Origin of the sequence: Kushneria avicenniae, from assembly GCF_900112585.1 — a bacterium.
In the GTDB taxonomy this organism is placed as follows: domain Bacteria; phylum Pseudomonadota; class Gammaproteobacteria; order Pseudomonadales; family Halomonadaceae; genus Kushneria; species Kushneria avicenniae.
This window is the reverse complement of sequence record NZ_FOLY01000007.1, coordinates 112,909-167,422: the sequence shown is the minus strand read 5'-3', so window position 1 is coordinate 167,422 and position 54,514 is coordinate 112,909. Positions and strand designations below refer to the sequence as shown.

Below are 54,514 nucleotides of genomic sequence, written 5' to 3'. Positions count from 1 at the left end.
GTGCGTGGTCGTGGCGCGTTGGTGAAGTATCTGAGCCATGGATCCTCCTCCGTTAGTGAGTCATACCATAAACCACTACACTCCGGGACCATACACCTAGAGTCAAAAATGCTTTAAAGATTAGCTATCCGAATACTGTAATCAGGGTTGACGGGCAAATAGTTTCAGTAAGGTTAAGCAAATATATAGTAGAGGTGGTGCCAGCATTTCGGCTAGATGACGGCAGGTTTAGATATCCAGATTCTAATGATGGCGGTTCTTGGGAAGTATGTAACCCAATCGCTGAAAAAAAAGCAGTCAATATCTTAAATCAAGAAAGAAATAGAAATCTTAAAAATCTAGCAAAAATGGTGCGGTCTTGGAAGGATACGCATGGCGTACCACTAAGCGGTATGTTGATAGATACGCTGGCATACAGATTCTTTCAAAGTAATCGTGAGTACGATGAATCTGGTTATGCCAGCTACAAATATTTAGTGAAAGATTTTTTTGCCTATCTGGTCGATCAGCCAGCCGAAAAAGAATTCTGGCGAGCTCCTGGTAGTGGGTCAGAAGTATATAAAGGTGGGAAGTTTATACCTAAAGCGAAAAAGGCACTCAGAAAGTGTAGGGAAGCACTTGATGATGAAAACCAAGCTGATAAAAAATGGCGTGAAATCTTTGGCAAGAAATTCCCTGTCAAAAAGGTGGTTACAAAAGTTGAAGAATCAGCTAGAGACTATCGAGATACTGAGCAAAGCATAGAAGATATGTTCCCATTGAATATACAATATGGAATTGAGCTCGATGCCAATATTGGAAAAGACAATAGAATGTTGGCTCTGTTGTCGAAGTTAACCAGTCGAGTTTCAAAAGAAAGAGACTTGAAATTCTTCGTGCAAAGAACAGACCATATTCCTGAGCCTTTTGATATCTACTGGAAAGTTAAAAATATAGGTCCAGAAGCTGAGAGAAAAGATATGATTCGAGGGCAGATTACTAAAGGAGGAAGATATCAAGAGGAGAGAAGCGATTTTTCAGGCGAGCACTATGTCGAATGCTACATAATAAAAGATGGTTTTTGTATTGCCCGAGAAAGTATATCAGTACCAATTTAGAAAGTTTTTTCATAAAGCCAAGCATCAATTTCTATGTAAGTTGTTGTCTTGCTTGGCTTTTATCTTTGTCGTATTCTGAATTTCTTTGGATGTGGGGCACTTATGGTTGATGACGGTGTTCTCGCTGCACGATCACGGCGCAGAGGAAGGTACCTGTCCCGCCCAGGGCGACCACCAGCCCCAGTGAGGATGGCGTACCGTCCGACCACAGCCCGACCAGTGCAGAGCCGATCACGCCACTGCCGTACTGTGTCGCCCCCACCAGCGCCGATACCGCTCCGGCGCGATGCGGATAGTCGCGCAGGGCGCCCGAAATGGCGTTGGCAATGATGAAGCCGGTGGTGGAGGTAAACAGAAACAGCGGCACGGCGATGCCCCAGAGTCCGAACCAGCCGGTATAGGCATTGAGCGCAGTGACCAGGGCGCAGAGCATCGTGGCGAGCGCGCCCCACATGAGCATGTGATTGATCCCCACGCGTGAGACGAAACGAGCATTCAGCAGGTTGGTGGTCATGATGCCGATGATGCCGGCACCGAACAGCAGCCCGTAAAGCTGGGAAGGCACGCCGTAATAATCGATGTAGGCAAAGGGCGTCCCGGCGACATAGGCAAACATGGCGGCGTAGAAAAATCCCCCCACCCCGATATAGGCCAGTAGCCGACGGTGCTGAATCAGCTCGACATAGCGGCGCAGCGCGCGGCCGAGTGCCTCGCTGCTGCGCCGCTCCCGCGGTAGAGGCTCTTCCAGTGTGGAGAGTGCCAGCAGCGCGATGACGCCGATGGCGACCAGCACCCAGAAGATCATGCGCCAGTTGAACAAAATCTCGATCTGGCCGCCGACAAGCGGGCCCAGCAGCGGCGCGATGGCCATGACCGTCATCAGGGTCGACATCATCTGTGCGGCGCGGTCGCCCTCGAACAGATCCCGCACCATGGCCCGCGACAGGGCCACGCTGGCACAGGCCCCGATCGCCTGTAGCAGGCGCCAGCCAATCAGCGAGGTGGCGCTGTCGGCCATGGCACAGCCGGCGGAGCCGGCGATGAACAACAGCAGACCGATGGCGACCGGGATGCGTCGTCCGAAGCGGTCACTGATCGGGCCCCATACCAGCTGGGCCAGGCTGAAGCCGATGAGATAGCCGGACACGGTCAGTTCGATCATGCCGGTCGCGGTGCCCAGGTCCTCGGCCATCGCGGGCATGGCAGGCAGGTAGAGATCCGTTGAAATGGAGGCAAAGCCCATCAGAAGGCTGAGCACGGCGAGCACGCGCCAGCCGGAAGCGTTGGGGCTCGAGGCGGCAGAAGAGGGTTGGTTATCGTTCATGAGATCCGGGCAATGGATAGGAAAAGTGCATTGTGGCGTCTGAATATTGTGGGGCCTGAGTATTGTTGATCCAGAGTATTATTGAGCCTGAGTGTCGCGGTTATCCGCACACGCCCCACCGCAGGCTTCCCCCCTGACGCCGGGCAGAAAGCGCTGAGGTTGTCGGTAAACGGTCATGGGTCAAGGATGATCGATAAATTCGTAAGGGCGCTAACAGTATGCCCGGTTATCCATCCCTTTTGCCATCATGAGGGAATCATGGCAGAGCACGAATCACACGGGCCGGGTTGCCCACCGCCACGACGTTGGCAGGGATGTCTCGGGTGACCACGGCGCCGGCCCCGATGATGCTGTTCTCGCCGATGGTGACCCCCGCCAGTACGATCGCACCGCCGCCCAGCCAGACGTTGTCTTCGATGACGATGGGGGCGCCGGCTTCCAGCTTGGCGCGTCTCGAGGCGGCGTCGATCGGGTGGGTCGGCGTCAGCAGCTGAACGTTGGGGCCGATCTGCACGTCCCGGCCGATGGTGATGGGCGCGACATCCAGTGCCACCAGCCCGAAGTTGGCAAACGAGCCCTCACCAAAGCGGATGTTAAAGCCGTAGTCGACATACAGCGGTGGTCGAACATGAGCGGTATCACCACACTCTTTGAAAAGCCCTTTCAGGACCGCGTGGGCGGCGGCGATATCATGCTCGTAGCGTCGGGCGAATTCGGCCATGGCCGCTCTGGCAACGCCGGCATCGTGGGCCAGCTCCGGGTCATCGGCGCTATAGAGTTCGCCGGCGAGCATCTTCTGCTTCTGGGAGCGGTCATCTGTCGTATGGTCATCGCCCATGGCATTCTCCCGTGGCGTCCGTGGTATTGAATGGGGCCGCGCCTGGACCTTCAGGCCTCCGGCACCGACGTGATCAGTGGCTTGCCCTCGAGAAAGGCCGCAAGATTTTGCATGACCAGATCAACGGTGGCATCCAGCGCCTCCGGCGACAGACCGGCGGTATGCGGCGTCATGATAATGCGATGTTCCTCTCGAAGCGCCTGCGATACCTCGGGTTCGTGCTCGAAGACATCCAGCGCGGCACCGGCAAGGCGTTTCTCCTGTACGGCCCGCACCAGGGCGTCAGTGTCCACCACGCTGCCGCGCCCGATGTTGATCACGATGCTGCCGGGGCGCATGACGCTCAGCAGGGCATCATTGACCAGATGATGGGTCTCCAGGCCGCCGGGCAGAGCGCTCACCAGCACGTCGGCCTGTCTGGCCACATGCCCCGGGTCGGATTCATGTCGCCAGTCGAGATCCGGCTTTGGCTGGCGGCTGAAATAGACGATGGGCATGTCAAAGCCGTAATGGGCGCGGCGGGCGATGGCACGGGCGATATTGCCCATGCCCAGAAGCCCCAGGGTTTTGCCATGCAGCATCGGCGCGCTGCGGCGAATCTCCTGCCACTGCCCCTGTCGAACGCCGGCATCCCCCTGTGGAATGCGGCGCAGACAGGCCAGCATCAGCCCGAGCGTGTGGTCGGCAACCGTTTCGGCATTGGTGCCGGGGCCGTGGGTAACCGCGATATGTCGCTCGCGGGCCGCGGCCACATCAATCCCTTCAAAGCCCACCCCCTGGGCGCAGATCAGCCCCAGGTTCGGCAGGTCGTCCATGTCCTCGGCGGTGAAGCCGATGGTACCAATGGTCAGGACTGCGCGAATGTCGTCACGATGCTCGCGGAGTACCGCTCGCCGGGTCCCGGGGTCCTCGGCCATATGAAGCCGATAACCGGCCGCTTCAATGCGGGCCTGATGATGGCGTGACAGGCGTGTCACGACCAGCAGATGAATCGCCATGACGGACATCTCCCTGATTCCTGGAGGGGATTGATACCTTACCGTGGCGGGTCGTGGCCGCGGTAGTCCGCAGGATCACGGGGCCGGCAAACGGGCATGCGACCATCGACGCGTGGCGTTCTCGACAGGACTGCTAAGGTAATAGGGCATGGGGCGGCATCGTTGATGCGACGGGCCCCACCACATCACTCATTGTGCTGTCTGACGGCGTCGCTCCTGGAGGGGCGGGATCGTCAGCAGCCGGAGCAGGGAGGTGGATCATGACACAGAGTATTCTGGTACCCATTGATGGTTCCCGCAGTGCGCGCCGGGCGCTTGAACACGCTTGCCTGATGCAGCAGGCCGGCGGTGGCGCCCTGCATCTGCTGCACATTGTTGAACCGCCGGTGGCTTCCGATCATCTGGGCGCCACTACGGGATCGACGCCCGTGGATTACACTCCGGTCAAGGGGCATGAACAGGGCGTGGCGCTTTTGAAGGAGACCTGGTCGGCGGTGGGCGACCCATCGGGCGAGGTGCATTTTCACGTGGAGGACAATTCGCCGGGGCATCCGGACCAGACCATCGTGGCGATGGCCCGGGAACTCGATGTAGAGGTCATCGTGATGGGCAGTCGCGGCCTCAGCGACATGAAAGGGCTGGTCGTGGGCAGCGTGTCGCACAAGGTCTCTCATGTCGCCCACTGCACGGTGATCACATTGCATGTCCCTGACACCGGGCCGGACGATGCCCTCGCTCATTGATACCTTCGTGACATGGCCCTGTCGGCCGGGACCCTGACCGGCCCCGGCCTGCGGTGTCAGTCATGAGCGGTCACGTCTGATGCCGGCCCCTTGGTTACGACACGGCGTCGTTCGATAGCTTCGTGTCTTCGTTGGGGAGGCCGCCATCAATCATGGCTTCAAAGGCACGCAGGCGCTTGATGATCGAAAGCAGCTCGATGATGGTCGACCACGAGGTGACGAGATACTGAAATGATTCCCGCACTTTTTCGAAGACGTTGAGGATCTGCTGCAGGAGCCCGAGTGTCAGCTTGCCGGCGACGATCGAGGGGGCCAGCACGATAAAGCCGAACACCACGTCGGCCTGCAGATAGAAGATGCGGGCGACATTGAAGTAGGTGTAGTGCCAGTAAAGACGGAAGTAGTTCTTTCGGACCCGGTCAAAAAGCATCGCCACACTGGCCGGTGCGGCACGCTCGGCGTCATCCTCGCCGTAGACCAGTTCCTTGCGGTAGGCCGCCTCGACGCGCTGGTTGCGAAACTCCAGCCCCGGCAGGCGGATGCCGACCACCGCCAGCAGTACGGTGCCAAACAGCGACCAGATCACCGCCGCCCAGACCAGCGCATTGGGCACATGGCCGATGATGGGCAGTTCGGTGATGTCCTGTGACATGCTGTAGAGAATCGGCATGAACGCGATCAGCGTCATCAATGCCTTGAGAAGATTGACGCCCAGCCCCTCGAGTGTGGTGGAAAAGCGCATGGTGTCTTCCTGCACACGCTGGGCCGCTCCCTCGATGTGGCGAAGTCTCGACCAGTGCTGCATGTAGAAGTTGTTCATCGCCCAGCGCCACCGAAAGATATAGTGGCTGACCACGAAATAGTTGAGCACGCCCACCGTCACGGCCACAAAGGCGATGCCGGCAAAGCTCAGCATTCCGGTATAGATATCGGTGACGGTCACGCCGCTGTCACCGCCCAGTGCCTGCTGAATCATGTCCCAGAAAGGCCCATACCAGGCATTGATGGCCACGCTCGTCTGTACCGAAAACCACGTCATGAAGATGATCAGGGCACTGCCCAGAATCGACCAGCGCTGCCAGCGGTGGCGGTCGATGACGTGCCATGCGGCGGCAAATACGGCCACGCACAATGCGTAATAGAGATAAAACCAGAGCAGCGATGGCGCCCAGAAACGGGAAACATCCACGGGCAGGGCATCACCGTCGGCCAGCGGGGGCAGGCCGATGGCAGCGCCCCACCCGCTGGCGCCCATCTGCCACAGGCCGATGCACAGCAGCGCCCAGACCACAACGCTTGAGAAAAACAGGGGCGGATTGGGGAAAAAGGACCGTAACACGATAGAGTTCCTGCAGTGAGGGCAATGTTCAAACCGACCCCCTCGGGGTCGCGTACCCTTCATCGACCCCGTGAGAGACCTTGCGTTCCTTTGATTCTGTTCTGGAAGGGAGCGCTCAGGAGATTTCGATCTGATAGCGGAAGGTCGCGGCTGCTCCCATCGAGCAGCGGTATTCCAGTGGTGTCTGGTCATACCCCAGCGCAGTACGCTCGATCACCACGACTGGATCATTCAATGCAATTCCCAGTGTGTCCGACGTGATCGCATCAGCCGAGGCAATGGTAAGTGTCTCGCGCGCCGATCCGATTCGCTGACCGAACCGGGCTTCGTAAAACGGATAAAGCAGATTATCAAACTCCTCGAGAGGCACCTTGAGCAGTCCGGAAAACCGCGCGGCCGGCAGCCAGATCTTCTCGGTCAGCAGACTGCCATCTTCCAGAGTACGCAGTCGTTCAAGGCAGATGCACGAGGCATCGTGAGCCAGTCCCAGCGCTTTTGAGGCGACTGGTGGGGGCGTCTGCAACGAGGCAGACAGTATCCGGCTGTCCGGCACGCTGGCTTCGCCTTCGGCATTGACCTGGCGAAAGAAGCGAAAGAAGGAGGCGTCAAAATCCGGTCGGCGTACAAAGGTCCCGCGGCCCTGGCTGCGCTCTAAAAGCCCCTCATTGACCAGCGTATCGATGGCACGGCGCACCGTGCCCACAGCGATGTTATAGCGCCGTGTCAGCTCCGATTCGGTCGGAATGGGCTCTCCCGGTGGCCATTCGCCGCTGGCGATCCTGTCCATGATTTCCTCGCGCAGCCGCTGATAGAGCGGCAGACGCGCATCCGATCCCGCTTTCCAGTCACTCATGAATACCTGTCATCAATAAGCGTGGGTAAATGTATAGAACCAATGTCGCATCGCGACGCGATTGACCGTGATATCGGGCAGCTATAAGGTCTCGATTCATATATATGACTATACGACGATAACAATTTTGCATGACTAGGTGCCCAGAATGCCGATATGCAGGGAGTTCAGATGACCGATCAGCATGACGGTTCCATCACCGGAGTGGATACGCACGCCCATATCTTCAGTCAGCATCTTCCCATGGCCCGCCAGCGGCGCTATAGCCCTGACTACGATGCCGATGTCAGCCAGTATCTGGCGCATCTGGACCGCTGCGGGCTCTCTCATGGCGTGCTGGTACAGCCGAGCTTTCTGGGGACCGACAATAGTTACATGCTCTCGGCGCTGCGCCAACATGGCGAGCGCCTGCGCGGCACGGCCGTGGTGGCGCCCGACATCGATGACCCAGCGCTCGACGTGCTGGGCGAGGCCGGCGTGGTCGGGGTACGTCTCAACCTGGTCGGTCAGACGCTGGACGATTATGGTGCTGCCCACTGGCGGCACCTGTTCACCCGGCTGGCTCATCGTGGCTGGTCGGTCGAGATCCAGCGCACGCTGGGCGATCTCGGCCCGGTGGTGCCGGCCATTCTGGAGTCCGGCGTGGCGGTGGTCATCGATCACTATGGATTGCCACAGGGGGGCGCGATCGATACATCGCTTGGCGAGCACCGTACATTTCTGGACTGGCTGGGGGAGGGCAATCTCTGGATCAAGCTGTCAGCGACCTACCGCAGTGGCATGAGCGTCGATCAGGCACGTGCCGCTATCGATACCTTCCAGGAGGCCTTCGGTCACGCCGAGCGGCTGGTCTGGGGCAGTGACTGGCCGCACACCCGCTTCGAGGACCAGACCGATCATGAGGCGCAGTTTGTTCTGATGGAAACGCTCCTGCCCGATCCGGCGCTGCGTCGGCAGGTCATGATCGACAACCCGGCGCGTCTTTTCATGATCAACGCCCAGGGAGCTTTCCGATGCTGAGTCTGCTGATTGTGGGGGCCATTGTCGCCGCCATTGCCCTCGGATATCTGACCCGGATCAATATTGGCCTGTTTGCCATCGCCCTGGCCTACGTGATCGGTAGCTTCGTCATGGGCATGACGCCCTCCGAAGTCATCAACCTCTGGCCGCTGAAGCTCTTTTTCATCATCTTCTCGGTCTGTCTTTTCTACAGCTTTGCCATCGTCAATGGCACGCTGGAAAAGCTGGCCGAACACATGATGTATCGCTGCCGCCGCTTTCCCCACTTTCTGCCCTATGCCATTTTCGGCGCCTCGACCCTGATTTCGGCGTTGGGGGCGGGGTACTACACCGTGCTGGCCTTCATGGCACCGATTACCCTGCTGTTGTGCCGTCGTACCGGACTGAGCCTGATCATCGGCAGCATGTCAGTCAACTACGGTGCGCTGGCCGGTGCCAATTTTGTCTCCAGCCAGAGCGGCATTATCTTTCGCGGCCTGATGACCGCCTCGGGGGTGCCGGAAAGCACGGCCTTTATCAACGGTATCGGCATTTTCCTGTCCACGGCAGTGATTCCGCTGATCGTGATATCGGGCTTCGTGTTTCTGGCCGGCAACAAGCGGGCCATGGCTGATGCCATGGCCCATATCGAAGCACCGGCACCGCTTGATCGGGATCAGCGCACGACGCTTTTGCTGACCCTGATCATGATGGCTGTAGTGCTGGTGCCGCCGATTGCGGCACTGATCGCGCCGGATAATGCGCTGGTCGGTTATATCAATGCCCGCATCGATATCGGACTGGTGGCCAGTGTCTTTGCCGTCATCGCGCTGCTGCTCAGGCTGGGCGACGAACGCAAGGCCATTGCCAGTATTCCCTGGGGCACGCTGATCATGATCTGCGGAGTCGGCATGCTGATCGCGATTGCAATGAAGGCCGGCACGATCGACCTGCTGGCCTCGTGGATCAGCGGCAGCATTCCGCCCGTGCTGGTGCCGGTGGTGTTTGGCGTGATTGCCGCAATGATGTCGCTGTTTGCCAGTACCCTGGGCGTGGTGACGCCGGCGCTCTTTCCGATCGTGCTGCCGATTGCACAGACCCTGTCGATCGATCCGATGATCATTTTCATCAGCATCGTGGTGGGGGCACAGGCCACCTCCATTTCGCCGTTTTCCTCGGGCGGCAGCCTGATTCTGGGCTCCTGCCCGAACGAGGAGAGCCGTACGGCGCTCTTCCCGAAGCTGCTGTTTCGGGCCGCACCGCTGGGCTTTGTCGTGGCGCTGGTCTTCAACCTGGCGCTGGCATTTGTCTTCTGATCCAGACGGCGCATGATGGCAGATCCCCCGAACCATACTGGTCCGGGGGTGAGGGGCAGTAGGTGAGGGTCAGAAAATGAGGGTCAGAAGGTGAGGGTCATGCCGACATTGTAGCGCCGGCCATCGAGCAGACGGCCATAATTCTCTTCGTTGATATCGCGATCAAAGAGATTGTAGATGCCGCCGTAGAGTTCGAGCTGCTTGCGCAATTGATGGCTGAAACCGCTGTCCACCAGGGTGTAGCTGGGCCAGGCTTCGCTCAGCCCACTACGGCTGGCGACCTGCTCGGCTTCACCGCGATAGCGGATGTTGGTCCAAAGGTTCGTGTCACGACTGGCCTGCCAGTCAAGGCCGAGGCTGGCGCGATGGCGCGGCTGATCGTTGAGCGGCAGGCCAGCGTTGTCGCCGCTGCGCTGTTCGCTGTCGGTGAGGGTATAGCTCGATTCGAGATCCAGATCTGGCGTGATCGCCCAGTCGGCCGTCCACTCCACACCCTGGAGAGTTGCCTTGTCCACATTGGTGTACTGATAGAGGGCAGCATACTCCTGGCCCAGATAGCTGCAGGAGGCGTCAACGCCGTCACGGGTATCGCAGACGATCGGCTTTTCGATCTTGTCATCGAAGTCGGTATGGAACACCGTCAGGCTGGTCGCAAGATTCCGGGTGGCCTGCCAGTAGGCCCCCAGTTCGTAGGTCACACTCTTTTCCGGCTGCAGGTCGGAATTGCCCACGTCACGGCAGTCGGCGCACCTCGGGCCGCCCCCGCCCTCGATCCAGTTGGAGTCACCCTCCTTGAGATCCGGCGTGCGATAGCCGGCGCTCACGCCACCCTTGAAGGTGAGGGCTGAAGTGGCATCGTAGACGCCGTAGAGGCGTGGCACGAACTCGCTGCCGTAGCTTTCGTCCTTGACCCAGCGGGCACCGGTGGTCAGCGAGAAGTCGCGGGAGATGAACCACTCATCCTCGGTGAACAGTGCGCCGTCCCAGCGCTCCAGGTTCTGGCGCCCCAGCCCGCGATCGGGGTTTTCGTTTTTCTGGTTGCGGAACTCGACCCCCGCCGTCAGCAGATGGTCGCCCAGTGACATCGCGGTGGTACTTTTGGCGGTAATACGCTCGTAGGTTGAGGTATAGGCACTGTCGTTCTGCTGCAGTTCGACGCGCTTGACGAAGCTGCGAGTGTTGATGCCGCCGCCCCAATCCAGTTCGTGGGTCAGCGTCTGGTGGCGCCGCTGGGCGCGAAAGTCGGCATCGCCGGAGCGGCTGAAGCTTCTGTCGCTGTCGGCGGTGGTGTGCTGATTGCCGTAGCCCGCTTCGAACTTGAGGGTATTGGCCTCGTTGGGCGTCCAGGCCAGCTCGGCGTCGAGTACCTCACGGTCGTAGCCGGCGTAACCGCCCTCGATGTTGTCCTCATTGCGATTGAGCCGTGACCCGGTGATCCTGGCACCAAGCCTGTCCTCGATCAGTGGCCCGGCGACGTAGAAACGACCCTGCTGACGATCGCCGGAATCACTGCGCTCCTGAATGATGGTGTCGACGGTCACCGAGCCGGTCCACTTCTGCGGCACATCACGGGTGATGATATTGATCACTCCGCCCAGTGCATCGGAGCCGTAAAGTGTCGACATCGGCCCGCGAATCACCTCAATGCGCTCGATCGCCGTGATCGGCGGCAGCCAGCTGTACTCGGCGCCGCTACCGTAGCCATTGTAATAGGCCTGGGAGGAGTCCTGTGGCACGCCGTCGACCAGAATGAGGGTATAGTCGGCGTCGAAGCCGCGAATCGACACCTCGCCGGTACCGCCCTTGCCGGTTGGCGCGGTGTCCACGTAGACACCGGGAATATCCTGCAGTGCCTGACTGACGTCACGATAGGAGCGCGATTCAAGCTCGTCGCGACCGATCACCGAAATACTGGCCGGCGCATGCACCGGGTCGACCGCGTAACCCGAAGCCGACGCGGAAGTGACCGTCATGGTCTCAAGCGTATTGACCTGCGTTTGTGTGCTGGAACTGTTCTGCGTGACGGCAGTGCTTGCCCGTTTCTTTTCCTGCTCCTGTTCTGCCGCTGCAGCGGTGTCTCCCAGCCCCATGGAAATCCCCAGCAGCGCAAGTCTGGCGTAGCCACGCCCGGTGGTGGGCGCTTCAGCATGATTCAACATTGTATTCCCCAAATGATATGACGTTCGTTGTTGTGTCATCTGGGCCAGTCACGAGGGCGGTAATCTTTGTCACCTTGCCCGGGTATTGGTTTTATTCTGTGATGCAGCAGGTCGAGCCTGCAGGAAGGGATCGGCTTTCGCCGGTTGTGGCAGACGCCATGCTAGCACCAAATGATAATTAGAATCATTATTGAATCTGCTTCATTGCCGATTCTGCCAGAGGTGGCGACAAATACTTGCGCAGCAGCCTTGATCAAGGTGGGGGAGAGGATCGCCATGGACTCATGGACGGGATTGGCCGATGAGGCATGGCGGCCTCATCGGATGGGTGTCTACCAGTTCAACGTCTCGAAATCTCCCTCCTGACGCTGCTGTGGCGCGGTTTCCTGCTCAGCGGCGGGGTCGTTGGTGGCGCCTTCGGCCGGCAGCGGTCCAGCGCCGGGGTCGCGGGCGATGCCGTTGGTGACAGGGTGGTCGTGAAAGTATTCGTCAAAGCGCCTCTGCGCGTCCTCGCCGAACAGGATCTCGCACGCCTCCATCAGCCCCGCCGACTGCTGGATGGTTTCCTGTCGCGACACAAGGCTGATCTTGGAGCGGCGGCGCAGGAAGTCCTCGAGTTTGGTGATCATCTCGCGCCGCGCGGCCTGGCGTACTTCGGCGCGGATGTACTCGGTGCCTTCGATCAGAATCTCTGCCTGGCGCGGGTCCTCGCGAATGTTCTCCAGCATGCCGATGGCATGCGCCGCGTAGCGCCGCCACAGCCGGGTCGACAGCGGCTCGGAAGCGCTGGCATCGGTGTAATCATCCAGTTTCATCAGTCTGGCCTGGTGGAAGAACTCGTCGCGTACGGCGTCCACCGGCTCGCCGTACCAGCGGTAGTCGGGGAAGCGAATGTCGACGCCCATGGTCCTGACCAGATCGGTGATCTCTTCGCCGACATTAACGCAGTCGGTGAGCTTGCCGCCGAAGATGCTGATAAAGCCCTGGCCGATATTGGAATCGATCTCGTGCTTGCGCGACAGCTGCAGGAAGTCGCGGTCGTTGCCGCTGGTGTTTTTCACCGCCAGTGGACGCACACCACAGCGGGTGGCGATGATGTCGTCACGGTCCAGCGGTTTATCGAGCGACAGACGGGCGTTGATGTTATCGAGCACGAAGGTGACATCGTCGTCGGTAATGGCCGCATGCGGGTCTTCGGTACGGGTATCGGTGGTGCCGATGCAGGTACGATTGCCCATTGGAATGGCGAAAAAGAGCCGGCCATCCTCATCAAAAAACGCCAGCACGCGCTTGTTGGGGGTCACCCGGTCGACGATCAGGTGAATGCCCTTGGAGAGCACGTGGCGGTGGTCGGTCTGCTTGCCGGCCAGTGCGTTGGTGCGGTCGGCCAGCGGGCCGCAGGCGTTGACAAGGGTCTTCGTTTTAACGGTCCACTCACGGCCGCTCATGACGTCGCGAAGGCCCACGTGCCAGAGGTTGTCCTGGCGCTCAAACCCGGTCGCTTCGACATAGTTGGCCGCCACACAGCCGCTGTTCATGGCAATGCGCACGAAGTTCCATACGAAGCGGGCGTCGTTGTCGTGCAAAAAGGCATCGGAGTACTCGAAGCAGCCGATCGCCGGCTTGGTATTGATCACCGGTTCTTCACGGTTAACCGTCCTCAGGCTCGGCAGTCGCGGCGGCCTGGTGAAACAGTTGCCGAACAGCCAGTAGATCCAGGTGCCTGCCCACAGCATCAGCGGATGCCAGCGAAAGCCCTTCGTGATGGTGGTAAGAAAGCGGATCTCCTGCACCGTCGAGGGGTAGTGCTTGATCAGGTGGTTACGCGACACGCACAGCTCGCGCACCAGCTTGAAGTCCCGCGACTCCATGTATTTGATGCCACCCCAGATGAGGTTGGACGACCACATGCTGGTCATGCCGGCGAAGTCGCCCTGCTCCACCAGGCCGACCTTCACGCCGCGTCCGGACAGCGCCGCCGCCGAGACCGCGCCGTTGATGCCGCCGCCGATGATCAGGGTGTCGTAGACCTCGCCATCGGCCAGCCTGTCGATATTGCTCTGTCTGAGTTGCATTGTCCTGCCCCGTGTGTCGAGGGAATGGAACGCCGTGCCGGGGAATCCCGCAGAGGCGTTGTCATGCCTTCAGTGTCCTGCTCAGTGTAATACCGGTGATCAGGGTTGCACGGCGAGACCATCTTCAGCGGTGTCGCTCGCGCGCACCATCGCCTCGGCCTGTTTGAGGGCATACACAAGACTCGACGGGTCGGCAACGCCCTGGCCTGCAATATCAAAGGCGGTGCCGTGATCGACGCTGGTGCGCACGAACGGCAGTCCCACCGTGATGTTGACGCCATTGTCGACGCCCAGATATTTCACCGGGATCAGCCCCTGATCGTGATACTGCGCTACCACGGCATCGAACTGGCCGCGACGGGCGTTCATGAAGACGGTATCGCCCGGCCAGGGGCCGGAGGCGTCGATGCCTTCCTCACGGGCGAGGGCGATGGCCGGGGCGATGATAGTCTCGTCCTCGTGGCCGAACAGACCGCCTTCGCCGGCGTGCGGGTTGAGCCCGGCCACGGCAATGCGCGGGCGTTCGATGCCATAGGCGTGGCAGGCGCGGGCGGCCAGACGGATGGCGCGCAGTTCGCGCTCGGGCGTGACGGCGTCAATGGCCTCGCGGAGTGACAGGTGGATCGACACCAGCATCACGCGCAGCTCGTCGTTGGCCAGCATCATGCCGAAGTCCTGCGTGCCGGCGCGGTCGGCCAGAATCTCGGTATGGCCCGGGTAGGTAATGCCGGCCGCGGCCATGGCGGCCTTGTTGAGCGGGGCAGTCACGATCGCGCTGATCGAGCCGTCGAGCGCGAAATCGATGGCGCGGTTCACATAGGCACAGGCGGCGGCCCCGGCGCGCGCATCGACAAGGCCGTAAGGCAGCTCGGGCGGCAGCGCCTCGCCGGCTGGCAGTACGGCCATCCGGCCCGGGGTGACGCCGCGATCATCCAGTTCGCTCGGGTGCTCGATGGGAAACAGCGTCAGGGCCAGACCCAGCTGATTCGCCATGGCGTGCAGCCGGTCGATATCACCGATGACCAGCAGCGGCGTGGTGCTTTCGCGTGGCATGCAGGCCAGGCGAACGATGATTTCCGGGCCGACGCCGGCCGGATCGCCCATGGTGATGGCAATGGGGGCACGATGAGATGCGGACATGGCAAGGTCCTTCTTTTGCAGGCAGGCGCCCGAGCACAGCGTCATGGGCGGCGGGAATCGACAGTGCCATAATAGCGCTCTGCCCCGCGCCGCGTCAGGCCCCTGTGTGACGCCGCGTGCCCCGATGATTGACAGCCGGCGGTCGTGTCCATGTCTGAAGTGCCAACGTGCCAGGTCTCTCCCCTTGAAATCCTCGTGACGTCGCTGAGCGAGCGCCTTGAGCGCGACGGTCATCTTTTCGCGCCGGCCGGCGATATCGCCCCGGTCTTCCAGGCCTGGTGTGCGGCAAGGGATCGCCGTGCGCTGGATCATGACGTGCTGGCCCGCTACTGGGACGATCTCGCCCCGGATCGTTTCATGAACGATGGTGGCCGCTATCGCCGCCGGCGCCATGCAGTGTTCAGCGCATCCGCCGGGGCTCAGGCACTGACGCGCGAGCCGCATCAGGCCCATTTTCAGACCACGGACTTCAACCGCCTCAACGGCGGCATCGAGCGTCACTTCGAGCCGGTGGCAGACGGGGCCGTCAACACCCACGCCTTTGCCTTTCTCTGTGAACTCTGTCTCGGCGTGTTCGGACGCTGCGCGCCCGGCACCGACTGGCACGTCGAGATGCATCAGTTTCGCATCGAGGTGGGCGGGGACATCAATGCCGGTCTGCCCACGCCGGAGGGGCTGCACCGCGATGGCGTGGACTTCGTGGCGATGGTAATGATCCAGCGTCGCAACGTGCGTGAGGGCGTCTCTTGCATTCACGACCTCGACCGCCGCGAGCTGGCCGCCTTTACCCTGGCCGAGTCACTGGACATGGCGCTGGTCGACGACACCCGCGTGCTGCACGGCGTCACGCCCATTGTGGCCGAGGACGCCTCGCGCGTCGGCACGCGGGATCTGCTGGTGTTGACCTTCAGGCGCCGGGGTTACTCCTCCGACGGCGACTCTCCGGTGTGACGCGCCAGCGAAGCCTTGAGCTGTCGGCGTCGATGTCCCGGCGGCTTCTGGTGGCCGGCCAGCCAGTAGTAGGCGATCGGCACGACACCCAGGGTTAAAAGCGTGGCGCTGGCACAGCCCGCCAGCAGCGTCATGCCCAGACCGAAGCGGCTGGCTGCCCCGGCGCCGGTCGCCATCACCAGTGGCAGGGCACCGGCCATGGTGGAGATCGAAGTCATCAGGATCGGGCGCAGACGCGTCTGCGCGGCCTGCAATATGGCCCCGCGCAGCGCCACACCCTCATCACGCAGCTGATTGGCAAACTCCACGATCAGAATGCCGTTCTTGGCCGACAGCCCAATCAGCATCAAAAGCCCGATCTGGGCATACAGATTGAGACTCTCGCCCAGCAGCCAAAGCGCCGTGCCCGCGCCCAGCATTCCCAGCGGCACGGTCAGCATCACCACCAGCGGACTGATGAAGTTTTCGAACTGGGCGGCCAGCACCAGCCAGGTGACTGCAATCGCCACGGTGAACACCAGCAGCAGATCGCGCCCGGCGTCGAGGAAGTCCTGCGTGGCGCCCTTGTAGTCGATGCGCGCCTGCTCCGGCAGGGTCCGGTCGACCGTGGCATTCATGTGATCAAGCACCTGCGACAGGCTGTAGCCCTCGGCAACGTTGGCCGAGAAGGTGACGGCGCGAATCCGGTTGTAGCGGTTGAGCGTCGGCGAGACGGCCACCTCCTCCAGATGCACGAGATTGGCCAGACTGACCAGCGCCCCGCTGGCGCTGCGTACTCGAATTTCCTCCAGCGCCTGCGGTGTCAGGCGCTGTTCACGCAGGCCCTGCAAAATCACGTCGTAGGACTGGCCGTCGCGTTCAAAGGTGGTCAGGCTGCGCTCGCCGAAAAAGGATGCCAGCGTCTGACCGACCGTCTCGGCGCTGACACCGAGCTGGGCGGCACGCTCGCGATCCAGACGCACCTGAAGCTGGGGCGTGGTCTCGATCAGGTCGCTGTCGAGTGCCTCGAGCCCCGGGTAGTCCTGCCACTGGTCCATCAGCTGATCGCGCCACATCCCCAGGGTGGCGTAATCCGGCCCGCCGACCACGAACTGCACCGGAGTCTCGTTGCCCGAACTCAGCCCGCGAGGCAAAAGCGTCGTGGCGCTGAGTTCGGAGAAGCCTTCCAGTGCGTCATTGATGCGCGCAGCCACCTCGCGGGTGCTCTGATCACGGGTCTGCCAGGGCGTGAAGCTGATGATCCAGCGGCCGTTGTTGACCGGCCCTTCACTGTTGCCGGGCGAGGGCACGCGCAGCGAAGCGTTATCGACCAGTGCGCTGTCCTCGAGAATGGGCGCCAGGCGCTGTGACATGGCCTGCATGCGCCGGTGCATCTCCTCGAAATTGACCCCTTCCTCGGCCTGAACGTTGATGCGCAGTGCGCCACGGTCGTCATAGGGCTCGTATTCGGTCGGCAGCGTGGTGATGAGGGCCGAGGTGACGATCGCCATGGCCACAAAGCCGGCGCCGACCAGCACCGGGCGGTGCAGCATGCGGCCCAGATGGCGCTGGTAGCTAACGGTCACACCGGCCATGAGGCGCCCCATCGGCGAGTTCTGATGACTGTGCCGGCCGGTCAGCAGCCACGAGGCCATCACCGGCGTCAGCGTCAGTGACACCAGGGTGGAAAAGGCGATGGCGGCGGCGATGGTGACGGCAAATTCGGTAAAGAGTCGTCCGGTCTGGCCGCTCATCAGCGTGATGGGCAGAAACACCGCCATCAGCACCAGACTGGTGGCGATGATGGCAAAGGCGACCTGGCGAGCGCCGCGAAAGGCTGCCACCAGCGCTGCATCGCCGTCTTCCAGATGGCGCTGGATGTTTTCGATCATGACAATGGCGTCATCCACCACCAGTCCCACCGAGAGCACCAGTGCCAGCAGGGTGAGCATGTTGAGGCTGAAGCCCAGCCCCGACAGGATCATGCCGCAGGCCAGCAGCGAAATGGGAATGACCGTGGCCGCCACCAGCGCCGCGCGCCACGAGCCCAGAAAGAAGATGATCACGCCGACCACCATGGCGACCGCGATGGCCAGCGTCAGCAGCACCTCCTTGAGCGCCGCCGAGATATAGAGGGTGTCATCGGAGACGATGTCGACGTGCATGCCCTCGGGCAGATCACTGCGCAGGTCCTCGAGCGTGGCGCGTACGTCGCGCGAGATGGACAGCGTATTGGCGGTGCTCTGGCGACTGATGGCAATTGAAACGGTGGGTTCGCCGTCGACCAGAAACGCTTCGCGCCGCGTTTCGGAGCCCAGCGCGACATGGGCCACATCGCCCAGCGTGACGGTGCGGGTGCCCTCGCCCTGACGCAGCGGCAGACGCCGGAAGGCATCGGGCGTTTCATAGCCCGGCAGCAGACGGACAGTGAACTCCCGGGTGGTGGATTCGATCCGCCCGCCCGGGTACTCGACGTTCTGGCGGGTCAGGGCGCTGGTGATGTCCGAAACGGTGATGTCATGAGCGGTCATGGCATGGCGGTCCAGATCCACGCGCATGGCCGGCAGCTGCGATCCCCAGAGCCGCACCCGCGATACGCCATTGATGGTCGAGAAGCGATCCAGCAACTGGCGGTCGGCATAGTCCGATAGCGCCATGGCACTCATTCGGTCGGTCTGTACTGATAGGATCATCAGGGTATCGCTGCCGCCCTGATCCTTGCTGATTTCGGGCGCTTCAGCTTCTTCCGGCAGATTGTCCGCCACCCGCGAGACCTGGTCACGCACGTCATTGGCGGCCGTATCGAGATCGATGTTGCTGGCAAAGGTCAGCGTGACCTCGGATTCGCCGTCGTTGCTTTCCGATTCGACACTGACCACGCCTTCGATGCCGGCCACCACATTTTCGATCGTCTGGGTCACACGGGATTCCACGACGGCTGCAGAGGCGCCGGGCCAGGCGATTTCGACCGAGACCTCCGGCTCCTCGATGGCGGGATATTCCCGGATGGGCAGCTCCAGAAAGGCCAGCACGCCAAAAAGCACCAGCAGCATCGAGACGACCAGGGTGCCGACCGGTCGGGTCACGGCCAGATCGGTCACGGTCATGGAGTAGTCGCCTCCCGGGCCGTGGCGTGATCCCCGGTTGAGGCCGGCTCGAACAGGGCCTGCGTGTCACGCTCGGCGTCCTCGTCGAGGATCAGTTCACGCCCCTCGCCGATATCGCGCAGACCGCTGACGGCGACCGAGGCCCCCGGGCGCAGCAGGCGGTCATCGTCGCTGGCCTCGATGGCCGCCCAGCCGGGGCCGCGCTCGAGCACCTCGATCGCCACCCGATGGGCGCGATGGCCGTTGTTGCTGGCGGCGATCACCCAGGTCCACTGGCGGTCGCGCTCACCCAGAATGGCGCTCTCGGGCACGATCAAACGGCGCTGCGCCGGCAGAAGCAGCGTGATGTCGAGCAGCATGCCGGGGCGCAGGGCCATGTCGGGATTGTCAAAGCGCGCGCGGACCATGACCGTGCGGGTCCCCCGGTCCAGGCGTGGATCGATGGTGGTGACCTCGCCGTGAAAGGTGCGGTCGGGCCAGACCACCGAGCGTCCCGTGACCGTCATGCCCTCGTCAACGCGACGCAGCTCGCGTTCCGGCAGGGAAAAGTCGACCTGTATCCGGTCGATGCTGTCCAGCGTGGCCAGCGGCGTGTCGGCGCTGACCTGCTCGCCCGTGCTCAGGTTGTTAAAGCCCATGACGCCGGTGACCGGGGCTGTAATGGTGCGATCCTCCAGCGCGGCGTTGAGTCGGGCCAGTTCGATTCGGGCGCTTTCCAGTCGGTTGCGCTGGGCATCGACCTGCTGGGTGGCGATCGACCCCTGACGTGCCAGCGGCTGCAGGCGATCATATTCGCGCTGCTCCTGCTCGACGATCACGCGCGCCGCGCGCAGCCCCTGCTGTTCGGCGCGGTCGTCGAGCTGAATCAGGAGGTCGCCCTTGTTGACCCGCTCGCCGCTGTCAAAGTGCAGCTCGGTGATGCGCTCGGTGACCAATGAGGCGATCTCGATCGAGTCGGTGGCTTCGACATCGCCCACGGCGTCCAGCGTGGCGGACAGATCGCGCTCGATCACCGCGGCTCGACCGACGGCCACGGGAGAGGGCGGTCCGGTCTCTTCCGGCGTGTGCTCACGCGAGAGCCACCACCAGAAGGCAAGGGCCAGCAACACCAATATCAGCGCTACCAGCCAGACCAGCGGGCGACGGGCATCGTGAGGCTCGGACATGGGCAGGTTTCCGCAGACAGGAGGCAATCAGGGCAGCAAAAGCACGCTGCCTCATGAACAGCATAAGCGTATACGGGCAGGTCGCAATGTCGTTCTTTCAAGCGTGCTTAAGCCGGGAGTGGCAGAACATCGGCAGTGATGGCACATTCAGAGGGACGGGAAACAATCACAGAGACGGGAGAGACAATATCTGCGCGGAGGCCCCGCGTGGAGACGGTTTCAAACGATCCTGTGTTAACGCCGGAACCTGCATTAAGGAGACAGACACGATGTCCCGGATACTGGTGCTTTATTACTCGATGTATGGCCATATCGAAACCATGGCCGAGGCGGTGGCCGAGGGCGCACGCTCGATCTCAGGTACTGAGGTCACCATCAAGCGGGTGCCGGAAACCATGGGCGAAGAAGCCTTCAAAAACGCCGGTGGCAAGGTGGATCAGTCGGCACCGGTTGCCAGTCCTGCCGAGCTTGCCGATTACGATGCCATTATCCTGGGGACGCCGACCCGCTACGGCAACATGGCCGGTCAGATGCGCACCTTTCTGGATCAGACCGGCGGGCTGTGGGCGAAGGGCGCACTGCGTGGCAAGCTGGCCAGCGTCTTTACCTCTACCGGTACCGGTGGCGGCGAGGAGATGACCATCACCACCAGCTGGACGACACTGGCGCACCACGGGATGGTGATTGTGCCGATCGGCTACGGGGTCGAAGAGCAGTTCGATATTTCCGAGGTCAGCGGGGGTACGCCCTATGGCGCCTCGACACTGGCCGGTGGCGACGGCTCGCGTCAGCCGACGGCGCGTGAGCTGAAAATCGCCCGCTTCCAGGGCGAGTACGTGGCAGGCTTTGCCCAAAAGCTGACCGCGCAGGTGTTGTAACGTGGCGCGCCGTACCTGAAAGCGTGATCAAAAAAACGCCCGGCCGCATGGCCGGGCGTTTTTCATGGTAAGCGGCAGACCGCTGCAGCGGCTGCCGTTACGCCTTACTTGTTGAGCTTCGTCATGCGCAGGTAGGGCTTTTTCTCGTCCCAGCCCTGCGGGAAGAGTTTGGCGGCTTCCTCGTTGCTCAGCGACGGGACGATGATGACATCGTCACCCTGACGCCAGTTGACCGGCGTTGCGACCTTTTCGTTGTCGGTCAGCTGCAGGCTGTCGAGCACGCGCAGGATTTCCTGGAAGTTGCGGCCGGCGCTGGCCGGATAGGTCAGGGTCAGACGGACCTTCTTTTTGGGGTCGATGACAAAGACCGAGCGGACCGTCAGGGTGTCGTTGGCATTCGGATGAATCATGCCGTACTTCTCGCTGACGCTGCGATCGGCGTCGGCCAGCAGCGGGAAGTTGAGCCCGCAGCCCTGGGTTTCCTCGATGTCACCCTTCCACGCGTGGTGATCCTCGATCGGATCGACCGACAGGCCAATGGCCCTGGTATTGCGCTTGTCGAACTCGGACTTCAGGCGTGCAACTTCACCCAGCTCGGTGGTGCACACCGGGGTGAAATCCTTGGGGTGAGAAAAGAGAATCGCCCAGCTGTCGCCCAGCCACTCGTGAAAGTTGATTACTCCCTCGGTGCTGTCCTGAGAGAAGTCCGGTGCAGTATCGCCAAGTTGCAGCGCCATTTGTCACTCCTTTGGCCATCGATAAAAACGGGGGTGGATAGCAGGGCCTGTCACATGAGACAGCACCCCGTACAAATCGTTGTCAGATAATGACGACTCCCGAGGGCAAAACCAAACAACGAGTTGTCCTAACTTGATTCCAATCAAGTATAAAAAGCGCGACTCAAAGCATCAATCGCTATAACGGATGAAGGCGCGATCCTTGTCGGGGACCCGTACGGTGTCTCCCTTGTGCAACCCTTCATGATCTCCGACACCCTTTTCGTCTTCAACGCTGATACCCAGAACCTCGGCAATCGAGGCATCTTCACCATCGCGCTCCAGCACCTTCATGCGCACGTTGGCCTTCATGTACCGCGCCGTAATGATGTCACCGGTTTTGGGCTTTTTATGCAGAAACTGGGTCAGTTCTTCATGATCTGCCACATGATCGACCCCTTCACTGTCCCATGTTACAGCGCGTGCGTTACTCATGATCCATCTCCTTTGCCTGATAGTGAAAGTCTAGCAGTTTGCCACCGCCTCGCCGCCTGACGTCGCCTTCAGAATCCATCGACCTCGTCGATAGTCGATAAGGTGAAATGAATATGGGTACGCAGGGGACGTTATGAAAGGGTGGCGATGGAGGGCGGCCGGGGCGCTGGTGTTGCTGGCATTTTCGTCGATGGCGCAGGCTGAAGAGTGCCCGGCGCCGGAGGCCATCGAGGGCCGTATCGATCGACTGGCCGATCAGGTCGAGCGTTGGGATGATGCCTATCACCGCCGCGGTGAACGACAGGTGACAGATGGTGTGTATGACCGGGCGTCACGGCGACTGTCGCACTGGCGTCGCTGTCTGGGGCAGCCGATAGTGCCCGTGATCCTGAGCGGCGGCGAACAGCGCCACGTCGTGGCTCAGACCGGGCTGGACAAGCTGGCGGATCAGGCGGCGGTCAAGCGCTGGCTGAAGACGCTGCCGCCAGGGCCACTGTGGATTCAGCCCAAGGTGGATGGCGTGGCGGTAACGCTGGTTTACGACAATGGCCATCTGGTGGCTGCCACCAGCCGCGGCAACGGGCTGAGCGGTCAGGACTGGCTGGCCGGTGTCTCCAATATCAATGCCATCCCCTGGCAACTGGCCGATGATGCTCCCGAGCGAGTGGTGATACAGGGCGAGCTCTACCTCAAGCGGGATAACCACGTGCAGCGCCGTGATGGCAGTGCCGGCGCGCGCGCCAGCGTGGCCGGCCTGATGCAGCGTCATGTGCTTGATGACGAGATGGGCGCTCAGATCGGCTTTTTTGCCTGGGCGCTGCCTGACGGGCCCGACACGCTGGCCGAGCGCAACCAGCGGCTTGCCGACTGGGGCTTCATGGATCCGCAGCGCTGGAGCCAGCCGGTCAGCAGCATCAAGGACGTGGCGCACTGGCGCCGCTACTGGTATCGACACGAACTGCCCTTTGTCAGCGACGGCGTGGTGATCAAGCCCGATCGTCAGCCGCCGGGGCGGAGCTGGCGCAATCAGCCGCCCTCGAGCAGCGTGGCATGGAAATACCCCGTGGCCGCCACGCTTGCCGAGGTGCGTGACGTCGATTTCGGTATCGGGCGCACCGGTCGTATTACGCCGGTGCTGGAGCTTGAGCCGGTCACGCTGGATGATCGCACGGTGCGTCGGGTCAGCACCGGTTCCCTGGCGCGCTGGCAGGCAGCGGACATTCGCCCGGGGGATCAGGTCATGATCTCGCTGGCCGGGCTGACCATTCCCCGTCTTGATGAGGTCGTGATTCGCAACGACACCCGCGTGGCGCTGGACGTGCCTGACCCGGAAGCGTTCAACGCCCTGAGCTGTCTCGAGCTGACCCCCGGGTGCCGCGCGCAGTTTCTGGCACGTCTTGAGTATCTGGGCAGCCGCAGCGGGCTGAACATGCGCGGCATCGGGGAAGGGACATGGAAAAAATTGATTGACGCTGGATTAGTGACGTCCCTGCTCGACTGGCGTGATCTGGAGCGCGCTGCATTGCGCTCGCTGAGCGGCGTTGGTGAGGTGCGCGCCGATCAGTGGCTCGACGCATTCGAGCGCGCGGGCCGGCAGCCATTGAAGCGCCTGCTGGTGGGGCTTGAACCGGCACACGCCCGGCTTTATGCCTCTCAGTCTAAAGTCGTCTTTCGGGCAGCCGATAGTTTGAATCAAATTGTGCCAGAGCGCTCATTAAAAAACACCGACTGGCAGAAGGTTACGGGGTTGAACCGCACGGATGCCGCCAGACTGTCAGCGTTCTGGCAGGACGACACGGTTCAGGAACTGCTGGAGACATGGGAGGCCGCACAGGAGACAAAAGAGCAGCAGGATGATGGCGGCACACCGTGAGGACCGGGTTTGTCATCATTCTGGAGTTGAAAGGGTGATCATCCGATAGTTCTTTTTGATCCCTTTAATACTAATTACTCAGTGTACTTTGCGTTACCTTGTGATACATTAAGTACCATAGGAGTTACTGATTCGGCGGTTTGATCGGTCAAGACCCTCACCAGAGCAACAGGGCATACCGGTCAGGTAGCAGGATCAGAGGTTGTTGGAGCACAGCGCCCCAGAGCAGGCGACCACCATCAGGACATGGCTGTGCAAAGTGGCTTCCATTGTATAAACGCGCTGCGACACCGCCGCGTTGAAAGGAGATAGGACCATGGCACTGTTAATCATTGGCGGTATGAGTTACGCCCTGCTGATCATGTTCATGCTGGGCGCCATGATGCTTTCCGGGCGCGCTTCGGATCGTGAGGCTCGTCGGCTGCAGCCGGTGCAGGCCAAGGCCTCCACGCCTGCCGCACATGGCACTACCGGATCCTCCACGGATCTTGCGACCATGGCAGGTCGTAACGCTGCCTGATCGCTTTGTCATATCGTAGTGGTGACAAACCCTGGTCGTGACAACCAGCGTCGCGATGACAGGTTGAAGTGACAGGCTGCAGTGATTGATAAAAAGGCCGCTATCCGCACGGGTAGCGGCCTTCGTGTATCTGCGCCCCGCAGGGCTCGACGCAAGGGATGGGCCATGACGAGCCGATGTGTGACTTCATCTGCAGGCCGATGACATCGATGACGTAAAAGCGAGACCAGCACCCGTGGTGACGACAAAAAACGGCCTGCATGATGCAGGCCGTTTTGATGTCCACCGATATCGCGTTGTGCGCTTACTTTTTGGCGCGCTTGCGGTCGGTTTCCTTCAGATGCTTCTTGCGGATGCGGATGAAACCGGGTGTGACTTCCACCAGCTCATCGCTGTCGAGAAATTCGATCGCCTGCTCCAGCGTGAAGCGAATCGGCGGCGTCAGCACGATGTTTTCATCGTTGCCGGAGGCGCGCATGTTATCGAGCTTCTTGCCCTTGGTCGGATTGACCACCATGTCATCGGCACGGTTGTTGATGCCGATCAGCATGCCTTCATAGACCTCGGTGCCGTGCTCGATGATCAGCTTGCCGCGGTCCTGCAGGGCATAGAGGGCGTAGGCCAGCGCCTTGCCGTCCACCATGGAGACCAGTACACCGTTGCGACGCTCGACGGCGGCGCCTTCCTTCAGCGGCCCGTAGTGGTCAAAGCGGCTGGTCAGGATGCCGGTACCGGAGGTCAGGGTCAGAAACTGCGAGCGAAAGCCGATCAGACCGCGCGAGGGGATCATGAAGTCCAGACGCACACGACCCTTGCCATCCGGATTCATGTTGGTCAGCTCGCCCTTGCGATAGCCCAGCTCTTCCATGACAGAGCCCTGATGCTGCTCTTCACAGTCGATGATGACCTCTTCGTAGGGCTCCTGCTTCACGCCATCGATCTCGCGGATGATGACTTCCGGGCGACCCACGGCCAGCTCGTAACCTTCACGACGCATGGATTCGATCAGTACCGACAGGTGCAGCTCGCCACGCCCGGAAACCTTGAACTTCTCGGCCGATTCCCCCTGTTCAACACGCAGGGCCACGTTGTGGATCAGCTCCTGATCCAGGCGGTCCTTGATGTTGCGGCTGGTGACGTACTTGCCGTCACGACCGGCAAAGGGTGAATCGTTGACCTGGAAGGTCATGGAGACGGTCGGCTCATCCACGGTCAGCGCCGGCAGTGCCTCGACGTTGGCGGGGTCACACAGCGTATCGGAGATGGCCAGGTCGTCGATGCCGGTAATGCAGACGATGTCGCCGGCACTGACTTCATCGGCCTGAACACGCTCAAGACCCAGGTGTGTCATGACCTGGCCGATCTTGCCCCGGCGGGTCACGCCGTGACGGGAGATAACACTGATCTGCTGGTTGGGGCGCACGCGACCGCGCTTGACGCGACCCAGACCGATAACGCCCACGTAGCTGTTGTAGTCCAGTGCCGAAATCTGCATCTGGAAGGGGCCGTCGAGTTCAACGGTCGGCGGCTCGACGATGTCGACGATGGCCTGGAACATCGGATCCATGTTCTCGGAGAGATTCTCCGGGTCCATGCCGGCAATGCCGTTGAGCGCCGAGCAGTAGATGATCGGGAAGTCGAGCTGCTCGTCGGTGGCGCCGAGGTTGTCGAACAGATCAAAGATCTGATCGATGACCCAGTCGGGACGCGCGCCGGGACGGTCGATCTTGTTGACCACCACGATCGGCTTGAGCCCCTGGGCAAAAGCCTTCTGGGTCACGAAGCGGGTCTGCGGCATCGGGCCATCAACGGCGTCGACCAGCAGCAGAACGGAATCCACCATCGACATGACGCGCTCGACCTCACCGCCAAAGTCGGCGTGCCCGGGGGTGTCGACGATGTTGATGTGGTAGTCGTGCCAGGTAATGGCCGTGTTCTTGGCCAGGATGGTAATGCCGCGTTCCTTTTCCTGGTCATTGGAGTCCATGATGCGCTCCTGGTTTTCCGCCTTGCGGTCCAGGGTGCCGGACTGGGCCAGCAGCTTGTCGACCAGCGTGGTCTTGCCGTGGTCAACGTGAGCAATAATGGCAATATTTCTCAGCTTCTCGATATTGCCGGAAGTAAGCGTATCGGACATAACGCGTTTTCACCTTTGTGTACACGCGCCTGTTCTGGTGTAGGAGCGTGACCGTGCGTTGTGGATCGGCCACGCCAGCAGCGTGCAATAAATTTGGCCCCGCATTGTATAGGCTAAGTCGACGGTCGAATAGCTGGAATCGCGGTGTGTAAAGTCTAAATGCCATGAAACGCACCCCCTGTGACATCCTGACGACAGCGAAGGATTCAGTTGCGCGCTTTTTTGGTGCAAAAGAAGCGTTTTTTGAGCGCTTGTGGTGCATTCATGCGCCGCCAGTGCATCGTTACAAGCCTGTCAAACAGGGGGACGAATGACCCCTGTCAGGATGTTCGACCCTTAACATGCTGTATCGACAGTATTTTTAAAATGGTAATGATCGGTGTGCGCCATTTTGGCACGCTGCATGCATTATTTGGGTACACAGCGGGACTTGCATGCACTGTGCTTGCGCGTGATACAACGGTGGCGAAGTGATGGCGTCCTGTTAACGGTTTTAAAGCAGTATCCTTTTTATTGGAGGAGTCACATGTCAGAGAAAACGCTTGCCCTGATCGAAGAGAACGATATCAAGTGGGCCGATCTGCGCTTTACCGATACCAAGGGCAAGGAGCAGCACGTCACCATCCCCGCGCGCATGGTCGATGAAGAGTTCTTTGAAACCGGCCAGATGTTCGATGGCTCCTCCATCGCCGGCTGGAAGGGCATCAACGAGTCCGACATGATCCTGATGCCCCAGGACGGTTCGGGCTATCTTGACCCCTTCACCGAAGATCCCACGATCGTTCTGCGCTGCGACATCATCGAGCCGGCCACCATGCAGGGCTACGAGCGTGATCCGCGCTCGATCGCCAAACGCGCCGAAGCTTATCTGGGCAGCACCGGTCTGGGCGATACGGCCTTTTTCGGTCCCGAGCCCGAGTTCTTCATCTTTGATGAAGTGCACTTCAAGAACGACATGAACCATTCGTTTTTCCGCATCTCTTCCGAAGAGGGTGCCTGGGAGACCGACGGCAAGTTCGAAGGCGGCAACATGGGTCACCGCCCGCGTGTGAAAGGCGGCTATTTCCCGGTGCCCCCGGTCGACTCCTTCCACGACATCCGCAGCGCCATGTGCTCGACGCTGGAAGCCGTGGGTCAGACCGTTGAAGTACACCACCACGAAGTGGCCAACGCCGGTCAGAACGAAATCGGTGTGAAGTTCAACACGCTGGTGCAGAAGTGCGACGAAGTTCAGACCATGAAGTATGTAATCCACAACGTGGCACATGCCTATGGCAAGACCGCAACCTTCATGCCCAAGCCGATGGCCGGCGACAACGGCTCCGGCATGCACATCCACCAGTCCTTCTGGAAGGACGGCGAAAACATGTTCGCAGGCGATGAATACGCCGGTCTGTCCGAGACTGCGCTGTATTACATCGGCGGCGTCATCAAGCACGCCCGTGCCCTGAACGCCTTTACAAATCCGTCGACCAACTCTTACAAGCGTCTGGTCCCGGGCTTTGAAGCACCGGTCATGCTGGCCTACAGCGCCCGCAACCGCTCTGCCTCGATTCGTATTCCCTACACCGCAAGCCCCAAGGGCAAGCGCGTCGAGACCCGCTTCCCTGATCCGATGGCCAACCCGTACCTGGCCTTCTCCGCGCTTTTGATGGCTGGTATCGATGGTATCCGCAACAAGATCCATCCGGGCGAAGCTCTGGACAAGAACCTGTACGACCTGCCGGCCGAAGAAGCGCTTAACGTGCCGACGGTCGCTTCGAGCCTCGAAGAAGCCCTGCAGGCGCTCAAGGATGACCATGCCTTTCTGACCGAAGGTGGCGTGTTCACCGAAGAGATGATCGAAGCCTACATCGAGCTCAAGATGGAAGATGTGACGGCCGTTCGCATGGTGCCAAGCCCTGTCGAGTACGACCTGTACTACAGCCTCTGATTCCTGATACGGACGGGCCCGCTTGCAGGCCCGGCAGGAACAAGGAAAAGCCCCGTTTTGACGGGGCTTTTTATCGTCTGGTGATCAGGTCGCTCTGGCCATAATGACGGCTTTCCTTGCTGTGGAACTGCTGCCGTGTCGGGTCGCTCTTGTCACATGATGCTGTGGGTGCCTGTGGTCTGCGCCCTGCTGGTCGACGCCATACCGCAGGCTGGCGCCGCGGTCTATCGCCATCTGGACGCTCAGGGCAACGTCGTCTGGAGCGACCGCCCCGGCGGCATCCGGGCCGAGGTGCGCCCCCCGCGCGTGCTGTCATCGGGGCGTGTGCCTGTCATGAACCAGGGTGCGGCAGCCGCGCCCGCCCCCTTTACGCCTTATCAAAGCGTGCGTTTGAGGCCGCGATCCGCGCCCGTGACCCTTGAGCAGGCGCGCCGCGGCGTCTCCCTGCGTGTCGAGACCGCCCCGCAGCTGCGCAACGGTGACCGGGTGCAGCTGAGTGTCGATGGCAAAAGGCATCAGTCGCCGCTGTCCAGCCGTGTGCTGATGGCCATCGGGCTGGACGCTGGCGCCCACGCGTTGGTGGCCGAAGTGCTCGATGCCAGCGGCACCGTTCGTCAGCGCTCACCGGTCATGACGCTTGAGGTCGTCTCTTCACCGGAGTCTGGTCCTGTGCTGGCGGCACAGCCCTGAAAGGGGGTACTGGTCTTTTTGCACCACGAGGGTGCATGATATTTCCGACATGGTCGGCGCTGCGTCACTTTTGTACTTCTCGAATCACGAATTTTCCCTTGTGGTGCGACGCCCGTCACATGTGGCGCGCTTTTTGCACTAACAAAGGGAAATACCGTTGACGAGGCGCTTCATGTATCAACGCCTGCTGGAACATCTCACCACGGCCGTGGTGCTGCTGGATGGTCAGTTACGCGTTCGCTGGCTCAATCCGGCCGCAGAAGCCCTGATGGGACTGAGCCTTTCACGGGTGCAGGGCACGTCTCTGGAATGTCTGGAGGGAGACGACGGCCGCATTGCCGACATGCTGGCCAGCGCCCTGCGCCTGCAGCACCCCTATACCCAGCGTGAAACGCAGCTGGCCATGGCAGGCGGCGAGCGCATTACGGTGGACTACACCGCCACGCCGCTGTCGAAAACCGAGCTCCTGCTGGAGTTCGAGCCGCGCGACCGCCTGATGCGCATCTCGCGCGAGGAGTCGCTGATTGCCCGCCAGGAAATGGTCAAGGTGCTCACCCGCGGGTTGGCGCATGAGGTCAAGAACCCTCTGGGCGGCATCCGCGGCGCGGCGCAGCTGCTCGAGCGCGACCTGCCCGATGACAGTCTGACCGAATTTACCCGCATCATCATCGAGGAGGCCGACCGGCTGCGTGATCTGGTCGATCGCATGCTGGGGCCCAACCGCCCGGTGGAGCAGCAGCCGATCAATGTCCATGAGGTGGTCGAGCGGGTGCGGGCGCTGATGCAGGCCGAAACCGACACCATTGCCCTGGTGCGGGACTACGATCCCAGCCTGCCTGCCATCATGGGCGATGCCGGCCAGCTCATTCAGGCGGTGCTCAACGTGACCCGCAACGCTGTACAGGCGCTCAAGGAAAATGACACGCAGTCGCCCACGGTGACGTTGCGTACCCGGGCCCGGCGGCAGTTCACCCTGGGCGCCGAGCGCCACCGGCTGGTGTGCGAGGTCTGCGTGATCGACAACGGCCCCGGCGTGCCCGAGACGCTGGCGGAGTCGCTGTTCTACCCGATGATCTCCGGGCGCGCCGAGGGCAGCGGGCTGGGGCTGTCGATTGCCCAGTCGATCCTGCATCAGCATCAGGGGCTGATCGAATGTGAAAGCCGCCCCGGCCATACCGAATTTCGTCTTCTGATTCCGCTGGAAGGCTTCAGCGACGCCGAACAAGACCGACAAGAGAAGGGAGGCACCCATGAGTGATACGGCCCGCGTCTATATCGTGGATGATGATCGCGCCATCCGCTGGGTACTCGAGCGCACGCTTGCCCAGCCTGATATCGAGGTGTCAAGCTTTGAGCGGGCTGATCAGGCCGAAGAGGCGATCAACCGTCAGGCCCCCGACGTGCTGCTCACCGACATTCGCATGCCGGGCGTCGACGGGCTGGACCTGATGGCGCGGGTGCGCGAGCGTCACGCCGATATGCCGGTGATCATCATGACCGCGCATTCGGATCTCGACAGCGCCGTCGCCTCTTATCAGGGCGGCGCGTTCGAGTATCTGCCCAAGCCCTTCGACGTCGATGATGCGCTCTCGCTGGTGCGCCGCGCCGTGGCCCATGCCCGTGAACGCCAGATCCCGGCCCGCGCGCCGGAAGGGATTCAGGCCGAGATCATCGGTGAAGCGCCGGCCATGCAGGAGGTGTTTCGCGCCATCGGCCGGCTGTCCCACTCCCACATCACCGTGATGATCAACGGAGAATCGGGCACCGGCAAGGAGCGGGTCGCCCGCGCCCTGCACCAGCACAGCCCGCGCGGCCATCAGCCCTTTATCGCGCTGAACATGGCGGCCATCCCGCGCGATCTGATGGAGTCGGAGCTGTTCGGGCACGAAAAGGGTGCCTTTACCGGTGCCACTGCCCAGCGCCGCGGGCGTTTCGAGCAGGCCGACGGCGGCACGCTCTTTCTCGACGAAATCGGCGACATGCCGGCCGAAACCCAGACGCGGCTTTTGCGCGTGCTGGCCGACGGCGAGTTCTATCGCGTCGGCGGTCACGTGCCGGTGCGGGTCGATGTGCGCATCATTGCTGCCACCCACCAGCATCTGGAAACGCTGGTCGAGGACGGGCGTTTTCGCGAGGATCTGTTCCACCGCCTCAACGTGATCCGCGTGCATCTGCCAAGGCTCTCCGAGCGGCGCGAAGACATCCCGCGGCTGGCGCGCCACTTTCTGGCCGAAGCGGCCCGCGAACTCTCCGCCGAGCCCAAGGTGCTCACCGAGGCTGCCGAGCAGCACCTCTCTCATCTCCCCTGGCCCGGCAACGTGCGCCAGCTGGAGAACACCTGTCGCTGGCTGACCGTCATGGCCTCCAGCCGCGAAGTGCTCATCGATGATCTGCCGCCGGAGCTGCGCGATCTCGACAACCCGGGCGAGGGCACCAATGACTGGCGCAGTGCGTTTCGGGAATGGGCCGACCGGGCACTGGCCGCCGGCCATACCCATCTGCTGGAAGAGGCCGTGCCGGACTTCGAGCGCATTCTGATCGAGACCGCGCTCAAGCACACCGGCGGGCGCAAGGGTGAGGCCGCCGAGCTGCTGGGCTGGGGCCGCAACACCCTGACCCGCAAGCTCAAGGTGCTGCTGCCGGCGCTGGCCGACAGTGCCGACTAGTGTGAGGGCCTGTGCTGTCCTTCAACAGCACCGAATTGGTGCGTTATAGGACAAAGGTATAAAGTAGATCGCCATCAAGGATGGGCCGCCCGGGCCCATCGCCGCTTTATGATGTTCAGGAGTTGTCATGGCTACCCCGTCCCAGCACGATCTGCGCAACCAGTTCCGCGACCTGCTTGCCCGCGAGGACTGCTTTTTCACCGCCTCGACGTTTGACCCCATGTCGGCGCGCATCGCCGCGGATCTGGGCTTTGAGGTCGGCATTCTGGGCGGCTCGGTCGCCTCGCTTCAGGTGCTGGCAGCGCCCGATTTTGCCCTGATTACGCTGAGCGAGTTTGTCGAGCAGGCCACCCGGATCGGCCGCGTCACGCGGCTGCCGATCATTGCCGATGCCGATCACGGCTACGGCAACGCGCTCAATGTCATGCGCACCATCTCCGAACTGGAGCGCGCCGGCGTCGCTGCACTGACCATCGAGGACACGCTGCTGCCTGCCAAGTACGGCCGCAAGTCCACCGATCTGGTACCGCTGGAGGAGGGCGTGGGCAAGATTCGCGCCGCCCTGGAGGCGCGTATCGATCCCGCCATGGCGATTTTTGCCCGCACCAACGCCGGCGTGCTCAGCGTGGAGGATGCCACCACCCGCGCCATGGCCTATGAGCGCGCCGGCGCCGATGGCATCTGCATGGTCGGCATTCGCGATTTCGATCATCTGGAAAGCATTGCGGCCCATATCACCGTGCCGCTGATGCTGGTCACCTACGACAACCCCGAGCTGCGCGATCGTGAGCGGCTGGCGTGTGCCGGCGTGCGCGTGGTGGTCAACGGTCACGGCGCCTATTTTGCCGCCATCAAGGCCACCTACGACTGCCTGCGCGAGCAGCGCCAGATTGCCGAGGGCAATCTGAACGCCTCCGAGCTCTCCACCCGCTACTCGACGCTTGATGAAAACCGCGAGTGGGCGCGACGCTACATGGACGTAAACGAATAAGCGCCGGCAGGTGCCCGGCATGATCAATCAACGGCTGACGCAGCCTGCGTGGGCTTGAAGGGGCGAGGCGAGATGAGTCAAATGCAGTGGGAGCAGTTGCTGGCCCCCGTGCGTCTGGATGACAAGGCGACCGAGCGTGAGCGCGAAATCGGGCGCAGTCCTTTCCACAAGGATTTTGATCGCATCGTCTTTTCCGGCTCCTTTCGCCGGCTGGGGCGCAAGACACAGGTACACCCGCTGACCGAAAACGATCATATCCACACCCGGTTGACGCACTCGCTCGAAGTGGGCTGTGTCGGGCGCAGCCTGGGCATGATCGTCGGCGAGCGTCTGAGCGAGCGCCTGCCTGACTGGATCACTCCGGCCGATATGGGCGTGATCGTCCAGGCGGCGTGTCTGAGTCACGATATCGGCAACCCGCCCTTTGGTCATGCCGGCGAGTACGCCATCCGCGACTGGTTCAAGCGTGCCGAGGTCGATGGCACCGGCTTTCTGGAAGCGCTGACGCCTACCCAGCGAGAGGATCTGCTCACCTATGAGGGCAACGCCCAGGGCTTCCGGGTGGTCACCCAGATCGAATACAACCAGTTCAACGGCGGCATGCGTCTGACCGCGCCAACGCTCGGGGCGATGCTCAAGTATCCCTGGACGGTGGAGCGGGCGGGGCTGGCCGGCAAGTTCGGCGCCTATCAGTCGGAGCGCGAGCAGCTTAAGCGCGTCGCCGAGCTGCTCGGGCTCCGGCGGCTGAGCGATCACGCCTGGTGTCGTCACCCCTTCGCCTGGCTGGTCGAGGCCGCGGATGACATCTGCTATGCCCTGCTCGATCTCGAGGACGGCCTCGAGATGGGCATTCTGCGCTTTGAAGAAGTCGCCGGCGTGCTGACCCACATCGCCGGCGGCGAGCCCGAGGACTATGCCCGCATGGCGCGCGAGAACGTCTCTCAGCGTCGACGGGTAGCGGCGCTGCGTGGCGCGGCCATGGAGCGGGCCGTCAATGAGGTGGCAGCGACCTTTGTGACCCATGAACAGGCGCTTTTGGAAGGCAGTCTCGAAGATGACCTGCTTGATCTGTGCCATCCTGACCTGGGCTGGGGGGTAAGCGAGGCGAAGAAAATTGCCCGCGATCGAATCTTTCGCAACTCGCGCAAGGCCAAGCTTGAAATCGGCGCCTATACAACGCTGGGCATTCTGCTCGAAGCTTTCATCGGCGCGGCGCACGAGCTGCACTTTACCGGCCAGTCCAGCTTCAAGCATCAGCGCGTACTGGCACTGATCGGCGAAAATACCCCGCAGACCCAGTGGCCGCTGTATGACAGCTATCGGCGCATGCTCGATTTCATCGGTGGCATGACGGATAACTTTGCCGTGGATCTGGCACAGGAAATGGGTGGCAGACTGCGGGGAGAGTAGTGGAGATATTCTTGTTATCAGGCTTCTGCTAAATGCTCAAAGCCTTTTGTAAATGGTTGAGACTGGGTGATACGAGTTAGGACATATACGAGTGGACGGTCACTCGTACCATTAATACGAAAGATTGTTCCATCTATTGAGGCACCTTTAACGATCATTCGATGTAGGTTTTCTAATTGACCACGAGGAACGTAGCCTATTTTTTTGGTTCTGCATGCCAATCTGATTGCTTTTTGGTCATGGATGTTTTCCGGTTCCGGAGAAAAAACCACAGGATCACCTGGCTGTAGCTCTTCCGCCTCAATTTCGGACTCATGGCGAAAGCCGGCTACTTCCAGCAAGAGTTCGAAAATATCTGGTGGGTTATCAAAAGGATGTACTAATTCAAACCCATCGTTAGGTAGCTTGGCGCCACTATAGCCCAGCAAGGCAAAATTACTTATTTCTGCATTAGCAGGGATGGCGCGCAATTCTAGATAACGGCTAAAATCTTTTCTGTTGCGAGGCGGCAGGCGTCGCATAAAAGCTTCCAGCACTTGATGATGATGCTCTGCATTTGAAAGCGGGAAGGCTGGATAACCCTGGAATCCGTCGGCTTTAGCTTTAGAAATCTCTTCGCTTTCTAGATTGTACTTAAGCAGAGTTTCCGTCCCGCTCTTGAGCAACTGGCCCACACAGTATCGAGAGCGATTACGACTCTCACGCGCCTGCCAGCATAATAGCAAGCGTTGCGGTTCTACCAAGTGTTCGATAAAGCGGTTCATTTCAGTTCTCCAAGGCCCTAAGAAGGCGCTCTCTCCTTTTCAGAGTCAAATAAGCAACGAATTCGGCACGTTGCTGGGTAAAAGGCTGCGGTATGTCGAAACGAGTGAAGGATTGAAGTATGGTCTCAAGAGCCTCCTCTTTCCATCCGGACAAGCTCTCTATAAGAGCAGGTTTTACTTTTGGATAGCGGCTGCAATAACTTGCTACACCTTCTATCAACGGCAAGCGGTTAGGAGCATTTTTGGACCAGCGCATTTGATGCTTTCCTCTTGTCAGGTAAGCATCAAACTCATGAGGGTTGTGCATCATGTTCTGCATTTTTTTTGACTGCAACTCATGCCCAAGGCTCGTACCGTTATCAAAATATGGTGTGAATCGAGCTCTCGAATCATCACTACTCCAAATGACTCCCCAGTTTTCTTGATGACGGTCCGTATTGCCTATGAGTGCATCAAAGCAGAGGCAGAACCCCCAGTAGCTTTGCCAGTCATGGGTTAGTTGATTTCGTTGAGCTAGTCTTCTACCAAGTGCAAGAATCTTAGATAAATTGTGTTGTCGTCCCTTTTGCCTGTCATATTCGGAAATATGACGTTGCATAAAGTCGCCGCCGGCAGAGTAACGCTCGTCCTTGGATTGCGGGTAATCCATAAACCATTCACTAATAGTGCCTGGCTCTTCTCTGGAAGAATCTATAGCGATGAATACGGGTGGCAAAGTCAATCCCATCAATCGACCTATACGAAATGCTATAAGCTCTGCCCAGTACTGATCTGGGTGCCTAGGCTGGCCGGGATTCCGTGCGCTTTTTATTGCCTCTTTAAAAAGATATCGATGTCCTGATAGGCAAAATGAATAGGGAGATGGGTTAGGAGATATACGCAATGATTTATCCCGAGCACCTTCTGGGAAAACTTCATAGTCACCGTATATCGGCCAACCTGAGATGTCTACGATCTGATTGGCTTTCTGGTCTATGTCACTACGATCTATCAGATCACAGGCTTGCGCCATGGAGGGTTCCATTCCCATTCGAAAAATAAGATATCTTGAATTAGCAATGGTGATATTGGAAGGATGCAGACTTTAAAAAGGTAGATAAAATTAGGGCGCGGCATTGCCGCACCCCAGCCTTCTAATGGTTCAGTTCTTTTAGAACCACACCTCCATCTGGGTACCGAAGGTCCACTCGCTGCCGGTGAAGCCATCGCTGCCGAGCGCGTCGTCATTGGAGAAGTTGTTGAGCTCCTTGTCCCAGTCGCTCCAGGTGGCGAACAGGCGGATCTCGGGACGATTCCAGAACCCGCCGACCTGCGGCTTGAAGGTCGGCGCCACGGTCAGGCGCGTATAGCCGCCGTTGACACTCTCAAATACCTGACGAGTCGGGTTGTCATCAGGTCCCGTCAAATACCCATATCCGGCAGGGTCGAGATCCATCCACTGGTAGCTGGCCTCGTACTGCATCTCGAAGTTCTCGGTCAGCTCATTGGCCAGCCGCGCGCTGAGGGTGACCCAGTCGTAGCGGTCACCGTCGGCGTAACGGTCATGACTGGTCTGGGCCAGCAGCGTCGGGGCGATGCGCCATTTGGGGGCGAGATAGGTGGTGCCGTAAATGGCGAGTCGGGCGGTATTGGCGTCCTCGTTCAGATTGCCGTCAGAGCCCAGCGCCTTGACCTCGGCGCCCAGCCCGTGGCCGTACATCAGGGCGGCCTTGAAGGTGCCTTCACCCATGCCGAAGAAGCTGTCGCCGTGATAGGCCACCATGGTATGGAAACCGTCTTCGGCGACGTTATCGCCCGGTATGCCGCCAAGCGGGTCATTGTCCCGCTCGTCGTTATCGTTGGCTGACATGCCGCTGACCATCCACTGCCAGGGGCCGAAGCGGTTGTTGGAGGTGAGAATCAGGTTGTCGGTATCGCCCTGCAGATCGGGCTGTTCATCGGTGACCAGTGGATAGTCGCTGAAGCTGCGGCCGTACAGCGAGAAGCTGGTATCCCAGCTGTCGGTCACGCTGATGTCATAGATCCCCGCGCCGGTGCCGGCAAGGAAGATGACATCGCTGTCGAGCCAGTGGATATCGAAGTTATCGCGGTCAAAGCGCTTGCCCGCCCAGATCGAGGCGTTTTCAAACGCGCCGGTGAAACTGGGCAGGTCGCTGAACTCGACAAAGGCCTGGCGGACGTTGAGATCCGACTCATCGGCGGTCCAGTCGTTGCTGGTGGTGACGCCATCGGCCAGCATGATGCGATACAGCGCCTTCGCACCGTTGTCGTAGCGCTGATTGTAGTCAAAGACCGTTTCGACGTAGGTGTCCGGCTCGTTGCCCAGTCGACCCACGGCGCCGCCCGACCGCCCGGCCGGTGTGAGGTAGGGCCCGCCGGGCGCACTCTTGCGATCGCTGCCGATCAAAAGGCCCGAGCGAGCGTAGACGCTCATCGACAGTCCTTCCGCTTCGTCGTCTTCTATGCCCTCTTCGCGTACCGGGGAAGGAATACTGCCGGCTGAAAGTTCTTCTTCTCCAGCGGCCTGTGACGTGTTGCCCTGCACCAGTTGCGGCGAGCTCTGCTGCCTGTCCAGTGCCGCTTCGGCGCGGTCGGCCCGCTGTTCGGCCTGGGTGGCTCGGCGCTCGGAGGCGGCTACCCGGGCCTCGAGCTCGGCCAGACGCTCTTCGATGGACTTGTCAGCAGCGCTGACGCCGGTAGGCAGCGCCAGGGCCAGCGCAACGGCAACGGCCAGCGGATGACGCGTAAAGCGATGAGGCGAAGGCATGATGGTGTCCCTTGTTCGTGACGATTGTCTTTTGTTCATGATTATTGTCGTGATCCGGCTGCTCGAAGTTCGGCAGTCTTTTTATAAGCGGCAGACGCAGGATCGTAAAAGGAATTTACCGAGGTCAGGATGAGGTTTCATTCATACATTCGTCTCTGTGACAAAAGGTTATCAACCTATTGTCCAATGTCGCTAACGTGTGGCTAAAAGTACCTTTCGAGATAACTTAAACGTTTAAGACAGCCGTTTTATGTTGCAGCCTCGGAGGTGTTTTCATGAAATCCGGATTGGTATATGCAGGCTCTGTCCTGATGGCCCTCGGCGGGATCTCACAGGCTCAGGCCGCTGATCTCACCATCTCCTGTGGCGCCGTGGGTGCCGAACTCCAGCTTTGTCAGGCCGGCGTCGAGCGCTGGGAAGCCAGAAGCGGTCACAGTGTCGAGGTCGTCTCCACACCCAATTCGGCCACCGAGCGGCTGTCGCTTTATCAGCAGATTCTCGGCTCGCACTCCGGTGATATCGATGTGTTCCAGATCGATGTGGTCTGGCCCGGAATGCTGGCCACCCATCTGATCGACCTGAATGAACACCTGCCCAAAGGGGCCACCGACGGATTCTTCGAGGCCATCGTCGACAACAACACGGTCGATGGTCAGCTGGTGGCGATGCCCTGGTTTACCGATGCCGGCGTGCTGTATTACCGCAAGGATCTGCTCGAAAAATATAACCTTGAGGTGCCCACCACCTGGGCGGCGCTGACCGAGGCGGCGCACACGGTGCAGGCCGGCGAGCGCGAGGCCGGTCACAAGGATTTCTGGGGCTATGTATTTCAGGGACGCGCCTATGAAGGGCTGACCGTCAACGCGCTGGAATGGATGGCAAGCTACCCCGAGGGGGGCACCATCGTGGACGATGACGGCAAGATTACCGTCAATAATCCTCAGGCGGCCGGGGCGCTGTCACAGGCGGCCGGCTGGATCAACGATATCTCGCCGCAGGGCGTGCTCAACTACACCGAAGAGGAGGCGCGCGGCGTCTTCCAGTCGGGCAATGCCCTGTTCATGCGCAACTGGCCCTATGCCTGGGATCTGGTGCAGTCCGAGCAGAGCAGTATCCGTGACAGGGTAGAGGTTGCCCCGCTGCCTGCCGGAGGCAAGGACGGACAAAGTGCCGGCGTGCTGGGGGGCTGGAACCTGGCGGTATCGCGTTACAGTGATAACCCTGACATGGCCGCCGATCTGGTTGCCTTTCTGACCTCATTTGATGAGCAAAAGCGCCGCGCCATCGAGGGTTCCTACAATCCTACGCTGCCTGCCCTCTATCAGGACGAGGAGGTGCTGGCCGCCGTGCCCTTCTTCGGCACGCTCTATGAGACCTTTACCTCCGCAGTACCGCGCCCTGCCGCCGTCACCGGTGACAACTATCCGCGCGTCTCCAACGCCTTTTTCAACACCGTCCATGAAGTGCTTTCGGGTCGCGTCACCGCCGATCAGGGACTTGAAAGTCTTGAAGGCGAGCTTGAGCGCATCAAGCGGCGCCGCTGGTAAAACAGCCGGAGGAGCACATCATGACTGCACAAGAGTCGCATGACACGGTGTCCAACAGCTCCCGTGACCAGAAGGGTGACGAGGGGGCAGGGCGCCCGGTCGGTGCGCCGCGTCGCGAGCGCGGCACCCGGGTCAGACGCCAGCGGGTACGGGCCGCCTGGCTGTTTCTGACCCCGATGCTGATCGGTTTACTGCTGGTTGCCGGCTGGCCGCTGCTGCGCACCTTCTGGTTCAGTCTCACCGATGCCAGCCTCTCAAGCCTTGAGGGATCGCAGTTCATTGGGCTTGAGAACTATCTGGTTTTTGATGATGGCTGGTACGGCATTCTGGCCGATTCGCTGTGGTGGCAGTCGGTGTGGAACACCCTCTACTTCACCCTGGTGTCGGTCTCGCTGGAGGCGGTGCTGGGGGTGATCGTGGCGCTGGTACTCAATGCCCACTTTCGCGGCCGTACCCTGGTGCGCGCGGCAATGCTGATCCCCTGGGCGATTCCCACCGTGGTGTCGGCCAAGATCTGGGCGTGGATGCTCAATGACCAGTTCGGCATCATCAACCATATGCTGCTGGGTCTGGGGCTGATCGACGCGCCGCTCTCCTGGACTGCCGATGCCAGCCTGTCGATGTGGGCAGTGATCATCGTCGATGTGTGGAAGGCGACGCCCTTCGTGGCGCTGCTGGTGCTGGCCGCACTGCAGATGCTGCCGTCGGACTGCTATGAGGCGGCGAAGGTCGACGGCATCCATCCGGTCAGGGTGTTCTTTCGCGTCACTCTGCCGCTGATTACACCGGCGCTGCTGGTGGCGATCATCTTCCGTGCGCTGGATGCCCTCAGGGTATTCGACGTCATCTACGTGCTGACCTCCAACGCGGCCTCGACCATGACGATGTCGATCTACGCCCGTCAGCAGCTGGTGGAGTTCCAGGACGTGGGCTACGGCAGCGCCGCCTCGACGCTTTTGTTCATGATCATCGCGCTGATCACGGTGGTCTATCTCTATATCGGTCGTCGTCAGCTGGGAGGTGGCTCATGACGCTGCGCACGCTGAAAGGCATTGTGCTCAAGATCGGTTTCTGGGTGCTGGTCGCGGTACTGATGGTCTATGCCATCTTCCCCTTCTACTACGCGGTGGTGACCTCGCTGAAGCCCTCCAGCGAGCTGTTTCAGGTGAGCTACTGGGTCGACAGTGTCGATTTCTCCAACTATGCCGCGGTGCTCTCTCAGCCCACCTTCCTGGCGGCCATTCGCAACTCGGTGATCGTTGCCGTCAGCGTAGTGCTGATCGCGCTGCTGCTGGGCCTGACCGCCGCCTGGGCGCTGGGCCGGGTGCGCTTTCGCGGCCGCACCACGGTGATGATGATCGTGCTCGGGGTGTCGATGTTCCCTCAGGTGGCGGTGCTCTCGGGGCTTTTCGAGGTGATCCGTACGCTCGATCTGTACAACTCGCCGGGCGGGCTGATCCTGAGCTACACCATCTTCACCCTGCCGTTCACGGTGTGGATTCTGACCACCTTCATGCGCCAGCTGCCCGATGAGCTGGAGGAAGCGGCGATCGTCGACGGCGCCTCGCCATGGGTGACGCTGACGAAGGTCTTCATGCCACTGTTGTGGCCGGCGATGGCGACCACCGGGCTGCTGGCGTTCATCGCCGCCTGGAACGAGTTTCTGTTCGCCCTGACCTTCACGCTCACCGACTCTCAGCGCACGGTGCCGGTGGCGATTGCGCTGATCTCCGGAGGCAGCCAGTACGAGCTGCCCTGGGGGCCGATCATGGCGGCCTCGGTGATCGTCACCGTACCGCTGGTGGTGCTGGTGGTGATCTTCCAGCGCCGAATTGTCTCCGGACTGACCGCTGGTGCCGTCAAGGGCTGAGCGTTGGTCGCAAGGGTGTCCCGTCGTTGGGCAGGAGGAGTTATGGCTGGTGTAAAACTGGAACGGGTCAACAAGCGCTTCGGTTCGACCCGGGTGATCGATGATGTGTCGATGGCGATCGGCGATGGCGAGTTTGTGGTCTTCGTCGGCCCCTCCGGCTGCGGCAAGTCAACGCTTTTGCGGCTGATCGCGGGGCTCGAGTCGATCACCCACGGCGATCTGCTGATCGACGAGCAGCGGGTCAACAACCTGACGCCGCAGGAGCGCGGCATCGGCATGGTGTTTCAGTCCTACGCGCTCTATCCGCACATGAGCGTGTATCAGAACATCGCTTTCGGCCTCAAGCTGGCGAAGGCCGACAAGCAGACGGTCGATGAGCGCGTGCGACAGACGGCGAAGATTCTGCAGCTTGATGGCCTGCTGGAGCGGCTGCCGAAGGCGCTCTCCGGCGGTCAGCGCCAGCGCGTGGCGATCGGTCGGGCAATGGCCCGCGAACCGAAGATATTGCTGTTCGACGAACCGCTTTCCAACCTCGACGCCGCGCTGCGAGTACAGACCCGCAATGAGATCGCACGGCTTCACGAGCGCCTGGGCTCGACCATGATCTATGTCACCCACGACCAGGTCGAGGCGATGACCCTGGCCGATCGCATCGTGGTGCTCAACGCCGGCCACGTCGAGCAGATCGGCACCCCGCGCGAGCTTTATGAACGTCCCGCGTCGCGTTTCGTGGCCGGCTTTATCGGCTCGCCAAAGATGAACTTCATCGAGGTCACCGCCCATCCCGTTCCCGAACAAGGGTGTCGCGTAGAGATTTCTGCCGTTGGCCAGCGCACGCTGCCGCTGGCCTTCAGCGCCGGTAGCGCCAGCGAGGCGACCCTTGGCGTGCGTCCGGAGCATCTGATTCCCTCGCCCAGCAAGGATGGTCAAGGTCTCGAGATCGTCAACGTCGAGTACCTTGGCAGCGAAGCCTACCTCTATCTGGAGCGCGACGACGGCGAGCTGCTGGTCTGTCGCACCCAGGCCTCCAGCTCGTTCCAGCGCGGCGAGCGGGTAGTGCTCGACTTCGATCCGGTACATGCCCATCTTTTCGATCGTGATGGACGCGCGATGGCGCCGCTGGCGCGTCACGAGTCCATCACTGAACCACAGGGGACCATGTCATGAGCAGACCAGGCATTGATCGATCCAGGGCCCGTCGATGCGGCTGGCGCGCAACCCTTGGGCTGGCCGCACTATTGGGCGCCACTGGCGGTGCTCAGGCTGCCGAGGTCGCCATCGCCTGCGGTGGTGGTGGCGATGGCGACTATTGCCCCATCGCGGCCCGCGCCTGGGCGGCGCAGACCGGCCATAGCGTCAGGGTGGTGACCACGCCCAACGCCACCACCGAGAAACTGGCACTGTTCCAGCAACTGCTCAACAGTCACTCGCAGGACGTTGACGTGATGATGGTCGATATCGCCTGGCCGGGGCTTTTGGCACCGCATCTGGTTGACCTCGGTGAGGCTGTCCCACCTGCCGAGCGCAAGGCCTTTTTCCCGGCACTGATCGAGGCTAATACCGTCGATGGCCGGCTTGTAGCGCTGCCTTGGTACACCGATGCCGGCCTGCTCTATTACCGCAAGGATCTGCTCGACAAGTATCAGCGTCCGGTGCCCGAAACCTGGCAGGAGATGAACGAGACCGCCTCCAGCATTCAACAGGCCGAGCGCGATGCCGGCGATGACGAGATGTGGGGGTTCGTGTTTCAGGGCCGCGCCTATGAAGGCCTGACCTGCAACGCCCTGGAGTGGATCGCCGGCTACGGCGGCGGGCGCATCGTCGACACCGATGGCGCGATCACGGTAGATAACGCGCAGGCGACGGCGGCGCTGACCGAGGCGGCGAGCTGGATCGGCAGTATTGCCCCGCGCGGGGTGCTCAACTATACCGAGGAGGAAGCGCGCGGCGTGTTCCAGAGCGGCAACGCAGTCTTCATGCGCAACTGGCCCTACGTGTGGTCGCTGGCCCAGCGTGAAGGCAGCCCGGTGAGCGGCAGAATCGGCGTGGCACCGCTGCCCCATGGCCCCGGCGCTGACTCGACAAGTACTCTGGGCGGCTGGAACTTCGCCGTCTCACGCTACACTGATACGCCCGAGGCCGCGATCTCGCTGGCACGCTATATGACCAGTGCCGAGGTGCAGCGCCAGCACGCTTTGAACAACGGCATGAATCCGACCCGCATCGCACTCTACGATGACGCTGAGGTAATAACGGCCAACCCTACCATGACCGTGCTGCGCCCGGTGCTGATGAACGCTGTGGCACGTCCTTCGGCAGTGACCGGTGACGCTTACGCCCGGGTCTCCAATGCCGTGTTCAACAACGTGCACGAAGTACTTTCCGGGCGCGCCGAGCCCGCCGCGGCGCTTGATACCCTTGATCAGACCCTGACCCGACTCAAGCGCCGACAGTGGTGAGCGCCAGAGGTGGCTGAACAAGGAGAACACGATGACCCATCGAGCAAACGGTAATACTGCTCCCTTATCATATTCAGGGCTGAAAGGATGATCAATCCAGCCGATTCAGAAGGGCAGCGAACCCTGTCAGCAGTCGCATGAGCATGATGGATACACTATATTCGACCGACCATTGGAGTTGACATGACACAGCAATCTCCCCGGCCACAGTGGTGGCATCACGCCGTGATCTATCAGATCTATCCGCGCAGTTTCATGGACGCCAGCGGTGACGGTATTGGTGATCTGAACGGTGTCATCCAGCGGCTCGACTATCTGGCCAATCTGGGTGTCGATGCGCTCTGGCTGTCGCCCTTTTATCGTTCACCTCAGGCGGATGCCGGCTACGATGTGGCCGACTACCGTGACGTCGATCCGCTGTTCGGTACGCTCGAGGATTTCGATTCGATGCTGTCCGGTGCCCATGAGCGGGGCATGCGAATCATCGTCGACATCGTGCCCAACCACACCTCCAGCGAGCACGTCTGGTTTCAGGAGGCGCTGGCCTCACCTTCCGGCAGCCGGGCGCGAGCGCGTTACATCTTCCGCGAAGGCCGCGGTGACAACGGTGAGCAGCCACCCAACAACTGGCAGAGTGTCTTTGGTGGGCCGGCCTGGACGCAGGTACCGGGTGAGCGCGAGTGGTATCTGCATCTCTTCGATACCCGCCAGCCCGATCTCGACTGGCGTAATCCCGAAGTGCTCGAGGAGTTCGACAACGTGCTGCGATTCTGGCTCGAGCGTGGGGTCGATGGCTTTCGTGTCGATGTCGCTCACGGCATGATCAAGGCGCCGGAGCTGCCCGACTGGGACGGCAGTCAGGAGATGATCGAGGGTGGTAACCGCGGCCCGATGTGGGATCAGGAGGAAGTGCACGAGATCTATCGTCGCTGGAATCGGGTGTTGGCCGAGTTCGGTCATGATCGCATGATGGTCGCCGAAGCCTGGGTGCACCCACCTTCGCGTACGGCGCGCTACGTGCGACCTGATGAGATGCAGCAGGCGTTCAACTTCGACTATCTGCTCACGCCCTGGGATGCCGACAGGTTGCGAAACGTCATCGATATCTCGCTTGAAAGCTACAGTGAAGTCGGGGCGCCCACGACCTGGGTAATGTCCAATCATGACGGCGTGCGTCACGCCTCGCGGCTGGGACTGTCGCGCCCGGGGGCTCGGCCCAACGGCATCGATGCCGACAGTGAGCAGCCCGATGAGGCGCTGGGTCTGCGGCGGGCGCGGGCGCTGATCATGCTGACGCTGGCACTCCCCGGTTCGGCCTATCTCTACCAGGGCGAGGAGCTGGGTCTGCCGGATCATACGACAATGCCGGCACGCTATCGTCAGGACCCCGCCTTCCATCGCACCAACGGTGAACAGCTCGGCCGCGACGGCTGCCGGGTCCCGCTGCCCTGGTACGCCGATGCACCGGCCTTTGGCTTCAATACCACCGGCGAGCGCTGGCTGCCGCAGCCGGAACACTATGCCCGCTACGCTGCGGACCGCCAGCTGGAAGATGCGACCTCGACACTGGAGCTCTATCGCCAGCTGCTGGCCATGCGTCACAACCACGGGCTGGGTAACGGCGAGCTGGTCTGGCAACAGAGCCTGCGCAGTGACGTGCTGAGTCTGACCAACGGTGATGTGACGCTGGTGCTCAATCTGGGTGAGGCGCCGATAGCACTGCCCGCGGGAGAGGTGGCGCTGCAGAGTGTGCCGGACGCCATCAGCAACGGTCAGCTGACAGGCAACGCGGCCGTCTGGTTGACGACGCCTTGAGCGTACCGGCACTGATGGGCCGCGCCGCTTTTCCGGGGCGTGGCCGTTCATGTTCGGGGCGAAGCCGCACGTGAGTCGTCGGCGCCGGCCAACAACGCTCAAGTCGGTCGCGGCCTATCTGGGTGTGTCGACGGCGACGGTATCCAACGCCTTCAATCGACCCGACCAGCTTTCGCCGTCACGGCGTGAGGAGATCCTGGCCGCAGCCAGCGCACTGGGCTATGACGGCCCCAGCAACCGGGGCCGCACGCTGCGGACCGGGCGCACCAACATTATCGGCGTAATGCTGTCGGATGGCCTGGGTTACAGTCTCGACGACAGCGTCGCCAGCAGATTTCTGGCCGGTATCGCCGAGGTACTGGACGCCTCCGGCCATCATCTTCTGCTGTTGACCGGTGCCGGGCGCACCGATCGCCAGGGCCCCACGCTTAACGGCGTGGCCGATGGCTATCTGATCTACGGCTCTATCCCTGAAGAGGGCACCCTGGCACTGCTGCGCCACCAGCATCAGCCGCTGGTGACCGTGGACATCCGTCTGCCGGGGCTGTCTTCGGTCCAGATCAACCATCGTGCGGCGGCGCTGACCATTGCCCGTCATGCGCTGGCCGGCGGGGCGAAGCGACCGGCGGTTGTGGCGTTGCGCATGACGCTGGATGCTCCGGGCGGGCGGCTTGCGCGGCAGGGGCACTGGTCGCAGCCCAACGCAGTGGCCATCGAGCGACTGGCCGGATTCGATCAGGCTTTGTTCGAGGCCGGCTTCAACACGGCCGATATTCCCCTCTACAACGTCGACGGCAACACCTTCGAGGCGGCCGCGCCGGTGATCGAGACCCTGCTGGATGAGACCTCGTCGGATCTGCTGCTGTGCATGTCGGATCGGCTGGCGCTGACCGCCCTGAGCCTGGCCGAGCAGCGCGGCATAAGCGTTCCCGACCAGCTGTGGCTGACCGGCTTTGACGGCATTGCCGAAGGCCAGCGTCGCCGACCCATGCTGACCACGATCCACCAGGACAGCCACGCCAAGGGCGTCACGGCAGCGCGCATGGTGATCGGTGAGTGCCTCGAGCACGATGTAGAACAGCCCGTCTGGTTGATTTACGGTGACACCTGCCCACCGGGAGCCGATGTCCCATCTTCCTGAATTCAGGATATTCCGTTGCCAAACGGGCTCCGCCCATGACGGTGCGTACCGCATTTTTCTGAATAACCATGGCTTTTCAGAAGTTTTCCTTCCGATAATATTTTTTTTGAACGTTGGTTCAAAATGGAATAATGTCACTCTGAGTAGTGTTGAATAAAAGCACGTTCAAAACGCTGTCAGCATTTTCTTCCAACCTCCAATAATCAATCAGGAAGACACATGAGTGAAGCAACGAAGGATCACACCTCCTCGGGGGACCGGCTCAATCCAACTGTCTTTTACGGCTCGTTTATCGGGATCGTGGCGTTTTCACTGTGGGCGATGATCGCCACCGAACAGGCCAGCGGCGTCATCAATGCCATTCTGGGCTGGATCTCCGATACCTTTGGCTGGTATTACTTTCTCACCGTCGTGATCTATCTCGCCTTCGTGATTTTTCTCGGCGTCTCCCGCTTCGGGAAAATCCGGCTCGGGCCCGAGCATGCCCGACCGGATTTCAATATCTTCTCCTGGTCGGCAATGCTCTTTTCCGCCGGCATCGGCATCGGCGTCATCTTCTTTGCGCTGGCCGAACCCCTGACCCAGTTCTACAACGCCCCGGATGCCCCCGCCGATCAGGTCGCTGCGGCGCGCCACGCCATGCAGCTGACCTTCATGCACTGGGGGCTGTCCGGCTGGGGCATCTACACGCTGGTGGGAATGTCGCTGGCGTTTTTCAGCTATCGCCATAACCTGCCGCTGACCATTTCGAGTGCGCTCTATCCGATCGTCGGCAAGAAAATCTACGGCCCCATCGGTCACGCGGTAGACATCGCCGCGGTGCTGGGCACCGTATTCGGCATTGCGGCCAGTCTTGGTATCGGGGTGATCCAGCTCAATTACGGGCTGAACTTCATGTTCGGCATCACCGAGAGCGCCTGGACCCAGACCGTACTGGTGCTGATGATCGTGCTGTTTGCCACCATCTCCGCAGTGACCGGCGTCGAGCGCGGTATCCGGCGGCTGTCAGAGTTCAACATTCTGCTGGCGGTGGCGCTGCTGCTGTTTGTGCTGTTCGCCGGCAAGACCATTTTTCTGCTCAACGCGCTGGTGATGAACATCGGCGACTACCTCTCGTCCTTCGTGAGGATGTCGTTTGATACCTACGCCTTCGACCGGCCCATGGACTGGCTCAATGCCTGGACGCTGTTCTTCTGGGCCTGGTGGGTCGCGTGGGGCCCGTTTGTCGGCCTTTTCCTGGCGCGTATCTCCCGCGGTCGCACCATCCGTACCTTTGTGGCCGGCACCCTGACGCTACCGATCGCCTTCATGATGATCTGGATGTCACTGCTGGGTAACAGTGCCATCGATATGGCGATGAACGGCGCCACCGACTTCGGTCAGCAGGTCATGAACAACCCGCCGTCGGGCATCTATCTGTTTTTGCAGGAATATCCCTTCCCGGTGGTCACCACCATTGCCGTGAGCATTCTGGCGATCGTCTTCTTTGTCACCTCGGGGGATTCCGGCGCGCTGGTACTGTCGAACTTCACCTCGATTCTCAAGGACGTCAGCAGCGATGCCCCGGTCTGGATGCGGATTCTTTGGTCAGCGGTCATCGGCGTTCTGACCCTGGCGCTATTGCTGGCCGGCGGGCTTTCCACCCTGCAAAGTGCCGTGGTGATCACGGGACTGCCGTTTTCAATCGTGCTCTTTTTCATGATGGCGGGGCTTTACAAGGCGCTCAAGGTCGAGGCCTTCAAGGAGGAGAGCTATCGTTTGAGCCTGGCCGGTTCCCTGTCCGGACGCATGGGCGGTCGGAGCGGGCGCGGCCAATGGGAGCAGCGTCTTGATCGGGCAATGAATTTTCCGGACCGCAGTGAAGCGCAGCGCTTTCTCGAGGAGCGGGTGCGTCCGGCCATGGCGGCCATCAAGGCGCGACTCGACCAGCAGGATGTCGGTGTTCAGGTCAATGGCGGCGAGCAGAACGAGCATGACTATCTCGCGCTCAACGTCGATTTTGGTGACGAGCAGAACTTCACCTATCAGGTCTGGACTCGCGCCTTTACCACGCCTGCCTTTGCCATGCGCACCCGCAAGGCCTCGCGCAATTATTACCGCCTTGAGGTACACCTGCTGGAAGGCAGTCAGGGCTATGACCTGATGGGCTATAGCGAGCAACAGGTGATCGACGACATCCTTGATCAATACGAGCGCCATCTGCAGTTCCTGCACCTCAACCGCATGGAGCCCGGCCATATCAACATGCCGGACAGCCCCGAGCAGCCGCCGGTCTAGGCGTGCTGATTCACTCGGCAGGGGCCCGACCGTCACGGTCGGGCCCTTTTTTGATGGCGTATATTGTGTGGATCATGAGACACGACAACCGTATCGAGCCAGCGCGCTGCTGATTCAGGCCCGGGCCGCCGGGCGGGCCAGCGCAATCGCCAGCACCGCGGCCACGGCCAGCGCCGCAAAGGCATGGTGCAGCGTGATGGCCTCGGCCAGAAAGCCCAGCATCGGCGGCCCACCAAGCATGCTCAGATAGCCCAGCATGGCCACCGAAGCGATCGCCCCGGAAGGCGACATGGATCGATTGCGTCCGGCCAGACTCAAAAGGCACGGGAACAGGGTCGACATGCCGATGCCTGCCAGCGCAAAGCCGACCAGGGCGATGATGGGGTCAGCCGTCACGATGGCCAGACCCAGTCCGGCCAGCGCCAGCGCACTGCCCAGTTCCAGCGCACGTATGGCACCGACCCGGTCCAGCCAGCGATCTCCAAGCAGTCGACCCACGGCCATGGTACCGGTAAAGACTGCCAGCCCCATCGCCGCATGGCCGCGCGAGGCGCCAAGCTCGGTGAGAAACAGCGCCGACCAGTCGGCCATTGAGCCTTCGATGAAGACCACGGCCGCCGCGATGATACCCAAAAGCCACACCCGCCCCTTCGGGCGCACAAACAGGGCGCCCACCGGGCGCTCGGCCCGCGGCGGTGGCGCCAGCAGATGGCGGTGGCTGATCAGGATACCCAGCAGCAGAAAGGCCGCGACCAGCAGCAGGTGCCAGCGCGGCGTCAGCCCCAGCGTCGCCAGCGCGCCACCAATCAGCGAGCCCGCCATGCCGCCCAGGCTGAACAGTCCGTGAAAGGAGGACATGATGGAGCGGCGATAGCGCCGTTCGAGCGTGGCCGCCTGATCGTTCATGGCGATGTTGAGAAGCCCCATGCCGGCGCCAAAGACCGCCAGCGCCAGACCCAGCATCAGCGGCGAGACGGCCGCACCGATCAATACCAGAGCGACCACGATGGCGCAGGCCGCTACGCGCGTGATACGCCGGCTGCCAAAGCGGGTGTTGAGATAGTTTGATAAAAGCGTCAGGCACAGCGAGCCGATGACCGGACACAGCAGCAGCGCGCCGAGCTGGGACTGCGACAGCTCCAGCAGATCGCGAATATCGGGAATGCGCACGGCCCAGTTGGAAAAGGACAGCCCCGACAGGGCAAAGAACCAGGCAATGGCAGCGCGGCTGGCGGGGGCGCGGGCAGCGCCGCGCTCACCGGTAGGGTCATTCATGAAGCACTCCTTGTCCAACGCGATGCGCCCGCAGCCTCCTTTTGCAGGAGCGCACCGTTGATCGTCGTCAAAATGGGTAGCGCCCGGCGGCCATCAGGTCGTCCGGGCAGCGAAGGGTAGAGGCGGCACCGCTCAGGGCGTCGACGACAGCGCGTGGTGGCTCTGCTGATCGTCGGTCAGGCGTACCAGTGCCTTCAGAATATCGTCGTGCAGGGGCTGAGCCTGTGAATCAGCATCGCTCTGCAGATGCGTGAGCACCTCGTTGTCGCCCAGCACCTGAACCTCGTCACTGCTGTTGACCCGCTCGATACGCCAGCCCGGCAGCACCAGCAGGCCCTGTACAGGGATATCACGCTTGCAGTCGCGGCTCAGGCGCTCGTGCAGCCAGCGCCGTGCCCGCTGCGCCTCGCGCACCGGGCGCGTCTCGTCATGATCGGGGAAGTAGAGCCGGTCGCCGTCAAGTCGCAGTCTGCGGGGGCTGTTGGGCGCCGCCTCGGGACCGACCTGACGGGTGCGCACCAGCAGCGAAAAGATGCCGTGCTCAGTGACCACCACATGATCGATGGTGAAGTTTTCGGCCGGGACGTCATGGAAGATGCACACGCTCTGATGCGGCCGGTGCAGAAGGCTCTGCAGATCGTGTGCCACGTTCATCGCTCCGGCCAGACGCAGGCGCAGATTCGAAATCCGGTAGGAAAGTGCCATCATGAAAGCGCCCACGATCAGTGCCGCGATCGTGGTAATCAATCCATAGAGGCTCCATTCGAGCCAGTCCTGATGCGACGAAAACAGCATGCGGCCCATGCCATAGATCAGCGGTGTGATCGCCAGGACAGGCCCCATGGCGCCGGCCAGAAAGAGCCTGACGCGCGCCTCGGCCAGCCGTTCGCGAAAGCGGTTGCCGGACTGTCTGAGCCGATGGCCGGAAGGAGAAAAGCCGGGCTTGTCCTGAAACAGATGGCGCAGCCCGAGCACGACCACGGCCGTGGCGAACAGGGGGGTCAGAAAAATCAGGGGAAGCAGATATTCCAGCCAGCGCATGACGTCATCCCGGTAGGTAGGAGGGTAGTCTAGCGTTCTGCGGGGTTGTCATCCATGCTCGGCCACCATTTTGCCTTCTGAATTCATCGTTCGGCCGGCAGGTCATGAGGAGTGATCATGAGCAGTGAATCGCAGGCCTGTGGGCAGGCACTGATCGATCTTGTCAGGCGCTATCCACGTCTGTGCGTGCTGACCGGCGCCGGGGTCAGTACCGACAGCGGCATTCCCGATTATCGGGATGAAGCAGGCGCATGGAAACGCCCGCCGCCCATGACCCATCAGGTCTACATGAAAAGCCACCTTGGCCGTCAGCGTTACTGGGCGCGCAGTCTGGTCGGCTTTCGTCTGCTGGCGAGCGCCTCGCCCGGGCGTGCTCATCACACGCTGGCCGAGCTCGAGGCGCAGGGCTTTATCGAGGGGATCATCACACAGAACGTCGATCGTCTACACCAAAAGGCAGGCAGCAAGCGCGTGGTGGATCTACATGGGCGAGCCGATCTGGTGCGCTGCATGCAGTGTAATCTGCTGGTGCGCCGCCACGTGCTCCACGAGCATCTGGCCACGCTCAATCCCGACTGGGCAGGGATGGAGGCCGAGGTTGCCCCGGATGGTGATGCCTATCTCGACGACGTGGACTTCTCGGGCTTTCAGCTGCCGGACTGCCCGCGCTGCGGTCACGGTATTCTCAAGCCTGATGTGGTGTTTTTCGGCGACAACGTACCGCGCTGGCGGCTCGAGCGCGCCATGTCGATGCTTGATGACAGCCAGGCCCTGCTGGTAGTGGGCTCCTCACTCATGGTGTTTTCAGGCTTTCGCTTCGCCCGCCACGCCGCCGCACAGGGCATGCCGCTGGCCTGTATCAACCGCGGTCACACCCGGGCAGATGCGCTGTTCACCCTCAAGTGCGAGGCGCCCATCGACGAGAGCCTGACCGCCCTGCTGGCCGGGCTGTCAGACGCTCGGACATCAAGCGTTACCGGTTGACCGGTGTCAGCGGCACGCGCACCTGCTGCGAGGGTGCGCCATCGGTCAGCACCGGCAGCGGCTCCAGAGTCAGATAGCGCGTATCGTCGCCTTCACGCAGGGCGGCGCTGAGCGCGTAGCGACGATCATCATCGATATGGTGGCGGTCATACTGCAACATGAAGGGCACCGGCCAGCGCCCGTGGGTGTTCTGATCGACCTGAGCAACGGTGGTTCGCCCGTCGGTGACATCGAGCAGGCGGATGTCCAGCCGGGCATCGGATGCGATAGGCGCCTGCTCATCGCTGAACGCTTCACCCGAGAGCGTGGCGAAATCGGGGCCACTTGAAAACAGCGAGCAGCCGCTGAGAAGGGTCATCATGACCAGCGGCGCCATGGCCGGTAACGCGGGAAAACGACGACGCTGCATGATCAGCCTCCTGCCAGCCTGACGGTGTAGCCGCGCTTTTCCAGCTCGGCGCGCAGCGTCTCACGGTGATCGCCCTGAATTTCGATCACGCCTTCCTTGAGCGACCCGCCGCTGCCGCAGCGCTTCTTGAGCGCCTGCATCAGGGTTTTCAGCTCGTCGCTTGCCAGCGGTATGCCGTGCAGCGTGGTCACGCCCTTGCCCTTGCGCCCGGCGGTTTCGCGTTTGATGCGCACGATCCCATCAAGCCCTGCCAGGCGCGTCTCATCCTGCGCCTTTTGCTCATCGGCCTCGTCGTGCTTGCGCATGTCGCCGGTCTCGGTGGAGTACACCTTGCGGCTCAACTGATCGCGCAGTGATGACATTGTCTGGCTCCCGATCGCCTCATGAAGGCTCAAGAATAGCGCAGCGTCTGCCTCATCCGAAACGACGGCGAAGCCTCTCGCATGAGAAATACAGTCCCAAAGCCGCGCTTTTCTTTCGATCGATTACCGGAGCGCTGAGTAGACTCAGCGTTACTAAATGACGCCGACGCTATCGGCGCACCGGAACATCGATCATTCTCCACGAGGGCACGTCATGCGTCGTATCGCAACTGCTGTAATCACCGGGTCCCTGCTGATGGCCACCAGCGCCGCGGCCATGGCCGAAGATCACTGGTCGGTCGCCGGCAGTGCCGGTACGACCGGTCTGGGGGCCAACGTCAGCTGGCGTTTTCATGATCACTTTGCCCTGACGGCGGGGTACAGCGGTTATAATTACGATGACCTGGATAAATCCATCAATGACGTTGATTACGAGGGTGAAGTCGATATCAACGTTTACAGCCTCAAGCTGGATGTTTATCCGTGGGTCAACAGCGGCTTTTTTCTGTCGGCCGGTGCGGTAAGACCCGATATTCGCATTAATGCAATCGGGCGCGCCTCGGTAGATTATCAAGGGGATAACGTCACTATTCCGCGTGACTTTGGCTATCTGGACGGCAAGGCCGAGCTTTCTGACGGTGTCGAGCCCTATTTGGGTCTTGGCTGGCGCAACAGCTCGAAGCAGGGCTTGGGTTTCTACGCTGAAGCCGGCGCATTCCTGATTGACCCCTCTGTATCGGTAAATGCCAGAGGGCCTATCACAAATTCACCTTTGGCCCCTGCAGCTCGCGCCTATGCTTCTGATGCTGAAGATGATGCGCGAGATGAGTTGAACAAATACAACGTCTATCCGGTCGCCGTCATTGGTATCGAATACACGTTTTAATCCCGGTTTCTCGTGAGGTCTGCCCCGCTCCGGCGGGGCTTTTTTGTGTCCGCGAACCTGTAATGTCCTCGCATTCTCAGGCAGGCTCGCGCTTTGGCAAGCTTTTGATTCTGTATATATTTTTTGTTGTCAGCGAATGTAGAACCTTCGCACGACAAAATTTATTCAAGGCCCGCTTGTACAAAAGATTTTTCAAATTTATATCAATGATTTATGAATAGGCAGTCGCGGCCCGCACGGCCGCGCGGATTGAAACTTAGCCTCGCGAACAACGACCATGAATTTTTTGAAGTCGCGGCCCGCACGGCCGCGCGGATTGAAACACGTGAGGTGACCATGGCCATCAAAGGCGGCAAGTCGCGGCCCGCACGGCCGCGCGGATTGAAACAAAGCCTTCCGGCCTCGATATCTGCTTTCCAGCTAGTCGCGGCCCGCACGGCCGCGCGGATTGAAACCGGTACTCGGCATTGACCTGCTCGGTATGGCTGCGGTCGCGGCCCGCACGGCCGCGCGGATTGAAACAG

General features: G+C 61.0%; 44 protein-coding genes, 1 pseudogene and 1 CRISPR repeat array (1 of these 46 cut by a window edge). Of the genes and pseudogenes, 25 read left to right on the top strand and 20 right to left on the bottom strand.

Features of this window, described 5'->3' with window-relative positions; all coding sequences use genetic code 11:
- Positions 1-110: 110 nt before the first annotated feature.
- Both BM079_RS16980 and BM079_RS15315 read left to right on the top strand, forming a co-directional pair.
- Positions 111-299: pseudogene (locus BM079_RS16980) on the top strand (SMODS domain-containing nucleotidyltransferase); the annotation flags it as partial.
- Between the two features lie 48 nt (positions 300-347).
- Entirely contained in the window at positions 348-1,097 is a 750-nt protein-coding gene (locus tag BM079_RS15315) for a nucleotide-binding domain-containing protein (RefSeq protein ID WP_322787947.1), read from the top strand.
- 100 nt (positions 1,098-1,197) lie between these two features.
- Here the strand turns inward: BM079_RS15315 and BM079_RS15310 are convergent, their stop codons facing one another.
- From BM079_RS15310 to BM079_RS15300, 3 genes are all read right to left on the bottom strand, one after another.
- Positions 1,198-2,421, bottom strand: a complete 1,224-nt coding sequence (locus BM079_RS15310) for a multidrug effflux MFS transporter (RefSeq protein WP_090135825.1) — start codon at positions 2,419-2,421, stop codon at positions 1,198-1,200.
- Positions 2,422-2,677: 256 nt separating this feature from the next.
- A complete protein-coding gene (locus BM079_RS16975; protein WP_090135823.1) occupies positions 2,678-3,259 on the bottom strand; it encodes a sugar O-acetyltransferase in 582 nt (193 codons plus the stop codon).
- A 50-nt stretch (positions 3,260-3,309) separates the two neighbouring features.
- Positions 3,310-4,257, bottom strand: a complete 948-nt coding sequence (locus BM079_RS15300; RefSeq protein ID WP_090135858.1) for a 2-hydroxyacid dehydrogenase — start codon at positions 4,255-4,257, stop codon at positions 3,310-3,312.
- A gap of 260 nt (positions 4,258-4,517) precedes the next feature.
- Here BM079_RS15300 and BM079_RS15295 point away from each other — a divergent pair, with 260 nt between their 5' ends.
- Positions 4,518-5,000, top strand: a complete 483-nt coding sequence (locus BM079_RS15295; RefSeq protein WP_090135820.1) for a universal stress protein — start codon at positions 4,518-4,520, stop codon at positions 4,998-5,000.
- A 94-nt stretch (positions 5,001-5,094) separates the two neighbouring features.
- Here the strand turns inward: BM079_RS15295 and sbmA are convergent, their stop codons facing one another.
- Both sbmA and BM079_RS15285 read right to left on the bottom strand, forming a co-directional pair.
- Positions 5,095-6,339 carry a peptide antibiotic transporter SbmA gene (sbmA, locus tag BM079_RS15290; RefSeq protein WP_090135817.1) on the bottom strand — a complete coding sequence of 415 codons (1,245 nt, stop codon included), beginning with the start codon at positions 6,337-6,339 and terminating at the stop codon, positions 5,095-5,097.
- Between the two features lie 115 nt (positions 6,340-6,454).
- Entirely contained in the window at positions 6,455-7,192 is a 738-nt protein-coding gene (locus BM079_RS15285) for a GntR family transcriptional regulator (RefSeq protein ID WP_090135814.1), read from the bottom strand.
- Positions 7,193-7,363: 171 nt separating this feature from the next.
- Between BM079_RS15285 and BM079_RS15280 the strand changes: the two genes are divergently transcribed.
- Positions 7,364-8,212: an amidohydrolase family protein gene (locus BM079_RS15280; protein WP_090135811.1), complete on the top strand. Its 849-nt coding sequence runs from the start codon at positions 7,364-7,366 to the stop codon at positions 8,210-8,212.
- A complete protein-coding gene (locus BM079_RS15275; protein WP_090135809.1) occupies positions 8,206-9,507 on the top strand; it encodes an SLC13 family permease in 1,302 nt (433 codons plus the stop codon). The genes BM079_RS15280 and BM079_RS15275 overlap by 7 nt, the downstream gene beginning before the upstream one ends.
- An 83-nt stretch (positions 9,508-9,590) precedes the next feature.
- Here BM079_RS15275 and BM079_RS15270 read toward each other — a convergent pair whose 3' ends face one another.
- The 3 genes from BM079_RS15270 to pdxA all read right to left on the bottom strand — a co-directional run bounded on the left by BM079_RS15270 (position 9,591) and on the right by pdxA (position 14,881).
- Positions 9,591-11,666 carry a TonB-dependent receptor domain-containing protein gene (locus tag BM079_RS15270; protein ID WP_090135807.1) on the bottom strand — a complete coding sequence of 692 codons (2,076 nt, stop codon included), beginning with the start codon at positions 11,664-11,666 and terminating at the stop codon, positions 9,591-9,593.
- A 332-nt stretch (positions 11,667-11,998) separates the two neighbouring features.
- Positions 11,999-13,741 (bottom strand): glycerol-3-phosphate dehydrogenase/oxidase, encoded by a 1,743-nt coding sequence (locus tag BM079_RS15265; RefSeq protein ID WP_090135805.1) that lies wholly within the window; start codon positions 13,739-13,741, stop codon positions 11,999-12,001.
- A 99-nt stretch (positions 13,742-13,840) separates the two neighbouring features.
- Positions 13,841-14,881, bottom strand: coding sequence for a 4-hydroxythreonine-4-phosphate dehydrogenase PdxA (pdxA, locus tag BM079_RS15260; RefSeq protein ID WP_090135803.1), 1,041 nt, complete (start codon positions 14,879-14,881; stop codon positions 13,841-13,843).
- A gap of 150 nt (positions 14,882-15,031) precedes the next feature.
- On the opposite strand from pdxA, the gene BM079_RS15255 reads away from it, so the two are divergent.
- Positions 15,032-15,832 (top strand): 2OG-Fe dioxygenase family protein, encoded by an 801-nt coding sequence (locus BM079_RS15255; RefSeq protein ID WP_090135802.1) that lies wholly within the window; start codon positions 15,032-15,034, stop codon positions 15,830-15,832.
- Here the strand turns inward: BM079_RS15255 and BM079_RS15250 are convergent.
- Together BM079_RS15250 and BM079_RS15245 are read right to left on the bottom strand one after the other, a co-directional pair.
- Positions 15,802-18,918, bottom strand: coding sequence for an efflux RND transporter permease subunit (locus BM079_RS15250; protein ID WP_090135800.1), 3,117 nt, complete (start codon positions 18,916-18,918; stop codon positions 15,802-15,804). The two genes, BM079_RS15255 and BM079_RS15250, sit on opposite strands and share 31 nt — an antisense overlap.
- Positions 18,915-20,084, bottom strand: coding sequence for an efflux RND transporter periplasmic adaptor subunit (locus BM079_RS15245; RefSeq protein WP_090135797.1), 1,170 nt, complete (start codon positions 20,082-20,084; stop codon positions 18,915-18,917). The genes BM079_RS15250 and BM079_RS15245 overlap by 4 nt, the downstream gene beginning before the upstream one ends.
- A 269-nt stretch (positions 20,085-20,353) precedes the next feature.
- On the opposite strand from BM079_RS15245, the gene wrbA reads away from it, so the two are divergent.
- On the top strand, positions 20,354-20,962 hold the full coding sequence (gene wrbA / locus BM079_RS15240) for an NAD(P)H:quinone oxidoreductase (protein WP_090135794.1): 609 nt from the start codon (positions 20,354-20,356) through the stop codon (positions 20,960-20,962).
- A gap of 104 nt (positions 20,963-21,066) precedes the next feature.
- On the opposite strand, the gene BM079_RS15235 is transcribed toward wrbA, so the two are convergent.
- The gene (locus tag BM079_RS15235; RefSeq protein ID WP_090135792.1) at positions 21,067-21,699 is read right to left on the bottom strand and encodes a peroxiredoxin; all 633 of its coding nucleotides are present in this window, start codon (positions 21,697-21,699) and stop codon (positions 21,067-21,069) included.
- Positions 21,700-21,870: 171 nt separating this feature from the next.
- Positions 21,871-22,173, bottom strand: a complete 303-nt coding sequence (locus BM079_RS15230) for a hypothetical protein (protein WP_090135789.1) — start codon at positions 22,171-22,173, stop codon at positions 21,871-21,873.
- A 133-nt stretch (positions 22,174-22,306) separates the two neighbouring features.
- Here BM079_RS15230 and ligB point away from each other — a divergent pair, with 133 nt between their 5' ends.
- Together ligB and BM079_RS15220 are read left to right on the top strand one after the other, a co-directional pair.
- Positions 22,307-24,046, top strand: coding sequence for an NAD-dependent DNA ligase LigB (ligB, locus tag BM079_RS15225; RefSeq protein ID WP_090135788.1), 1,740 nt, complete (start codon positions 22,307-22,309; stop codon positions 24,044-24,046).
- A 316-nt stretch (positions 24,047-24,362) separates the two neighbouring features.
- Positions 24,363-24,566: a hypothetical protein gene (locus tag BM079_RS15220; protein WP_090135787.1), complete on the top strand. Its 204-nt coding sequence runs from the start codon at positions 24,363-24,365 to the stop codon at positions 24,564-24,566.
- Positions 24,567-24,870: 304 nt separating this feature from the next.
- Here BM079_RS15220 and typA read toward each other — a convergent pair whose 3' ends face one another.
- Positions 24,871-26,703: a translational GTPase TypA gene (typA, locus tag BM079_RS15215; protein ID WP_090135786.1), complete on the bottom strand. Its 1,833-nt coding sequence runs from the start codon at positions 26,701-26,703 to the stop codon at positions 24,871-24,873.
- A 526-nt stretch (positions 26,704-27,229) separates the two neighbouring features.
- On the opposite strand from typA, the gene glnA reads away from it, so the two are divergent.
- The 6 genes from glnA to BM079_RS15185 all read left to right on the top strand — a co-directional run bounded on the left by glnA (position 27,230) and on the right by BM079_RS15185 (position 34,393).
- The gene (glnA, locus tag BM079_RS15210; RefSeq protein ID WP_090135784.1) at positions 27,230-28,636 is read left to right on the top strand and encodes a glutamate--ammonia ligase; all 1,407 of its coding nucleotides are present in this window, start codon (positions 27,230-27,232) and stop codon (positions 28,634-28,636) included.
- Positions 28,637-28,771: 135 nt separating this feature from the next.
- Positions 28,772-29,326 (top strand): DUF4124 domain-containing protein, encoded by a 555-nt coding sequence (locus BM079_RS15205; protein ID WP_139215322.1) that lies wholly within the window; start codon positions 28,772-28,774, stop codon positions 29,324-29,326.
- A gap of 172 nt (positions 29,327-29,498) precedes the next feature.
- Positions 29,499-30,584, top strand: a complete 1,086-nt coding sequence (gene glnL, locus BM079_RS15200; protein WP_090135780.1) for a nitrogen regulation protein NR(II) — start codon at positions 29,499-29,501, stop codon at positions 30,582-30,584.
- Entirely contained in the window at positions 30,577-31,992 is a 1,416-nt protein-coding gene (gene ntrC, locus BM079_RS15195) for a nitrogen regulation protein NR(I) (protein WP_090135778.1), read from the top strand. Before glnL ends, ntrC begins: the two co-directional genes overlap by 8 nt.
- 127 nt (positions 31,993-32,119) lie before the next feature.
- A complete protein-coding gene (locus BM079_RS15190; RefSeq protein ID WP_090135776.1) occupies positions 32,120-32,983 on the top strand; it encodes an isocitrate lyase/PEP mutase family protein in 864 nt (287 codons plus the stop codon).
- Positions 32,984-33,055: 72 nt separating this feature from the next.
- Positions 33,056-34,393, top strand: coding sequence for a deoxyguanosinetriphosphate triphosphohydrolase (locus tag BM079_RS15185; RefSeq protein ID WP_090135775.1), 1,338 nt, complete (start codon positions 33,056-33,058; stop codon positions 34,391-34,393).
- A gap of 17 nt (positions 34,394-34,410) precedes the next feature.
- Here the strand turns inward: BM079_RS15185 and BM079_RS15180 are convergent, their stop codons facing one another.
- The 3 genes from BM079_RS15180 to BM079_RS15170 all read right to left on the bottom strand — a co-directional run bounded on the left by BM079_RS15180 (position 34,411) and on the right by BM079_RS15170 (position 37,924).
- On the bottom strand, positions 34,411-35,157 hold the full coding sequence (locus tag BM079_RS15180) for an HIRAN domain-containing protein (RefSeq protein WP_090135771.1): 747 nt from the start codon (positions 35,155-35,157) through the stop codon (positions 34,411-34,413).
- A gap of 1 nt (position 35,158) precedes the next feature.
- Positions 35,159-36,169, bottom strand: coding sequence for a HipA domain-containing protein (locus BM079_RS15175; RefSeq protein ID WP_245743185.1), 1,011 nt, complete (start codon positions 36,167-36,169; stop codon positions 35,159-35,161).
- Positions 36,170-36,307: 138 nt separating this feature from the next.
- Positions 36,308-37,924, bottom strand: coding sequence for a carbohydrate porin (locus BM079_RS15170; RefSeq protein ID WP_090135767.1), 1,617 nt, complete (start codon positions 37,922-37,924; stop codon positions 36,308-36,310).
- Between the two features lie 275 nt (positions 37,925-38,199).
- Here BM079_RS15170 and BM079_RS15165 point away from each other — a divergent pair, with 275 nt between their 5' ends.
- The 8 genes from BM079_RS15165 (at position 38,200) to betT (ending at position 49,033) form a co-directional block, all read left to right on the top strand.
- Complete coding sequence (locus BM079_RS15165) at positions 38,200-39,471, top strand: ABC transporter substrate-binding protein (RefSeq protein ID WP_090135765.1); 1,272 nt, start codon at positions 38,200-38,202, stop codon at positions 39,469-39,471.
- 20 nt (positions 39,472-39,491) lie between these two features.
- Complete coding sequence (locus BM079_RS15160; RefSeq protein WP_245743120.1) at positions 39,492-40,502, top strand: carbohydrate ABC transporter permease; 1,011 nt, start codon at positions 39,492-39,494, stop codon at positions 40,500-40,502.
- The gene (locus BM079_RS15155; protein ID WP_090135762.1) at positions 40,499-41,341 is read left to right on the top strand and encodes a carbohydrate ABC transporter permease; all 843 of its coding nucleotides are present in this window, start codon (positions 40,499-40,501) and stop codon (positions 41,339-41,341) included. Before BM079_RS15160 ends, BM079_RS15155 begins: the two co-directional genes overlap by 4 nt.
- 42 nt (positions 41,342-41,383) lie before the next feature.
- A complete protein-coding gene (locus BM079_RS15150) occupies positions 41,384-42,508 on the top strand; it encodes an ABC transporter ATP-binding protein (RefSeq protein ID WP_090135759.1) in 1,125 nt (374 codons plus the stop codon).
- Complete coding sequence (locus tag BM079_RS15145) at positions 42,505-43,800, top strand: ABC transporter substrate-binding protein (RefSeq protein ID WP_090135758.1); 1,296 nt, start codon at positions 42,505-42,507, stop codon at positions 43,798-43,800. The genes BM079_RS15150 and BM079_RS15145 overlap by 4 nt, the downstream gene beginning before the upstream one ends.
- A 183-nt stretch (positions 43,801-43,983) precedes the next feature.
- Positions 43,984-45,615: a glycoside hydrolase family 13 protein gene (locus BM079_RS15140; protein WP_090135755.1), complete on the top strand. Its 1,632-nt coding sequence runs from the start codon at positions 43,984-43,986 to the stop codon at positions 45,613-45,615.
- A 70-nt stretch (positions 45,616-45,685) separates the two neighbouring features.
- Positions 45,686-46,756 carry a LacI family DNA-binding transcriptional regulator gene (locus tag BM079_RS15135; protein ID WP_175489724.1) on the top strand — a complete coding sequence of 357 codons (1,071 nt, stop codon included), beginning with the start codon at positions 45,686-45,688 and terminating at the stop codon, positions 46,754-46,756.
- A 219-nt stretch (positions 46,757-46,975) separates the two neighbouring features.
- Entirely contained in the window at positions 46,976-49,033 is a 2,058-nt protein-coding gene (betT, locus tag BM079_RS15130) for a choline BCCT transporter BetT (protein ID WP_090135748.1), read from the top strand.
- Between the two features lie 114 nt (positions 49,034-49,147).
- Here the strand turns inward: betT and BM079_RS15125 are convergent, their stop codons facing one another.
- Together BM079_RS15125 and BM079_RS15120 are read right to left on the bottom strand one after the other, a co-directional pair.
- Positions 49,148-50,308 (bottom strand): MFS transporter, encoded by a 1,161-nt coding sequence (locus BM079_RS15125; protein ID WP_090135746.1) that lies wholly within the window; start codon positions 50,306-50,308, stop codon positions 49,148-49,150.
- Between the two features lie 132 nt (positions 50,309-50,440).
- Positions 50,441-51,349: a nuclease-related domain-containing protein gene (locus BM079_RS15120; RefSeq protein WP_090135743.1), complete on the bottom strand. Its 909-nt coding sequence runs from the start codon at positions 51,347-51,349 to the stop codon at positions 50,441-50,443.
- Between the two features lie 117 nt (positions 51,350-51,466).
- Here BM079_RS15120 and BM079_RS15115 point away from each other — a divergent pair, with 117 nt between their 5' ends.
- Positions 51,467-52,333 (top strand): NAD-dependent protein deacetylase, encoded by an 867-nt coding sequence (locus BM079_RS15115; protein ID WP_090135741.1) that lies wholly within the window; start codon positions 51,467-51,469, stop codon positions 52,331-52,333.
- On the opposite strand, the gene BM079_RS15110 is transcribed toward BM079_RS15115, so the two are convergent.
- Positions 52,323-52,742, bottom strand: coding sequence for a YbaY family lipoprotein (locus tag BM079_RS15110; protein ID WP_090135739.1), 420 nt, complete (start codon positions 52,740-52,742; stop codon positions 52,323-52,325). The genes BM079_RS15115 and BM079_RS15110 overlap by 11 nt on opposite strands.
- A 2-nt stretch (positions 52,743-52,744) precedes the next feature.
- Positions 52,745-53,104 carry a translation initiation factor gene (locus tag BM079_RS15105; RefSeq protein ID WP_090135737.1) on the bottom strand — a complete coding sequence of 120 codons (360 nt, stop codon included), beginning with the start codon at positions 53,102-53,104 and terminating at the stop codon, positions 52,745-52,747.
- A 214-nt stretch (positions 53,105-53,318) separates the two neighbouring features.
- On the opposite strand from BM079_RS15105, the gene BM079_RS15100 reads away from it, so the two are divergent.
- Positions 53,319-53,990 carry a hypothetical protein gene (locus BM079_RS15100; RefSeq protein ID WP_090135735.1) on the top strand — a complete coding sequence of 224 codons (672 nt, stop codon included), beginning with the start codon at positions 53,319-53,321 and terminating at the stop codon, positions 53,988-53,990.
- A 224-nt stretch (positions 53,991-54,214) separates the two neighbouring features.
- A CRISPR array of direct repeats spans positions 54,215-54,514; the repeat unit is 32 nt; unit sequence GTCGCGGCCCGCACGGCCGCGCGGATTGAAAC; it runs 328 nt beyond the window's last position.

Coding starts and splice junctions, on each gene's coding strand:
- BM079_RS15160 (WP_245743120.1), top strand. CDS start 39,492: ATGACTGCACAAGAGTCGCATGACACGGTGTCCAACAGCTCCCGTGAC.
- pdxA (WP_090135803.1), bottom strand. CDS start 14,881: ATGTCCGCATCTCATCGTGCCCCCATTGCCATCACCATGGGCGATCCG.
- BM079_RS15190 (WP_090135776.1), top strand. CDS start 32,120: ATGGCTACCCCGTCCCAGCACGATCTGCGCAACCAGTTCCGCGACCTG.
- BM079_RS15315 (WP_322787947.1), top strand. CDS start 348: ATGGTGCGGTCTTGGAAGGATACGCATGGCGTACCACTAAGCGGTATG.
- wrbA (WP_090135794.1), top strand. CDS start 20,354: ATGTCCCGGATACTGGTGCTTTATTACTCGATGTATGGCCATATCGAA.
- BM079_RS15170 (WP_090135767.1), bottom strand. CDS start 37,924: ATGCCTTCGCCTCATCGCTTTACGCGTCATCCGCTGGCCGTTGCCGTT.
- BM079_RS15110 (WP_090135739.1), bottom strand. CDS start 52,742: ATGCAGCGTCGTCGTTTTCCCGCGTTACCGGCCATGGCGCCGCTGGTC.
- BM079_RS15125 (WP_090135746.1), bottom strand. CDS start 50,308: ATGAATGACCCTACCGGTGAGCGCGGCGCTGCCCGCGCCCCCGCCAGC.
- BM079_RS15235 (WP_090135792.1), bottom strand. CDS start 21,699: ATGGCGCTGCAACTTGGCGATACTGCACCGGACTTCTCTCAGGACAGC.
- BM079_RS15105 (WP_090135737.1), bottom strand. CDS start 53,104: ATGTCATCACTGCGCGATCAGTTGAGCCGCAAGGTGTACTCCACCGAG.
- BM079_RS15300 (WP_090135858.1), bottom strand. CDS start 4,257: ATGGCGATTCATCTGCTGGTCGTGACACGCCTGTCACGCCATCATCAG.
- BM079_RS16975 (WP_090135823.1), bottom strand. CDS start 3,259: ATGGGCGATGACCATACGACAGATGACCGCTCCCAGAAGCAGAAGATG.
- BM079_RS15155 (WP_090135762.1), top strand. CDS start 40,499: ATGACGCTGCGCACGCTGAAAGGCATTGTGCTCAAGATCGGTTTCTGG.
- BM079_RS15245 (WP_090135797.1), bottom strand. CDS start 20,084: ATGTCCGAGCCTCACGATGCCCGTCGCCCGCTGGTCTGGCTGGTAGCG.
- BM079_RS15100 (WP_090135735.1), top strand. CDS start 53,319: ATGCGTCGTATCGCAACTGCTGTAATCACCGGGTCCCTGCTGATGGCC.
- BM079_RS15120 (WP_090135743.1), bottom strand. CDS start 51,349: ATGCGCTGGCTGGAATATCTGCTTCCCCTGATTTTTCTGACCCCCCTG.
- BM079_RS15220 (WP_090135787.1), top strand. CDS start 24,363: ATGGCACTGTTAATCATTGGCGGTATGAGTTACGCCCTGCTGATCATG.
- BM079_RS15145 (WP_090135758.1), top strand. CDS start 42,505: ATGAGCAGACCAGGCATTGATCGATCCAGGGCCCGTCGATGCGGCTGG.
- glnL (WP_090135780.1), top strand. CDS start 29,499: ATGTATCAACGCCTGCTGGAACATCTCACCACGGCCGTGGTGCTGCTG.
- BM079_RS15140 (WP_090135755.1), top strand. CDS start 43,984: ATGACACAGCAATCTCCCCGGCCACAGTGGTGGCATCACGCCGTGATC.
- BM079_RS15180 (WP_090135771.1), bottom strand. CDS start 35,157: ATGAACCGCTTTATCGAACACTTGGTAGAACCGCAACGCTTGCTATTA.
- BM079_RS15255 (WP_090135802.1), top strand. CDS start 15,032: ATGTCTGAAGTGCCAACGTGCCAGGTCTCTCCCCTTGAAATCCTCGTG.
- ligB (WP_090135788.1), top strand. CDS start 22,307: ATGAAAGGGTGGCGATGGAGGGCGGCCGGGGCGCTGGTGTTGCTGGCA.
- betT (WP_090135748.1), top strand. CDS start 46,976: ATGAGTGAAGCAACGAAGGATCACACCTCCTCGGGGGACCGGCTCAAT.
- BM079_RS15115 (WP_090135741.1), top strand. CDS start 51,467: ATGAGCAGTGAATCGCAGGCCTGTGGGCAGGCACTGATCGATCTTGTC.
- glnA (WP_090135784.1), top strand. CDS start 27,230: ATGTCAGAGAAAACGCTTGCCCTGATCGAAGAGAACGATATCAAGTGG.
- BM079_RS15150 (WP_090135759.1), top strand. CDS start 41,384: ATGGCTGGTGTAAAACTGGAACGGGTCAACAAGCGCTTCGGTTCGACC.
- BM079_RS15265 (WP_090135805.1), bottom strand. CDS start 13,741: ATGCAACTCAGACAGAGCAATATCGACAGGCTGGCCGATGGCGAGGTC.
- BM079_RS15175 (WP_245743185.1), bottom strand. CDS start 36,169: ATGGCGCAAGCCTGTGATCTGATAGATCGTAGTGACATAGACCAGAAA.
- ntrC (WP_090135778.1), top strand. CDS start 30,577: ATGAGTGATACGGCCCGCGTCTATATCGTGGATGATGATCGCGCCATC.
- BM079_RS15230 (WP_090135789.1), bottom strand. CDS start 22,173: ATGAGTAACGCACGCGCTGTAACATGGGACAGTGAAGGGGTCGATCAT.
- BM079_RS15295 (WP_090135820.1), top strand. CDS start 4,518: ATGACACAGAGTATTCTGGTACCCATTGATGGTTCCCGCAGTGCGCGC.
- typA (WP_090135786.1), bottom strand. CDS start 26,703: ATGTCCGATACGCTTACTTCCGGCAATATCGAGAAGCTGAGAAATATT.
- BM079_RS15310 (WP_090135825.1), bottom strand. CDS start 2,421: ATGAACGATAACCAACCCTCTTCTGCCGCCTCGAGCCCCAACGCTTCC.
- BM079_RS15275 (WP_090135809.1), top strand. CDS start 8,206: ATGCTGAGTCTGCTGATTGTGGGGGCCATTGTCGCCGCCATTGCCCTC.
- BM079_RS15250 (WP_090135800.1), bottom strand. CDS start 18,918: ATGACCGTGACCGATCTGGCCGTGACCCGACCGGTCGGCACCCTGGTC.
- BM079_RS15285 (WP_090135814.1), bottom strand. CDS start 7,192: ATGAGTGACTGGAAAGCGGGATCGGATGCGCGTCTGCCGCTCTATCAG.
- BM079_RS15165 (WP_090135765.1), top strand. CDS start 38,200: ATGAAATCCGGATTGGTATATGCAGGCTCTGTCCTGATGGCCCTCGGC.
- BM079_RS15280 (WP_090135811.1), top strand. CDS start 7,364: ATGACCGATCAGCATGACGGTTCCATCACCGGAGTGGATACGCACGCC.
- BM079_RS15185 (WP_090135775.1), top strand. CDS start 33,056: ATGAGTCAAATGCAGTGGGAGCAGTTGCTGGCCCCCGTGCGTCTGGAT.
- BM079_RS15270 (WP_090135807.1), bottom strand. CDS start 11,666: ATGTTGAATCATGCTGAAGCGCCCACCACCGGGCGTGGCTACGCCAGA.